Source organism: Leifsonia sp. Y862, from assembly GCF_057669585.1.
In genome coordinates this window covers 917,361-975,031 of sequence record NZ_JBYHFR010000001.1, presented here as the reverse complement: position 1 = coordinate 975,031, position 57,671 = coordinate 917,361, and the positions used below count along the sequence as shown (strand labels likewise).

The following is a 57,671-nucleotide window of genomic DNA, read 5'->3' as shown; positions in this document are numbered from 1 at the left end:
AAGCGGATGCCGTCGATCCGGCGACCCTGTCGCTCATCGAGGCGACCGTGGCCGCTGTCGAGGCGGAGCTGAGGGTGACGCAGCGGGACCGGCTCGCCGCATCGCCTACGCGTCCGCACCCGCACGCGAGCGCTCATGCTCTCGGTGCCACGCAGTCCACCGCGTCCACCGCGTCCACCGCACGGCTGACGGCGCTCGGAGTCGACGGAGGCAGGCTCGAGGTTGGCGGCGGTTCCATTTTCCTCAGCCAGCGGCACGCCGAGATTCTCACCCTCCTGGCCTGGCACGGTGCCGGTCTCACGGCCGGAGCCCTGGCGGAGCTGCTCTACGGGACCGACGCGGCGATCGTGACCGTGCGCGCTGAAATGGTGCGGTTGCGGCGTCAGCTCCAGAAGGCCGCCCCCATGCTGGTCCTGGAGTCAAAGCCGTATCGGCTCGGCGTCCCTCTGGAGTTGGACGCCCAGCGGGTCATGGCGTTCCTCACCCGTGGAGCGCACAAGGTGGCGCTGGCCGCCTATGCCGGGCCGCTGCTTCGCCACTCTGAGGCACCAGGCATCGTGGCCATCCGGTCTGAGGTCAGCACAGCGCTCAGGACAGCCATCCTGACGGATGCTTCTGCAGAGACGCTGCTTGCCTACGCGCGCACAGCCGATGCGGCTCTCGACACCGAGGTGTGGCGAACCTGCCTGCAGTTGTTGCCCCTGCGTTCACCGAAGCGGGCGGCCGTCGTCGCGCGGCTCGAAATGATCGAAAAGGAACTCGCACCACTTCCTGCGCACCACTGAGTCCGCTGAACAACTGAGATCGCTGAACCACTACAGTGCGACTCGGGCACGACTTCCATACAAGGAGTGCGAGGCGCCGCCTGCGACCCGTGCAACCTGGCTGCAACCCCCACGCTCCTATGCTCGCGACAGAGGACACACCCGGTCCTCCACCTCAGACAGAGTCGTCGAACAGGAGCGTTATGACTATCTACGCCGCCCCGGGAACACCCGATGCGAAAGTCACCTTCAAGCCACGGTACGAGAATTGGATCGGCGGTGAGTGGGTGAAACCGGTGGGAGGCGAGTACTTCGAGGACTACTCCCCCGTCATCGGAAAGCCATTCGCAGAGGTCGCCCGCAGCACAGCCGCCGATATCGAGCTCGCGCTCGATGCCGCTCACCGCGCAGCGCCGGCCTGGGGCAGGACAAGCCCCACAGAGCGCGCCGCGGTCCTGAACCGCATCGCAGACGTCATCGATGACAACCTCGAGCTGCTCGCTGTTGCAGAGACGTGGGACAACGGCAAGGCGATTCGCGAACCGCTGAACGCCGACCTGCCGCTGGCCAGCGACCACTTCCGCTACTTCGCCGCCGCCATCCGGGCACAGGATGGCGACCACGCAGAGCTCGACGGTGACATGGTGTCGTACCAGTTCCACGAGCCCCTTGGCGTAGTCGGGCAGATCATTCCCTGGAACTTCCCGATCCTAATGGCCGTGTGGAAACTGGCGCCGGCCCTCGCCGCCGGAAACGCAATCGTCCTGAAGCCGGCGGAACAGACACCGGTGTCGATCCTCGTGCTCATCGAGCTGATCGGCGACATCCTGCCGCCCGGCGTGGTCAATATTGTCAACGGCTTCGGCATCGAGGCGGGCAAGCCACTCGCCTCCAGCCCCCGCATCCGCAAGATTGCTTTCACCGGTGAAACGACAACAGGGCGCCTCATCCTGCAGTACGCCAGCGCCAACCTCATCCCGAGCACCGTTGAGCTCGGCGGCAAGAGCCCCAACATCTTCTTCAAGGATGTCGCAGACCACGACGACGCGTTCTACAACAAGGCCCAGGAAGGTTTCGTGCTCTTCGCCTTCAACCAGGGCGAAGTCTGCACCTGCCCGAGCAGGGCGCTGGTAGAGAGATCGATTTACGACTCGTTCCTCGGCGCCGGCGTCGAACGCACCAAGAAAGCCATCCAGGGCAATCCGCTCGACACAGACACCCAGGTCGGCGCCCAGGCCTCCAACGATCAGCTGGAGAAGATCCTCAGCTACATCGACATCGGCAAGCAGGAGGGTGCCAGGCTCATCCTGGGCGGGGAGCGCGTTGACCTCGGCGGCGACCTCACCGACGGATACTACGTGGCCCCGACCATCTTCGAAGGCGAGAACTCCATGCGGATCTTCCAGGAGGAGATCTTCGGCCCTGTCGTCGCCGTGACCAGCTTCACCGACTACGACGACGCCATCCAGCAGGCGAACGACACGCTCTACGGCCTTGGAGCAGGCGTGTGGTCACGCAACGGCAACGTGGCATACCGGGCTGGACGCGACATCAAGGCCGGGCGCATCTGGGTGAACAACTATCACGCCTACCCGGCAGGGGCCGCGTTCGGAGGCTACAAGAGCTCCGGCATCGGCCGCGAGAACAACAAACTGGCGCTCGGGCACTACCAGCAGACCAAGAACCTGCTGGTGTCGTACTCGGAGGACCAGCTCGGCTACTTCTAAGCCGGTTCACTACACGCGCGTTCACCGCGAGGCGGTCGGTCTGTTCCTGCAGAACGAGCGGACCGACCGCCCTGACGATTGGAGCCAGCATGATGGAGGCATCCGTCACCCTGCCGGGCGAACGGCTCTCGCGAGTCGCCCTCGCCGGCGCGAGCATTGAACTGCTCGGCCGACTCTGGGACAGGCACGGCCCGCTGATGTTCCACCAGTCGGGCGGATGCTGCGATGGCAGCTCACCCATGTGTTACCCGGCGGGTGATTTCATCACCTCCGACCAGGATGTGCGGCTCGGCCAGTTCGATATCGGCACCCAGGAAGCACCGAAACTCATCGACTTTTGGATGTCGCGCGAACAGTTCGAGTACTGGAGTCACACCCATCTCACCGTCGACGTGGTGAAGGGACGTGGCAGCGGATTCTCAGCCGAGGCGCCAGAGGGCGTGCGTTTCCTCATCCGCTCACGACTGATGGAGACCGCAACGCCGTTCACCTGATCGGCGTATGACGCCAGCGGAGGAGACGCGGGAAATGAAATGGGCCGGCTATTACGCCGGGTTTTGTCCAGGTGTCGCATCGAAACACGACACCGTCGACGGTCATCTATCTACGAACTACGTTGCCGCAGCCCTCTAGCGGCCTACCCGAAAACTCGGCGAGCAGCCTTAGCGTTTTCTGTCTGACCTTGCTCCGGGCGAGGTTTACCGAGCCGACCAGGTCACCCTGGCCTCTGGTGGTCTCTTACACCACCGTTTCACCCTTACCGAGAGCCGAAGCTCCAGGCGGTCTACTTTCTGTGGCACTATCTCGCGGGTTACCCCGGGTGGGTGTTACCCACCGCCCTGCTCTATGGAGCCCGGACGTTCCTCGGCATCCTGATCCGAAGATCCGGATGACGCGACCGTCTTGCCGACCCATTCCAAACGTCAAGCCTACTGGCTCAGTGGAGTTCGTGCTGCCGTTCGAGGGCTGCGCCTTCGACATCCACATTGGGCAGGATACGGTCGAGCCAGCGCGGGATCCACCAGGCAGACGTGCCGAGCAGATGCATGATCGCCGGCATCAGCAGCATCCGCACGAGGAACGCATCGACGAGCACGCCGAAGGCCAGACCGAATCCGATCGACTTGATCATGCTGGAATCCGAACTGATGAAGCCGGAGAACACCGCAACCATGATCAGGGCAGCCGCGATGACCACCGCCCGGCCGGCTCGGAATCCCTGGGCGACGGCGAGGCGCGCTGGGGCTCCGTGCACGTACGCTTCTCGCATTCCCGTTGCGAGGAAGAGCTGGTAGTCCATTGCGAGCCCGAAGAGGATGCCGACAAGGATCACGGGAAGGAAGCTCAGGATCGGACCTGCGCTGTGAATACCGAGAATCTCGGCAAACCAGCCCCACTGGAAGACAGCAACGATCGCACCGAAGGTGGCGAAGAGGGACAGGATGAATCCACCTGTCGCGATCAGCGGCACGAGCAACGAGCGGAACACCAGAATCATGATGAGGAACGACAGGCCGACCACAACGGTGAGGTACAGCGGCAGCACATCCGCCAGTGCCTCTGAGATATCGATGTTGATCGCGGCCTGACCGGCAACCCCGAGTGTGATGTCGCCGTCTATGGCCGTCAGGCCGCGCAGGTCGCGCACCAACTGCTCTGTGGAGGCGCTGTTCGGCCCCTCAGCAGGCAGGACCTGGAATGCAGCGAGGCGGCTGTCGTCCGAAACGGCGATCGGCGCGACGGCGACAACGTCGTCCTGCTCAGCGATTGCCTGAGCAACTGACACCTGCGCTGCGAGCAGGCCCTCTTCGTCGAGGCCGGGCGGCAGAGCTGCCGTGACCAGAAGAGGGCCGTTTGCGCCCTCGCCGAATGACTCCCCCACGACGGTGAAGGCTTGATACGACGCTGAACCCACCGGCTCTGACGACCCGTCTGGCAGGCCCAAGCGCATCGAAAGCGACGGGAGCGCAATGACCAGCAGCACGCCGATCGTGAGGACAGCAGTGACGACGGCACGGAGTGTGCCCATGGGCTTCACCGCGCGAGACGATACGTCTGGGCTGCCAACGGATGCCGTGGCCTTCTTCCCAAGCACCCGTGTTCCCGCGAGGCCGAGCAGTGCGGGGGTGAGGCTGATGGCGATCAGGACAGCGATCAACACGCTCAGGGCGCCTGCAGTGCCCATCAGCCCCAGGAACGGCACACCCGTGATGTTGAGCGCGAGCAGGGCGATGATGACCGTCGTACCAGCGAACAACACGGCATTACCGGCGGTTCCGTTGGCCAGCCCGATGGATTCATGCACCTCGGCACCCCGCAGCAGCTGCTTACGGTGCCTATTGATGATGAACAGGGAGTAGTCGATTCCCACTGCAAGTCCGAGCATGACCCCCAGGATCGGCGTCACGCTCGTCATGTCGATGACGCCGGAGAATGCAAGGATTCCCAGTGCGCCAATGCCGACACCGACGAGTGCCGTGACGATGGGGAATGCGGCTGCGATGAAGGAGCCGAGCACAATGACGAGAATGACCCCAGCCAGGACGACGCCGATCGCCTCGCCTACTCCGACAAGCTGAGGCACACTCTGGGCGATGTCGGAGGAGAACGACACCTCGACGCCCTCGATTGGGGTGGATTCGAAGTAGTCGATGGTCGCCGTCTTGGAGCTTTCCGGCAGCTCCAGGCGTGGCACCGTGTATGCAACGTTCACGATCGCTGTCGCGTCGTCTGCCGAGACCATTCGAATGCCTTGCGCGAGCGAGAGCAATTCAGCCCCACGCTCCAGCTTGGTGCTCTGGGCATTCAGGGTGGCGAGGGACTCGGCCAGCGCGGCCTGCTGTTGGTCGAGTTGCGCCTGCTGCGCAGTCAGCTGTGCTTGCGCGGCATCGAGCTCCACCGTCGAGGCTCCAGCCGCTTCGGCCTGAGCCCTGCTCGCGTCGAGCTGTTCCTGCCCGGCAGTGAGCTGTGCCTGGGCTGCGTCGAGCTGCTCCTGCCCTGCGTCAAGCTGAGCGCGTGCGGCGGCGATCTCCGTGCGCCCGGCCTCGATCTGGGCCGCCTGGTCAGCGCGTTCCGCCTCAGTGGCGAACGGGTCAACAACGTTTGCGACATCCGGCAGGGCGGTGGCACCCGCCACGAGCTCGCTGATTGCGGCCTTCTGCTCGCTCAAGAGAGCAGATCCATCCTCGGTGGTGAAGACCACCGTTCCTGAAGCGCCGCTGAAATCGGGAAGCTGCTCTGAGAGCTCGTCGGTGACGGCACCGGACGCAGTGCCGGGGATGTCAAAACTTGAACTGAGTCCCTTGAATCCGATCAGGAACGCGCCGATGGCCAGAACCAGGATCACGGCCCAGGCGGCAATGACCAGCCAGGCGCGACGCGCAGAGAATTTGCCCAAACGGTATAACAGCTCAGCCATGATGTCCTTTCGCGAGACATCTTGATGATACGCACCGTCTCGCGCACCGGATCACCGGTATCGCAAAACGCAGAAGGGGGCACCGCCTCACGACGGTGCCCCCTTCTGCATCAGGTGCTTAGATGCTCAGGTACTTAGATGCCCGACTCTTCGGTGCGCACGAGGATCGCACCGCAGTCTGGGCAGAACACTACGTCGTCGGCCGGAGCTGAACGCACGGCCTGCAGGTCATTGCCGGTGAGCGTCATCGTGCAGGCACTGCAGGTACGCGCACGCAGCAGGGCTGCTCCGTGGCCGTGGCCGGCCACACGGCGCTTCTCGTAGAGAGCACTGAGCTCATCGGGGATGCCGGCGGCGATGGCATCGCGATCGCGCACCAGGTCGCTCAGTTCCTTGTTGACCTCGACCAGTTCGGCGTCGCGCTCCACCGAGAGTTCTGCAATACGGGCGGCGATCTCTTCGCGTTCACCGGTGACCTGCGCGAGTGCCCTCTCGTGCTCTTCGAGGCGCTCCATCACGGTGATCTCGATCTCCTCGAGGTCAAACTGGCGCTTCGTGAGAGCGGCAAGCTCGGTTTCGAGAGCCTGCACGTCCTTGACGGATGACGTGTGCTGCATCCGTTCGGAGTCGCGCGCGATCCGCTTTTCCACGACCTCGACATCGGATTCGATGCGCGACAGTTCAGTGCGCACGTCGTCGAGTTCACCGAGGCGGGCAACGTAGCGAACCTTCACCGCGTCATCCGTTGCGACGAGGGCGGCGATCTCCGCGTGCTGCGCAAGGGCCTTTGCCTTGTGTTCAAGCTGCTGGACCTTGGTGTCGAGCGCCTGGAGCCTAAGGAGCTCTTTCTGGGCTACGGGGGTTGCCTTCACTGTTTCCTGACCTTTACGAGTGTTGAGTTACAAAATTGTGGAGCCACTGTATTGTCACGCGAGGTGGCTGGTGCCGAACCTCTACTGCGTGACGACGAAATCCCAGGGATCGGTGCGCAGGTCGCTGACACTCACACGCACTCCAGGCAGTGCTGCCCTGAGCTGTTCTGCTGCCGTGTCGAGCCACAACCATTCGCTTGCCCAGTGTGACACGTCGATGAGCGCGGGACCTGAGCCGGAGATCCGCGCCTGCTCCCTGGACTCCGACGCCGGGTGGTGTCGCAGGTCTGCCGTGATGTAGACATCGGACCCCAGAACCGCAGGGTGATTGAGGAGCGAATCACCCGCTCCGCCACACAGCGAAATGGTTTCTACCAGCGTGCCATATTCTCCCGCAACGCGAACACCGGATGCCGTTGCAGGCAGAATTCCGGCCAGGTCACGGGCGAGCTGGCCGAGCGGTGTCGGTGCAGCGAGCCGGCCGACTCGACCGATGCCGACACCCGGCGTTGCCCCTGGTGCAATGGGCCGTATTCCTCCCAGGCCGAGCTTCTGGGCGATCACATCTGACACGCCGTCTTCGACGACGTCGGCATTGGTGTGTGCGGCAATCAGCGCGCAGTTCGCGCGAATGAGCCTGGCCAGCAATGCGCCCTTGTACCGGTCTTCTGCCACAGAGGTCACGCCGCGCAACAACAGCGGGTGGTGCACCAGCAGCAGGTCGGCATCGACGGCAACGGCTTCGTCGACCGTGTCGGCCACGGCATCGACGGCGAGCAGGATGGAGGTGATCTCCTGTGCGGGGTCACCGCTCAGGAGGCCAGGGGCATCCCATGGCTCTGCGCCGGACAACGGCCACAGTTCATGGATGATCTGGGTTGCGTTGGCGAGCGTAATTGACACCTGGTCAGCTTACCGGTCGCGCCCTGTCCGCCGTGGGGAATTGCCTTCGTGGCCACACCAGCACGACGACGCCGACCATGATGAGGGCGAGGCCCAGCCAGCCGAGCGGATCGAGCTGTTCACCGACCACCAGGATCGCAAGGAGAGTGGCGACCAGCGGCTCGACGAGCGTGATTGTCGTTGCCGTGCTGCTGGTTACCGTACGAAGACCGGCGCCGAACAGGATGTATGCCAGAAACATGGGGCCGAGTGCCAGGTACGCCGTGATCCCGATGCTCGACGTCGACTGCAGCAGCGGCGCTCCGGTAAGAAGCAAGACAGGGACGAGACAGAGCGCACCGAGGCCGAACAGTGCGCCCATGGTGGCGTTCGACCCGTGGCCGGCCGCCAGGACGCGACGAGAGGCATCCGTGTAGAGCGCGTAGCTAAGGCCGGCAAGCAGTCCGAGCAGCACACCAAGCAAGCTCTGGTCTGAGGTGGAATCGCCCTGTGCCGGGCTGCCAACCACCAACATGACGGTACCGGCGACGGCGATGACGGTGCAGAGCGCCCACCGGGCGGAGATCCCTCGCCTGTCAACCAGATACTCGATCGCTGCCGCGAAGATCGGGGCAGAGCCCAGCGAGACCACCGTGCCGATGGCGACACCGGCCAGATTCATCGAGCTGTAGAAGGCCAGTGGGTAGACGAAGATACCGGCGACGCCAGCGACGAGCCAGCCCCGCACTGAGCGATCTGCCATGGCACGCAGCGCGCCCCGCATGGAGAGCAGAAACAGGAGTCCACCGCCGATGGCCATGGTCGCGGCCCCCGTCGCGAGCGGACTGACGTTTGCCGGGAGGAAGTGGGCGGCCGTGCCGGTTGTGCCCCAGAGCAGCGCCGCGATCAGGATGGGAACGACACCGCGATTGCTCTGCCCCACTGGCATCCGCTCTCTCTGATTTCTCTCGCACCACTCACTGACCACGCCGCGCGAATGCTGGCTGATTCCGACAGTGTATGGGCAGGATGCGCGCGGGCCGTATCCACATGGCGTCGTGTCGAACTGGCACGATGGCTATGCGTTGAGAAGCGCGCCGCCCACAGATTGGACATGACAATGACGCAGCCGAGACCTCTGACCATCGTGACGGGCGGAAGCCGCGGTATCGGTGCGGCGATCTGTCGGCGGCTGGCACACGACGGCCACGATGTCATCGTCGGCTACGTTCAGGACGAGGCCGCCGCGGAAGCCGTGGCGGGAGATGTACAGCGAATCGGGCGCCGCGCCCTGACAGTGCAGGTCGACACGACAGACGAGGCGTCTGTCGCGACTCTGTTCACACGCGCACGCGATCTCGGAACGGTGACGGGACTGGTGAACAATGCCGGCTCGGCCGGGGCCATCGGCACGCTGGCTGAGAACGATATCGCAGCCATCCGGCGCGACATCGACGTCAACTTTGTGGGCGTCATACTGTGCTCCCAGTACGCCGTTCGCGAGTTCACGACGTCTGGAGGCGGCGCGATCGTCAACATCTCATCGGCGGCAGCCACGCTCGGTGGCGCGGGAACCTATGTGCACTACGCGGCCTCGAAGGCGGCCGTTGACGGGCTGACCGTTGGACTGTCCCGGGAGGTTGGGCCACTCGGCATCCGCGTCAACGCCGTCGCTCCCGGCACGATCTGGACTGATTTCCACCGCGACCCAACCAGGCCGGCGCACGTTGCGAAGACAGTCCCGCTCGGACGAGCAGGTGAACCAGATGACATCTCTGGCGCCGTGGCCTGGCTTCTCTCCGACGACGCCCGATACGCAACCGGCACGATTATCCGAGTCGCCGGCGGGCTCTAGGCACGCAGCCACCATCCCGGCCTGCGTCGGCCTGCGTCGGCCGGCATCGGCCGGCGTCAGGCGCCGGCTGCGTCAGCCAGTCGCTGCAGCAGCGACGCAATCTGCGCTTGCTCTGCGTCACTCAGCGCGGCCGTGATGGCGCGCTCCGTGGCCAGGTGGTCTGGCAATGCGGCTTCGATCAGCTGCCTGCCGGCGGTGGTGAGCGCCACCACTGTCCCGCGGCCGTCGGCGGGATTCGCTTCCCTCGACACGAGTCCCCTCGTCTCCAGCTTGTTCAATCGCTGGGCCACCGCACTGGTCGTCACCATTGAATCGCGGGCGAGGATGGCCGGCGTCAGTCGGTATGGCGATCCGCTCCGCAGCAAGGTGGCCAACACGTCGAACGACGACGAATCGAGCCCGTGCCTCGCGAAGGTCTCCCCCAGGCGCACGTTCACGGCCGCCGACGCGCGACTGAGCCGGCCAATCACGTTCATGGGTGAGACGTCGAGTGCGGGTTTCTCCGCATGCCACTGCGCAAGAATGTGATCGACGTGGTCTTGGTCTGTCATGGATCCACCCTAGCCTTTCGCTAAGTGCTTAGCTATTATGGCTAAGTGCTTAGCAATCGAGTGTCTCTCGTCCTCATGACAGCCGTCGCCCCCATACTATGGGGAACCACGTATCTGACCACGACGGAGCTCCTCCCAGAGGATCGACCCCTGCTCGCCGCAACAATTCGGGCACTGCCGGCCGGACTGTTGCTTCTGGCACTCGCCAGACGGATGCCGCGCGGCTCGTGGTGGTGGAAGTCCTGGGTGCTCGGCGTGCTCAACATCGGCGCGTTCTTCGCCCTCCTCTTTATTGCCGCGTACCGACTGCCGGGCGGCGTTGCGGCTGTCGTCGGCGGACTCCAGCCGCTGGTCGTCGCGGTACTCGCCAGTCGCGTGCTGCACGAGCGCCTCCGCGCACGGACGGTGATCGGCGGAGCGGCGGGCGTCTTCGGCGTCACCCTCATCGTGCTGCAGGCGCAGGCCAGGCTTGACTCCGTCGGGTTGCTGGCGGCCGCCTTGGGCACGCTCTCCATGGCATCCGGAATCGTGCTCACGAAGAAGTGGGGCCAACCGGCCCCGCCGCTGGCGACCACGGCCTGGCAGCTCATCGCCGGCGGCCTGACCCTCGTGCCACTGCTGTGGCTGCTGGAGGGATTCCCGAGCACGCCGCTGACCCCGGTGAATCTCGCGGGGTACGCATACTTGGCACTGGTCGGTACCGCTTTCGCGTATGTCGCGTGGTTTCGCGGCATCGCGCGCCTTCCCACGAAAATCCCGGCCATGCTCGTGCTCCTGAGCCCGGTCGTTGCGGTGCTGCTTGGCTGGCTGGTCGTGAATGAAACCCTCGCACCGACGCAAGTCATCGGCATGCTGGTTGTGCTTGGCTCAATTGCCCTTGTCACGGTGACGCGCCAACCACAGGCTCCGCACTCCGCTGTCACAGCCGAGCACAACGAGCACACCAAGCGAATAGGCAACCAGGTCGAGCGTGCTGAACGTCGTGCCGAGCAGGAGCCGGAACGGCGTGAAGCCCGATAACGCAACGGGAACCCCGGTGAGCTGGAACAGCTCGATCGCCACGCACATCGCCCAGGCGAGCAGGGCAACACGTCGTGGTCGCGCCCGCGGGAAGGCGAATGCCAGCGCCAGGTAAGCGCACACGGCATAGAGGGCGTCTGCGACGAAATCACCCAGCGGCCCGTCGGTCACGACGTGCACGAGAAGGCCCAGTGCCACGACGGCCAGGGCGGCGGCTCCGACCACACTGCGACGGTGCCGGACGGATCGGCGAGCGATCACGTCAGCGCGTGCGGCGTGGGATGGGCCGCTGGGGGCAGAAGCGGCAGAGGCGTTAAGTGACACGGGCAGAGGATACGCCACTGGGGTGCCAGCACCCAGAAGCCAGCCGTCTCACGCCGCAGGGGTAGACGACGAGATCACCCCTAAAGTTGCGGCTCGCGACGGGTCTGGAACGACGCGAGAATATCTCACGATCTCTCATTCGAGAGTCGTGGTTGACCCGAACAACCACGCGGAACGGATGGCGCATTCCCCCGATTACGCCATCCGTTCCATTGTTTAACCACTGAAGGACGTCGTCGCGTGGCCATACCGCGGGGTGACGCAAAAAACCCCCGATTTCTCGGGGGTTTTCACTGTGGGCCCTACCGGGATCGAACCGATGACATCCACGGTGTAAACGTGGCGCTCTACCAGCTGAGCTAAAGGCCCCGACGAACGCGTTACCGCGAATCAGGTCGTTTCACATCATACAGAAACCAGCGCCGGAGTCAGAAATCGACGGCCAGTTTGCGGCGGCCCGGGCGCGTCGCGTGTCACGTCGTGTCCGAGCCGGCGAGCAGATCGACTAGGCCGGCTGCAGCTCAGAGAGCGCAGCCCGGTAGGCCTCGATCGCACGCGGCTCGCCTGGGGCGGTGATGAAGCTTGCACGGATGATGCCGCAGCTGTCGATGAGGAAGGTCGCGCGATTTGCGAATCCCTTGACGTCGAGAAACACGCCGTATTCCTTCGCGACAGAGCCGTGCGGCCAGAAGTCGGAGACGAGGTTGAAGCCGTAGCCTTCCTGCTCGCCCCAGGCACGCAGCGCGTGACGAGAGTCCACAGAGATGCCGATCAGTTCAACGTTGCTGTCGGCGAAGAGGGCGAGGTTATCGCGCAATTCACACAGCTCGCTGCTGCAGATTCCCGAGAAAGCGAGAGGGAAGAAAACAAGAGCAACTGACTTCTCACCCCTGAACTGGCTGAGCTGGATCGTCTCACCGAATTGATTGATGAGAGCGAAATCAGGCGCCTGGGTGTCATTCTCCAAAGCCATGGTGCATGTCCTTTCCGTGCCGCAATACCTAGCCTGAGCACGGTGAGCCACTCTAGCCCTGCTGCCTGCAGGAACCAACAATCCGCACGACCAGCCGTGGTCGCCACGGCAGGGCGGGGCGCATGCAGACCCATTACTTACTCACTAGGCTGGGGTCGGTGCCAATGGTCGTAATCCGACCCGTTTTTGTCTCCGGCACGAATAATCAGGCTTGATCTGCTCATCCCACGGTCAGCCCAACAGAGAGAGGTCGAGTGTGACTGTCAACGACCAGGACCCGTACTCGATGAATAACATCGACACAGATCCAGAAGAAACCGCCGAATGGTCGGAGTCACTGGATTCGCTTGTTGCCGCCGAGGGACACCAGCGTGGTCGGGAGATCATGCTCAGCCTGCTGAAGCGCTCCAAGGAACTTCACCTCGGTGTTCCGATGGTTCCGACCACGGACTACATCAACACCATCGCCGCAGAGAACGAGCCAGAGTTCCCCGGTGATGAAGAAGTCGAACGTCGCTACCGCGCGTGGATCCGCTGGAACGCAGCCGTTCTGGTGCACCGCGCCCAGCGCCCCGGCATCGCCGTCGGTGGGCACATCTCGACCTACGCGTCGTCAGCCGCGCTCTATGAAGTCGGCTTCAACCACTTCTTCCGTGGCCAGAACCACCCAGGTGGTGGCGACCAGGTCTTCGTCCAGGGCCACGCCTCCCCCGGAACCTACGCTCGCGCCTTCCTCGAAGGACGCCTCAGCACCGACCAGCTCGACGGCTTCCGCCAGGAGAAGTCCCACGCAGGCGGAGGACTCTCCTCGTACCCGCACCCTCGCCTCATGCCGGAGTTCTGGCAGTTCCCGACGGTGTCGATGGGCCTTGGCCCGATCAACGCGATCTACCAGGCACAGGCCAACCGCTACTTGACGAACCGTGGCATCAAGGACGCCAGCGACCAGCAGGTCTGGGCGTTCCTTGGCGACGGTGAGATGGACGAGGTTGAAAGCCGCGGCCAGCTTCAGGTCGCTGCCAACGAAGGCCTCGACAACCTCAACTTCGTCATCAACTGCAACCTGCAGCGCCTCGACGGCCCTGTGCGCGGTAACGGCAAGATCATCCAGGAGCTCGAGAGCTTCTTCCGCGGTGCCGGCTGGAACGTCATCAAGGTTGTCTGGGGTCGCGAGTGGGACGACCTGCTCAAGGCCGACACCGACGGTGCACTGCTGAACCTGATGAACGTCACACCGGATGGCGACTACCAGACCTACAAGGCTGAGAGCGGCGCATACGTGCGCGAGAACTTCTTCGGCCGCGACCCGCGCGCCCTTCAGCTCGTCGACGGATACACCGACGACGAGATCTGGAACCTCAAGCGCGGTGGCCACGACTACCGCAAGGTGTACGCAGCATTCAAGGCCGCATCTGAGCACAAGGGCCAGCCGACCGTCATCCTGGCGAAGACCGTCAAGGGCTACGGCCTCGGACCGAGCTTCGAGGGCCGCAACGCGACCCACCAGATGAAGAAGATGACGCTCGACAACCTCAAGACGTTCCGAGACAGCATGCACGTGCCGATCACGGATGCCCAGCTCGAGGAAAACCCGTACCTGCCGCCGTACTACACGCCAGGCGATTCGGACCCGGCCATCCAGTACATGCACGAGCGTCGCCGCGAACTCGGCGGCTACGTGCCGGAGCGTCGCGCCAAGTACACGCAGCTCAACCTGCCGGACGACTCCACGTACGCGATCTCGAAGAAGGGCTCCGGCTCGCAGGAGATCGCCACCACCATGGCATTCGTGCGTCTGCTCAAGGACCTGTTGCGGTCAAAGGACTTCGGCAACCGCATCGTTCCGATCATCCCGGACGAGGCCCGCACCTTCGGCATCGACGCGTTCTTCCCGAACGCCAAGATCTACAACCCGAATGGGCAGAACTACACCTCCGTCGACCGCGAGCTCCTGCTGGCGTACAAGGAGAGCCCGCAGGGCCAGATCGACCACGTCGGCATCAACGAAGCCGGCGCCATGGCCGCGTTCACGAACATGGGAACCACGTATTCCACCCAGGGTGAGCCGCTCATCCCGATCTACGTGTTCTACTCCATGTTCGGTTTCCAGCGCACCGGCGACGCCATGTGGGCAGCCGGCGACCAGATGGCCCGTGGGTTCATCATGGGAGCAACGGCCGGCCGCACCACGCTGACCGGTGAAGGCCTGCAGCACGCCGACGGCCACTCGCACCTGCTGGCTTCAACCAACCCGGCGATTGTGTCGTACGACCCGGCATACGGTTACGAGATCGGGCACATCATGCGCTCAGGCCTCGACCGCATGTACGGCGGAACCCACACGGATCCGAACGTCATGTACTACATCACTCTCTACAACGAGCCGTACGTGCAGCCGGCCCAGCCGGAAGGCGTTGACGTCGATGGCATCGTGCGCGGTATCCACCAGCTGAATCGGTCGACCGTTGCCGGGCCGAAGGCCCAGCTGCTGGCATCCGGTGTCGGTGTGCAGTGGGCGCTTGAAGCCCAGCAGCTTCTCGCTGCCGACTGGGGCGTATCGGCTGACGTTTGGTCCGTCACCTCCTGGACTGAGCTGCGTCGTGACGGCCTTGCGGCAGAGGAGCACAACTTCCTCTACCCGGAAGACGAGGAGCACGTCCCGTACGTGACGGCAAAGCTTGCTGGCGCAGAGGGACCGTTCGTGGCTGTTTCCGACCACATGCACGCCGTGCCTGACCAGATTCGCCAGTTCGTCCCCGGCGAGTTCGCAACGCTCGGTGCTGACGACTTCGGTTTCTCTGACACCCGCGCAGCTGCTCGTCGCTACTTCAAGATCGACGGCCCTTCCATGGTCGTTCGCACGCTCCAGCTGCTCGCCCGTCAGGGCAAGGTTGACCGCAGCCTGGTCAGTGCAGCGATCGAGAAGTACCGTCTGCACGATGTGAGCGCTGGAACCACCGGCTCTGCCGGGGGCGAAAGCTAACCACACCGTGGCACCGGCGCCCAGAACGAAAGAGCAGACGCTCGCCTGGCTTCGAACGATTTCAGGCGAGCTCTCCACGGCGACTCTCAAGCGCCTCGAGGACACGCTGCCCTGGTATGGCGATATGCCACCAGGGCGGCGGTCCGCCGTCGGCCTCGTCGCGCAAGCCGGCATCACGTCGTTCATCTCCTGGTTCGAGGACCCGACCTCGACACCCTGGATCGCGGCTGACGTGTTCGGTGCCGCTCCGCGCGAGCTGCTCCGATCTGTCAGCCTGCAGCAAACGCTTCAGCTCATCCGAATCACTGTTGAGGTCGTCGAGGAACGCGTCAAGGACGGCAGCGAGTCGCTCCGAGAAGCGATCCTGCTCTACTCGCGTGAGATCGCCTTCGGCGCAGCGGATGTCTACGCCAGGGCTGCCGAAGCTCGCGGTCTCTGGGACGCCAGGCTCGAAGCCCTCGTCGTCGACTCCATCCTCAGCGGCGAATATGACGACGAGCTGCCGAGCCGCATTGCTGCCCTCGGCTGGCACGGCCACGGCGAAGTCTGCGTACTCGTCGGCACGACGCCGAAGATGCTCGACGTCGACCACCTCAGGCGCGCAGCCAGGCACATGGCAGCGGATGTCCTGATCGGCGTGCAGGGAAACAGGCTCGTTCTGGTCATTGGTCGCGCCCACCCCACCCCAGCGGAGGGCGACGACGCCACGGGCACTGCCCCGCAGCTCAGCTTCATGGAAATCGCCGTGCAGCTGGAAGAGAGCTTCGGCCCTGGCCACCTCGTACTCGGACACGAGGTGCCGAACCTGGTTGACGCCTCCAAGAGCGCCAAGGCTGCCCTCGCCGGCTTCGCCGTTGCGCGCGCCTGGCGAAACGCTCCCAGGCCCGTTCAGGCCGACGATCTGCTGCCTGAACGCGCACTGGCCGGCGATCCTCTCGCTCGCGCCACCCTCATCCATCGCGTCTATCGGCCGCTGCAGGCACACTCGACAGAGCTGCTCACCACGCTGTGGTGCTATCTCGACAACGGCCGGTCGCTTGAGGCGACGGCGCGCGAACTGTTTGTGCACCCGAACACCGTGCGCTACCGGCTCAAGCGCGTCTCCGAAGTCATCGGCTACGACGCAACAGGAGCCAGGGAAGCGTTGATTCTGCAGGCCGCGCTCATCATCGGTTCGATCAGCGACCACGACGGCTCTCGACGTCGTTGAGTCAGCCCGTGTAACGAATCCACCAAACGTTTCGGGAATACTTAGTACTTCTTCGACACACCCCGCCGATGTGAGATTGGGAAACTAGAAACGTGATTGTTGTCGTCTGCCCTGGACAGGGCTCGCAAACCCCCGGATTTCTTGAGCCATGGTTGGCCGACCCCGCGTTCGCGCAGGAGTTGCGTGAGATCTCAGACGCCGTCGAGCTCGATCTCGTGGCTCACGGCACGACCAGCGACGCAGACACCATCAGGGACACCGCGATCGCACAGCCGCTGATCGTTGCAGCAGGACTGCTGACGCTCAAGGCGCTTTTCGCCGACGGCCGCAAGGAGAAGATCGGCGGTATCGCCGGGCACTCCGTTGGTGAGATCACGGCGGCTGCCGGCGCTGGCATCCTGAGCAGCGCCGACGCGGTTCGCTTCGTGAAGGAGCGCGGCAGCGCCATGGCTGCGGCCGCGGCTGCAACGCCCACCGGCATGAGCGCCGTGCTCGGCGGAGACGAGGCAGAGCTGCTCGCCCGCCTGCAGGAACTCGGCCTCGAGCCCGCCAACTTCAACGGCGGCGGCCAGATCGTCGTTGCTGGCGCGTTGGACGCCCTGGCGTCCCTCGCGGAGAACCCGCCGGCCAAGTCCCGCGTCATCCCGCTTCAGGTCGCCGGCGCATTCCACACCCGGTATATGACTCCTGCCGTCGAACACCTCTCCGCCGTCGCGGCATCGTTGGCACCGGCAGACCCCACCCTTCCCATCTGGACCAATAAGGATGGCTCACGCGTCACCAGCGGCGCGCAGTTCGTCGATCTTTTGGTCGGCCAGGTGTCGTCCCCGGTACGGTGGGACCTGTGCATGGAGTCCTTCACGGACGCCGGTGTCACCGGAATCATCGAGGTTGCGCCAGCCGGCGCCCTCGTCGGACTCGCAAAACGTGCCCTCAGGGGCGTGCCGAGCGTCGCGATCAAGTCACCAGACGACCTGCCCGCCGCGTTCGAGCTCATCAACCAGGCCTCCTGAGTCCTACCGAAAGAACAGAATGATCAAGCCAACCCTCCAGCAGTCGCACGGCGCGCAGTTCACCCGCATCCTTTCCGTTGGTGCAGCACGCGGCGACCTGGACGTCACGAACAACGATCTGATCGAGCCCATCAACTCTTCAGACGAGTGGATTCAGCAGCGCACCGGCATCATCTCCCGCACGAGGGCGAGCGCAGACCTGCAGGCCGTCGACCTCGCAACGGATGCCGCTCGCGAAGCCATCGAACGCTCAGGCATCTCCCCAGAGCTCATTGACGCCGTCATCATCGCCACGATCAGCAACATCCAGCAGACGCCGTCCATGGCTGCCGTCGTTGCCGACCGCGTTGGAGCAAACCCGGCCGCCGCCTACGACGTCAACGCGGCGTGCGCCGGGTACAGCTACGCCATCGCGCAGGCTGATGCCCTGATCCGCGCCGGTGCCGCCCACTACGCACTCGTCATCGGCGCTGAGAAGCTGTCAGACGTCGTCGACCCGACCGATCGCTCCATCTCGTTCCTGCTGGGCGACGGCGCAGGAGCTGTGGTCATCGGCCCGAGCGAGTTCCCCGGCATCTCGGCGACAATCTGGGGCTCAGACGGTTCCAAAGCGGATGCCGTCGGCATGAACCACACGCTGCAGGAGTACCGCCGCGGTGACGCACCGTGGCCGACGCTCCGCCAGGAGGGCCAGACGGTCTTCCGCTGGGCGGTCTGGGACATGGCCAAGGTTGCCAAGCAGGCGCTCGATGCCGCCGGCATCACGGGCGACCAGCTCGCCGCGTTCATCCCCCACCAGGCGAACATGCGCATCATCGACGAATTCGCCAAGCAGTTGAAGCTGCCGGAATCCGTCGTCATTGCCCGTGACATCGCCACGACCGGCAACACATCTGCCGCGTCGATCCCCCTAGCCACACACCGGTTGCTCGAGGAGCACCCGGAGTTGAGCGGCGGCCTCGCGCTCCAGATCGGCTTCGGCGCCGGACTGGTATTCGGCGCGCAGGTCGTGGTTCTGCCCTAGTCTCACCCACTCACCCCTAAACTAAGTCTCGGTCAAACGAGACACCCCCAAGGAGAAAACAATGGCATTGTCCACCGAAGAAGTTCTTGCCGGCCTGGCCGAGCTCATCAACGACGAGACTGGCATCGCGACCGACACGGTTGAGCTGGGCAAGTCGTTCACCGACGACCTCGACATCGACTCCATCTCGATGATGACCATTGTCGTCAACGCAGAAGAGAAGTTCGACGTCAAGATCCCCGACGAAGAGGTAAAGAACCTCAAGACCGTCGGCGACGCTGTCGAGTTCATCGTCAAGGCCCAGGGCTAAGCACACCAGTCGGGCAGGTCGGGCGACTCTGGTCGGTCGGCCTGCCCGTTGTGGCATGCCCCCTCGCTTTTCCCCTCCACGAGAGTTGACGTTATGACCAAGAAAATCGTGATCACCGGTATCGGTGCGACTTCGCCTCTCGGCGGAGATGCTTCGTCCACCTGGTCGGCCCTCCTGGCCGGCGAGTCGGGTGCCAGCACGCTTGAACAAGCCTGGGTCGCCGAGACCCAGCTCCCCATTACTTTTGCCGCGCAGGCCAAGGTGTCGCCGTCGAGCGTCCTTGAGCGATTCGAGACCAAGCGTCTCGACCCGTCGAGCCAGTTCGCCCTGATCGCCGGGCGTGAAGCCTGGGCAGATGCCGGCTCCCCTGAGGTTGAGCCAGAGCGCCTCGCCGTTGACTGGTCCACCGGTATCGGTGGCGTTTGGACGCTGCTCGACGCGTGGGACACTCTGCGCGAACGCGGACCCCGCCGAGTACTGCCGATGACCGTGCCCATGCTGATGCCGAACGGTCCAGGAGCCGCCATCGGAATGGACCTGCACGCTCGTGCCGGCATCCGTACCGTCGTTTCTGCCTGCGCGTCAAGCACCGAAGCACTCGTCAACGCCTACAACCACCTGCAGGCCGGCCTGGCCGATGTCATCATCGCCGGTGGCTCTGAGGCAGCGATCCACCCGCTGCCCATCGCGTCCTTCGCCGCCATGCAGGCGCTGTCGAAGCGCAACGACGACCCGGCAACGGCATCACGTCCCTACGACGTGACCCGCGACGGCTTCGTTCTCGGTGAGGGTGCCGCGGCACTTGTCGTCGAGACAGAGGAGCACGCCAAGGCCCGCGGCGCGAAGATCTACGCCGAGCTCCTTGGCGGTTCGGTCACCAGCGACGCGTACCACATCACGGCTCCGGACCCTGAGGGTTCTGCCGCAGCTCGCGCCATGATCGAGACCATCCAGAACGCCGGCGCCAGCCTGGCCGACGTCGCACACATCAACGCTCACGCAACGTCAACACCGGTGGGTGACATCGCGGAGTACAACGCACTGCGTCGTGTCTTCGGCGATCTGCTCGACGGCATCCCCGTCTCGGCAACGAAGGCATCCACCGGTCACCTGCTTGGTGGCGCCGGCGCGATCGAAGCGCTCTTCACCGTCATGGCGTTGAAAGAGCGTCTCGCTCCCCCGACGATCAACCTCACGCAGCAGGATCCTGCTATCCCGCTCGACGTTGTCACATCGCCGCGCGCGCTGCCGGCCGGCGACCTGTTGGCTATCAGCAACTCGTTCGGCTTCGGCGGGCACAACGCCGTCGTCGCGTTCCGCAGCGTCTAGCGAACACTCGCACCACGCACGAGACCCCGACCGGGCAACCGGTCGGGGTCTTTTGTATGCAGCAGGATGTTTCGCTCTCGCGTCGATCGGGTATGTCACCGACCAGCGCGCCCGGCGCCACATCCCTCCGCAGGTGTGTGCGTGCTCTATCCGACCTTGTGCAGCCAGACGACAGCACTCATGTCACTGGCATGGCGGAATGGTTCGAGTTCGTCGTCCCATGCCTGGCCGAGGGCCAGTCGCAGCTCACGGTGCAGCTCGACGGCATTCGCGCCAGCGACCTCCATCGCGTACCTCACCCGATCCTCTGGAATGACCACGTTGCCAACGGTGTCGGTCTGGGCGTAGAAGACTCCGAGGTCAGGCGTGTGCAGCCAGCGACCGCCGTCGGTGCCGAGGCCGGCGTCTTCCGTCACCTCGAAGCGCAGGTGCTCCCAGCCACGAAGAGCTGATGCCAGGACAGCACCGGTTCCCCGCGCGCCCTCCCAGTAGAATTCGGCCCTCTGGGCACCCTTCAAGACGGGCTGCTCAGCCCAGTCAAAATTCACCGCTTCGCCGAGGGCGGTACCGGCCGCCCACTCGATATGGGGACACAGTGCCCGAGGCGAAGAGTGCACATAAAGTACTCCCCGTGCAGTAGGTGCCTGACGGGTATCTGTTGCCGTCATCCTTTTCTCCGTTCAGTGAGGTGCGTCTTCCCCAACGACCTCTGAACCGACTGATGCGCGGCGTGCGTATGAAATTAGAAAATAGACGACATTGCTGCCGTACGTGAATTATGCCGCAGGCGTGTCGGAATACACAACACCTGCCGCGAGTCGCCGCCGTGCAAGCGTTACGCCGTTCGATACGCAAGACTGTGTGGACGACAAGCAATTCACAGGAGAATCATGCGCATCGGAATGGCAATCAACTACGCCGACGGGTTCCGTGAGGCCGTTGCAGAGGTCAGGGAACTCGAGCAGGCGGGCCTCGACGTGATCTCGGTGCCTGAGGCCTACTCGTTCGACGCGGTCAGCCAGCTCGGGTTCATTGCGGCCCAGACGCAGACGATCAGCCTGGCGTCTGGCATCCTGCAGATCTATACCCGCACACCGACTCTCACGGCGATGACGGCCGCCGGACTTGACTACGTGTCGGATGGCCGCTTCATCCTCGGCATCGGCGCCTCTGGCCCGCAGGTCATCGAGGGGTTTCACGGCGTGCCCTATGACGCGCCGGTCGCGCGCATCAAGGAAATCGTCGACATCTGCCGGATGGTCTGGCGCAGGGACAAGCTCGAGTACCAGGGCGCGCACTACTCAATCCCGCTCCCAGCTAACCAGGGCACCGGCCTCGGAAAGCCGCTGAAGCTCGTCAATCACCCGGTGCGTGACCGGATTCCGATCGTGATTGCGGCACTCGGCCCGCGGAGCGTCGCCCAGGCTGCTGAAATTGCCGAGGGATGGCAGCCCATCTTCTTCCACCCGGAGAAGGCGGCCTCAGTGTGGGGTGATGCGCTCGCCCGCGGAGCGAGTCGTCGCGACAGCGCGCTCGGCCCGCTCGAGGTCTACGCAACACCCGCGCTGGCCATTGGTGCTGACGCCGAGAAGTACCTTGCGGCCGTCAAGCCGCACCTCGCGCTGTACATCGGCGGCATGGGGGCCAGGGGCGCGAACTTCTATAACGACCTCGTGCGCTCATACGGTTATGAGGCGGAGGCCGAACAGATCCAGGACCTGTACCTGGCCGGCCAGAAGGTCGAAGCGGCTGCGGTCGTGCCAGACGAATTGGTGCGGGCCATCTCGTTGATCGGTACCGAAGCTGAGGTTGCGGCGCGGCTGGCCGCCTTCGCGTCCGCCGGGGTGACCGGGCTGAACGTAGCGACGGTGTCGCCGGCCCCCGGGGAACGAGTGCGTCAGGTTGGCCTCCTCAGGGGGCTGCTGCAGGACATCGCCGCCTGAACCCCGGCGGCACCCGTCCGGTGTGGGAGCCAGAAATCAATTGTGTAGTGGGTATGGTTTTAGCTGTCAGGGTCGCTCGCAGTACGAGTTCGGAGGCACGGTGTCGGTACGCAGTATGTTGCTGGCGATTCTCACGATCGGCCCGGCGTATGGATTCCAGCTCCACGGTGAGATCCAGTCGCGCACCGCACATCGCAAGGCGATCAACGTCGGACAGATTTATTCCACGCTCGAACGCGCCATCGACCAGGGCGCTGTGCGTTCGGCCGGCCTCACCATCGACGGCCTGCCGCTCTATGAGCTGACCGACCGTGGGCGCGCAGAGGCCGCAGCCTGGTTGACAAGCACGACGAGCACGACCAGCGCGGCCGGCGATGAATGGGATGACATGATCGACCGCGTGCTGCTGTCGTCGTCCCTTCCCGGAAGCAATCCTGCATCCCTGATCGCCGAGTACCGCGCGTTCTGGACCGCCGCCCCTGCCGTGCAGGCTGTGCCGGAGAGCGTCGATCCCTCCGGACAGGTGCTTCTCGCCGCCGCCGGAACGGTGACCATTGCTGCGGCAGCCCTTGACTGGCTGGCACAGGCTGAATCGCTGATCGATACCACGGGGCCTGGGTCGTTCCAGCGGCCGTTGAGTTCCACTCGGCCCAAACGCGGTCGTCGTCCGGCAGCCGCCGGACACACCATCAGTGCAGCGGCTCACCCCGTGAGTTCAGCACGTTCCGCTCACCAGCATTGATCGCCAGGCTGAACCTGTTCTGGGGCGGCGGGATCGGGCAGTTGAAGCTGTAGCTGAAGGCACACGGCGGAAGGTACGCGCGGTTGAAGTCCAGCGTGATCGTGCCGTCATCTGACGGCGTCACGCGAAGAAAGCGCCCCACGCTATAAGTGCTGACACCGTTCGTCGCATCGCCGAAGACCAACAGCAGGGTGGGGCCGTCCGTGAAGGCGGCAAGCTCATGTGACTGGCCATCCTTGTCGAAGCGGATGACGCCAGGCAGCGATTTCTGGCGAGTCTTGCCGCCGTCAGCCAGGTGGGCGACGCTCACTTCTCCCCCGCCGTCGATCGGCGTGAAACTTGCCTCGATCACCCAGTCAGGGTTGTAGGGGAAGGCCTCGATCGATCCGAAGTCGCGGATGGCGTCGGATGCGGCATCCCAGACGCGCAGCGCGTTCTCGCCGAACTCGTTCACGATGACCGTGCCGGACAGCGTGTCAGAGAACGAGATGGCAGAGGGCGCAATCGCGTCGATGCCTGCAAGGATCACCGTTCCGTCGACAACGTCACCATCGACCCTGATGCCGTCGCTGGCGCTCGCACTCAGACGCAGCCCTGACACGCCGTCTGGCAGGGGCGACCACAGGCCAGGCACACCCCAGACGGGCACAGCGACCGCTGGGTCGCCCGTGATCCACTGCGTGGTCACGAGGGCGAGAACGCCGTGCGGTGACAGCGCCGTCTCGACCCGCTGGGCCCTGATCGCATCGAGTTGCTCTGCTGCGGGCGACATGCGAGTGTCCTCGTGGGGCGTCAACGTATCGGGCAGTGCGCCTGGCAATGCGTCTGGCATATCTCTCTCATTTCGCGTCTGCGTAGCTGTCGACCGTGGCAACGGTCAGCAGGAAATCTACCGGGAACTCACCGAAAAGCAGGCGCCCGGCAGCGGTGGCGGCATCGATGATGATGCGCTCCACCGTCGGGGCGAGTTCTGCAGGGGCATGAACCATGACTTCGTCGTGGAGGAAGAACACGAGGTGCGGGGCCGACTGGAACGGAGATGAACCCTCGCTGGTCTCAGGAGACTCACGAGCCTCAGCCTCAGCCGCAGCCGCAGCCGCAGTAGCCTCAAGTGCCAGCAGGGCCTTCCGAACCTCGGCCATCCAGCAGAGCGCCCATTCTGCGGCGCTGCCCTGCACGACAAAGTTGCGGGTGAAGCGACCCCAGTCACGTGCGCGACTGCGAGCCACCTTCTCATCGGCGCTGGACGCATCCGGTGAATAGGCGTTGGCCTGCGTTTCGAACCACTCCTCGCTGGGGCGGGGTGACGAGCGGCCGAGCCGCGTTGTCACGACTCCCCCGCGTTCACCGGCCCTGGCCGCAGCTTCGGTCAGCTCGAGCGCCCGCGGGTACGCGCGCGCCAGCTTCGGAAGCAACCGACCGCTCTCTCCCGTCGTCGCACCGTACATGGCACCGAGCATCGCCACCTTGGCGTGCTCACGGGTCTCGACGACACCGCTGGCGACGATGCCGGCGTAGAGATCGGTGCCGCGACCGGCATCCGCCATGGCCAGATCGGTAGAGAGAGCCGCCAGGATTCGTGGCTCGAGCTGCGACGCGTCGGCGACGACCAGCTTCCACCCCTCGTCGGCGCGCACGGCTCCGCGCACCTGCTTGGGCAGCTGTAGTGCCCCACCGCCCCTGGCAGCCCACCGACCCGTGACAACGCCGCCCGGCAGGTAGTCAGGGCGGAATCGGCCGTCGGCGATCCAGGTGTCCATCCAGTACCAGCCATTGGCGGTGAGCAGCCGGGATAATTTCTTGTATTCCATCAAGGGAACGAGCGCAGGATGCGAGTGCTCCTTCAGCTCCCAGGCCCGTGTCGAACGCACCGGCAGGCCCACGTGCTTGAGCGCGCGCAACAGGTCGGCCTGCGAATCGGGGTTGAGCGTCGCGTCTTCAAGCAGAACACGGATGCGCCCGGCCAACTCCTCAAGCCGAGCAGGGCGCGTGCCATACGGCACCCGCGGACCGAGCTCGGCAGCGAGCAGCGCCTCGTGGACATCGGTGCGCCACGGCAACCCGGCGAACTGCATCTCTGCGGCGATCAATGCCCCCGCAGACTCTGCGGCGAGGAGCAGGCGTAGCTTCCCGCTCTCTGTCGACGCAGCCAGTGCGCGAAGCTGACGCTGGTACTCGGCGCGATCATCGTCGCTCCCCGTGCCCGACGTCGGGGCAACGGACACAAAATCGAACAGCGTCGCCCCTGCCTCCGCGCTCGGAGCGGAGGCCGCGACCCCGTCGTCCCATCGGTGCGGAGCGCCAGTCGCCAGTTCGCTGTCTGCGGTGAAGGCCGAATTGCACAGGATCACATGGCTGAGACGCAGGTCGTGGCACCGGCCCACCCTGATGCCGGCACGGAGCAGCTGCGGATACCAGACGGCGGTGTCATCCCACACCCAGCGCGTTGACGCGGTCTCCCGCTCCCTGACATACGACGGGAAGTCGGCACTGGCCAGTTCATGTGCGGGCGAGACGGGTGCACCCGTCTCGTCGAGTTCGGTGACGAGGATGACGCCATCGCTTCGGCTGGCCAGGATATGCACCGTTCTATCCTGTCGCGCTCCACTGACATTTCTGACGACGAGCTGACATTCCTGACGATGGGCTGGCATTTCTGACGACAGGCTGGCATTTCTGACGACAGGCTGGCAATCCTGGCGACGGGCTGGCAATCTTGACGACGACAGCGGCGCGAGCCTGGTCGGGGATGGCCAGCACACTCGCCTGCGGGTTACCGTGGTAGGCATGACGCCTGCCGATGAGCACGAGTCCCCGTCGCCTGACAACGGCAGCCCCCGCGAAAACCGTGCGCTGCACGACAAGGTCGCGCCAGAGAACGGCGCCGCGTCATCCGTTCAGAATGGCGGGAGCCCGCTGAACCACGGCAGCCCCCACGAACACGGCAGCATGGCTGAGCACAGCATGGCTGGGCACGACATGGCTGGGCACGACATGGCTGGTCACGACATGGCCGGGCACGATATTGCCGGGCACGGTGGCCACGCCGACCACGTTGCGCAGTTCCGACGGTTGTTCTGGATCATGCTGGTCATCGCGATCCCCGTTGTGGCGTTCAGCCCCATGTTCGCGATGCTCTTCGGGTACTCGGTGCCGCAAGGACTCGGCATCATCTCCCCCCTTCTCGGCACCGTGATGTACGTGTGGGGCGGCCGGCCATTCCTCACCGGTGCCGTGAGTGAACTGCGTGCACGCGCACCGGGGATGATGCTCCTGATCGCCCTGGCCATCACCGTCGCGTTCCTTGCGTCGTGGGGCGCCAGCCTCGGCATCCTCGATCACCAGCTTGATTTCTGGTGGGAGCTCGCGCTGCTGATCGTCATCATGCTGCTGGGCCACTGGATAGAAATGCGTTCTCTCGCCCAGACGTCGACCGCACTGGAATCATTGGCCGCGCTGCTGCCGGATGTCGCCGAACGGGTGAGGGGCGACGACATCGAACAGATCTCTCCCGCTGAACTGCAGGTCGGCGACACCGTTGTCGTGCGCCCCGGCGGCCGTATCCCTGCCGACGGCGTCGTGCTCACGGGCACGGCAGACGTCGACGAATCCATGATCACCGGCGAATCCCGTGCGGTGGGCAGAAGCCCCGGCGATCGCGTGGTGGCCGGAACGGTCGCAACCGACAATGCGCTGCGCGTGCAGGTTGGCGCCGTCGGAGACGACACGGCGTTGGCCGGCATCCAGAAGCTGGTGGCAGAGGCGCAGGCATCGAGCTCGCGGGCACAGCGCCTGGCCGACAAGGCAGCTGGGTGGCTGTTCTGGTTCGCGCTCGGCTCCGCCGTGCTCACCGCCATCATCTGGACCGCCATTGGCAAGCCGGACGACGCCGTCGTCCGCACGATAACCGTGCTCGTGATCGCGTGCCCGCACGCCCTCGGGCTGGCCATCCCCCTCGTGGTCTCCATTGCCACCGAGCGTGCGGCCACCGCCGGCATCCTCATCAAGGACCGCCTGGCCCTTGAAAGCATGCGCACCGTGACAACAGTGCTCTTCGACAAGACCGGAACACTGACCACAGGGCGCCCGGCTGTTGCCGGCAGCAAGCTATACGCCACCGACGTGACCGAGGACGAGCTCCTGCGACTGGCGGCCAGCGTCGAAGCCGACAGCGAGCATCCGCTCGCCCGCGCCATCGTGACGGCAGCAGCCGAACGCGGGCTCAACGCGCGAGCCGCCACCGATTTCTCAGCCTCGGCGGCGATCGGCGTCAGTGGCACTGTTGACGGGCACACGGTCAGCGTCGGCGGCCCGCGCCTGTTGTCCCGCGACGGCATCGAGGCCCCGACCGACACCCAACGGTGGGCGGCCGACGGGGCAACGATCCTCTACGTCGTCAGGGATGGCGTGCTTCTCGGCTCGCTCGCACTCACCGATCTGGTTCGCCCTGAGTCGTTCGACGCCGTCGCCGCCCTGCACGAGCGCGGTATCGAGGTTGTCATGATCACCGGAGATGCCGACGCCGTGGCCCAGTTCGTCGGGTCTGAGCTGAACATTGACAGGGTGTATGCGGGCGTTCGCCCCGAAGACAAGGCTGCGCGCGTCACCGAGTTGCAGAACGAGGGGCGTTCGGTCGCCATGGTCGGCGACGGCGTCAACGACGCACCAGCCCTCGCCAAGGCCGACGTCGGCATCGCCATTGGCGCTGGCACGGATGTCGCCATCGCCTCGGCCGGCGTCATTCTCGCCAGCGACAACCCGGCATCCGTCCTGTCGGTCATCGACCTCTCCACCGCGACGTATCGCAAGATGAAGCAGAATCTCTGGTGGGCCGCCGGCTACAATCTGATCGCGGTTCCGCTCGCGGCCGGCGTGCTGGCTCCGATCGGTTTTGTGTTGCCCATGGCCGTCGGCGCACTGCTCATGTCGGCATCCACTGTGGTCGTCGCTCTCAACGCACAGCTGCTGCGTCGGCTCGACCTCACGCCTGCGGCCCCGCGCACCCTGGGATGACTACTGCTGGGATGACTACAGTTGGGTGGTAGTTGGCGGCGACAGTGGGCCGTGACTGAGCTTCGGCTGAACCGGCCCGTGCAGAGATGGATCACTAACGCATGAAACGTGGGCGCCTTCGGGTCCTCCTTGGCGCCGCCCCCGGTGTCGGCAAGACATACGCAATGCTCGAAGAGGGCAGACGACTGCGTGAGGATGGCGCAGACGTGGTGGTGGCATTCGTGGAAACCCACGGTCGCCACGCAACGGCCGCGCTGCTTGACGGCCTCGAGGTGATACCGCGCCACACCGTCGAGTATCGAGGGGTCACCCTGTCTGAGCTGGATCTCGCGGCCGTGCTCGCCCGGCGGCCACAGATCGCACTCGTCGACGAACTCGCACACACCAATGTCCCAGGCACCCCGCATGAGAAACGCTGGCAGGATGTCGACACCCTGCTTGCCGCGGGGATCGATGTCATCTCCACCGTGAATATCCAGCACATTGACTCACTGAACGACGTCGTGCAGCAGATCACCGGTGCGGTGCAACGCGAGAGCATTCCGGATGCCGTCCTGCGGGCTGCCGACCAGATCGAGGTCATCGACCTTGCGCCTCAGTCGCTGCGAGACCGCCTGGCGGAGGGCAACGTCTACCCGGCAGAACGTATCGATGCGGCGCTGTCCAACTACTTTCGGCTCGGAAATCTCACAGCGCTCCGCGAACTTGCGCTGCTGTGGCTCGCCGACGAGGTTGACAGCGCGCTCACGACCTATCGGGCTGAGCACGGGATCAATGCCACCTGGGCGGCACGGGAACGCGTCGTCGTGGCGCTCACCGGCGGTCCTGAAGGCGAGACACTGCTGCGCCGGGGCGCCCGCATCGCTGCGCGCTCGTCTGGAGGTGAACTGCTGGCTGTCCATGTCACGAGCCATGATGGCCTGCGCGAAGCGCACCCAGGGGCACTCGCGGAACAGCGACGTCTCGTCGACACCCTGGGCGGCACGTATCACCAGGTGATCGGAGACGATGTGCCTCGCGCACTTGTCGACTTCGCCGTGGCCGCGAATGCCACCCAGCTGGTCATCGGTGTCAGCCGTCGCAGCAGGTTCGCTGCGGCGCTCACCGGGCCAGGTATCGGCACCGCCATCATCCGTGAATCCGGCGACATCGACGTTCACATCGTCACGCACTCCGCGGCGGGCGGCGCGTTCCGGCTGCCACGCTTCGGCGGCGCGCTCTCTGCGAGGCGCCGGTTCCTCGGGTTCGCACTGGCATTGCTCGGCGGGCCGCTCACCACCTGGCTGCTCGTTCAATTCCGAAGCGACGCATCGATCACCTCAGATGTGCTGAGCTACCAGTTGCTCGTCGTGCTCGTCGCCCTGGTCGGCGGCATCTGGCCGGCACTGTTCGCCGCGCTCTTGTCGAGCCTCACGCTCGACTACTTCTTCGTGCAACCCCTGTACACGATTTCGGTGGCAGAACCCCTGCACCTGCTCGCACTTGCCCTGTACCTGCTGAATGCCCTACTGGTGAGCTACGTCGTCGACCAAGCTGCCCGGCGAGCCAGGAGCGCCCACCGGTCGGCCGCGGAGTCGGAATTGCTGGCCACGGCTGCCGGAAGCGTTTTGCGCGGCCAGGACGCCATCCAGGCGCTTGTGACACGCACGCGGGAGGCGTTCAGCCTCGACGGAGTGCAACTCCTCGACGGAGACACCGTGCTCTACGCCGATGGCGAGCCGTCGCCTGACGACCATGTCACGCTCGTGCCCGTCGGCACACGTGCCACCCTTGAGTTGCACGGTTCAGACCTCGCCGCCTCTGAGCGACGGTTGCTCGCGGTGCTCGCCACGCAGATCGACGCGGCACTTGAGCACAGCGACCTGGCCAAGTCTGCACAGGAGCTCGGACCGCTCGAAGAAGCCGATCGGGTGCGCAGCGCGCTGCTGGCCGCCGTCGGCCACGACCTGCGTCGGCCACTCAGCGCGGCAACAGCCGCTGTCAGCGGGCTGCGCGCCCGCGATGTCGAGCTGAGCGGATCAGATCGCGACGAGTTGCTCACCACCGCAGCCGAGAGTCTGGACTCGCTGGCGGCCCTCGTCACCAACCTCCTCGATGTCAGCCGCCTGCAGGCTGGTGCCCTTGCGGTCACCCTCGACGACGTCGACCTCATCGACCTCATCCTTCCGGCCATCGGTGAGCTCGGTCTCGGTCCGAACGAGGTGGATGTCGACGTATCGCCGGACATTCCCCTCGTACGAGCGGATGCCGGGCTGCTGGAACGCGTGTTGGTCAATGTGCTGGCCAACGCCATCCGCTTCTCGCCACCGGGCATTCGGGTACGCGTGTCGGCCAGCCAGTTCGCCGGCACTGTGCAGCTGCGCATTGTCGACCACGGACCGGGTATCAGTGCCGAGCGACGCGACGAGGTCTTTGTGCCGTTCCAGCGCCTCGGCGATACCGACAACCTCACGGGACTCGGCCTTGGACTTGCCCTGTCGAAGGGGTTCATCGACGGCATGGCCGGTACGCTCGAAGCCGACGACACCCCTGGCGGCGGGCTCACCATGGTGGTGTCGCTGCCCGCGGTGGATGCTGCGGCACCTGCAGAGCCAGAACGTGGAGCCACATCGTGAAGATCCTGATCGCAGACGACGATCCGCAACTGCTGCGAGCGCTGCGCATCACCCTGGGGGCACGCGGGTATGAGATCCTGACGGCAGCGGATGGGGTTGGCGCGCTCGACGCGGCAATTGAACACCACCCAGATCTGGTCATGCTTGATCTCGGCATGCCACAGCTTGACGGTATCGCGGTCATTGAAGGGTTGCGCGGGTGGTCACAGGTACCCGTGCTCGTGGTGTCCGGTCGCACCGGATCAGCTGACCAGGTCGAAGCCCTCGACGCGGGAGCCGACGACTACGTGACCAAGCCATTCTCGATCGATGAGCTGTTGGCACGCATCCGTGCGCTCACCCGCCGTGTCGTCACGGTCGACGAGGAGCCCGTCATCGCCATGGGAGACGTGTCGGTCGATCTCTCGGCTAAGAGCGTCTCCCGACAGGTAGACGGCGAGCGCACCCCTGTTCGGCTGACCCCGACGGAGTGGCGCATCCTGGAGACCCTGCTTCGGAGCCCAGGCCGACTGGTGACGCGTGAGGCGCTGCTCACCGAGGTGTGGGGTCCCCATCACACCGGTGACAGCGGATACCTACGGCTGTACCTCGCACAGTTGCGGAAGAAGCTCGAGGCAGACCCGTCTCGGCCGCGATACCTGCAGACCGAAGCCGGCATGGGGTATCGCTTCACCCCGTGATCCCCATGATCCCTGTGCCTCGTAGCCCCCTGTGTTCCCTCTCACCTGGATACAGGTAAAGCCCCGGTCACCCCCTGCTCCCTGCCATCCGCTTCACAGGAGCCTCCACAGTCACCCGCCTATGGTGAAGCAATGGAGTTGACGCGATTGGTGATGGAACCGGTGGATGCCTATTCACCGGACCAATTGACGATTCTGGGGCAGCTTCAATTTCTCGACCCCGACTACGTCATCATCTCCGTCGTTCCGGAGTCCTACGAGGAACGACCGAACTGGCGAGGGCTTGAGCGCCTGATCATGACCTTGGCGAGCAGGGGCGGCGATCGCTGCGCGAAGCTGCCGTTCTCCGAGTGGATCGCTATCAGGAAAGATCACCTCGGCACCATTGCCGGGATCTTCCTGGACATGAACCTGGTGGAACGCATCCGCGTGAAGCGACTGCCGGGAGCGGATGCCGTGACCGTGTCGCTGGACGACCGCGAACGCGCCTGATCCCTGCACCCCTGTCGGCAGAGGGCACTCCGGTCTGCGAAGCTTGAACTTTCGTCTCTGGGCAACTCTGTGCCCGGCGCACTGCAGAAAGTAACGCACCACCATGATGGGCACGCACCACGCAATCTCAGGAGCGGCAGCCTGGGTTGCCATCACCTCTACCGCCGCTTCCCTCCCTACCTTCGCCCTCTACCCGCTCGGCCCCGTCGGTGTCGCCCTTGGTGCACTCGTCTGCGCTGGAGCGGCACTCCTCCCCGATGCCGACCACCACAGCGCAACGATCGCGCACTCGTTGCCGGGAGTCGGGCGGGCTGCCACGGCGGCCGTCTCCCTGGCAGCCGGCGGTCATCGACACGGCACGCACTCTGCACTCTCGGCCATTGCAGTGCTCTGGGGAGCCCTCTGGCTCTCCTCCATCGGCTGGTCTACGGCCGAGTACGGGAGCGCAGCCAGCGTTGCCTCCGCCGTGGTCGTCGCCATCCTGCTGGCCTTCTCACTCAAGGTGCTGAAGATCGTCAAGCACTGGAGCCTGGCCTGGGTCGTTGGCACAGCAGTGTCGCTGCTCGTCAGCTGGCTGGCCCCTACGCAGTGGGGATGGCTGCCCCTGTGCATCGCCGTCGGTTGGATCATCCATCTGACCGGTGATCTCCTCACCACGGGCGGCCTCCCCATCCTCTGGCCGTTCAAGCCGAAGGCACCGCGAGTCGTCACCCGTATCCCGGTGATCCGCCTCGTATGGTTGCGAAGCGGTAACCTCGCGCTCCCGATCCTCGGGAACACGGGGTCATGGCGGGAGTGGTACCTGATGGTGCCGCTGGCGCTCTACGCCATCACGGGCGTGAGCCTGGCCATGTTCGAACTCCTTCGCTAGCCACCCGTCAGCGGCAGCCGCCATCAGTATCCGCCATCAGTATCCGCTTGGCGCTGTCGTCATCGCCGTCGAGATCTTGCTCCCGTCGGGCGCGACAACCCACCAGATGCCTTGAACGCCCTGGCCTTTGACATCACCGGCCGCGGCGTCATTCACGAAGTAGTACAACGGGAGCCCGTTCAGGGTGACCTGGTTTTTGCCATCACTCGTCTGGATCGTCGACACGGTTCCCGTCACGCCTGAGACGGTCGGCGTGGCTGAGGTCGTCGTGACGGCCGGCCAGTTGTCTGCGCAGGTTCCTGTGCACGTGCTCTTACCGGAGTTCGCGGTGTCGTTGTCAAAGACGTAGACGGTCAAACCAGCGCCGTCGACCACGATGGTGCCGAGCGACGAGGACGCCGTCGACAGTGAAGCGGATGTCGCGGCATCCGCTGATGAGGACGGTGACGAGGAGGACGATGTCCCTCCCTGCCCGTATCCCCCGGACGATGGGTTCGACGAACACCCGGCGAAGCCGACGACGGCGAGCGCAGTGACGGCGAACGCAACAAGGATCTTTGTACGCACGATGGTTCCTCACTTCGATTTCAGGACGCGCGTTGTGTGTCACGCGGTAAGCGTCACGCGTCTCTAGAGAGCACGATGCGAAGGCCCGCCGAGTTCAGCGGTATTCGAATTGCTACCCGAAGGAATGCGAGAGCAGCACGCTGCCACTATCCACGGAGAGCAACTCAACGGCCTTGATGTGGGTCACCGGAGTATCGATCGATCCCTGGGCGTCGACGGTGTCGCCGGGCCCCGCGGTCCAGCTGGCCACCCGTGTGGTCGTGCCGGCCGTGTCGGTGACCTCGAGCGCGTAACGGCCACTGTCACCCGCACCATAGGCCCGCGTGCTCGCTTCGCTGTAGTGGCAGCTCACCTCAATGCTTGTTCCCCACGATGTTTCGGTCATGTTCACACTCGCCGTGATCGGTGACTGCACGACCTCCTGCAGCGACGCGGCCACGACGGGAGGGGTCGGAGCATCCATCACGGCGGGGAGCACCAGTCCAGCGGCCACCGCCCCGGTGAGCAGGCCGATGACACCGATGGTCACGCCCCGTGCGCGCCGACGACGACGTGTCACCCGTCTCGCGACCCGGTCAAGAAGGCCCGTGGGTAGCTGGGCCTGCCCGATGTCTGCGTCTATACCGTTCTCAACGTCTTCATCAGCACCGGCCAGTGCCGCCGCATCGCTGGCCGGCACCAACGACAGCAGCGCTGGCATCGCGGCCAGATCGGCGACAGCAGCGGCGCAGCGATCGCACTCTGCGCGATGCGCCTCGAACTCGCGACGTTCAGCGGGCGACAGGGCGCCAAGAACGTATGCTGCGTCCCACTGGGCGTACAGCTCGTGCGCCCGTCCGTACCCGCCGGCTCCTGCTCCGGCTCCTGTCAGCGCATCATCGTGTCCGGTCACCGGGTCACCCCCATTTCCTGCAACCCGAGGCGCAAGGCCCGCAACCCATAGTGCAGGCGCGACTTGACCGTGCCCTCCGGAATATCCAGCTCCTGGGCGATCTCTGCCGCCGATCGCCCACCGTAATACGCGTGCACGATCACAGCGCGGTGCTCAGCAGAAAGGGCTGCCAGCGCGTCTGCCACCAGCCACGAATCGAGCAGCGCATCCGTTTCGTCGGCGTTCAGCTGTTCCGGTACCGCATCGGTGCCGATTTCGTGGCGGCTGTGCGCGCTGCGCTTCTCGTCGATGACCAGGTTGCGTGCCACCGTGAACAGCCAGGCCCGAGCGGATGCGTCGCGCTGCTCAAGCACAGACGGCTTCCGCCAGGCGCGCAACAGTGTCTCCTGCACAATGTCCTCCGCCTGGGCCCTGTCGCCTGTGAGGTGAACGACGTAGCGCCACAGCGGTCCAGCGTGCTGCTCATAGAGGACTCTGAGCAGGGCGGCTTCGTCATCTGGCATCCGCGCACTCCCATCAGCGCACTCCCCGACTATCTGGGTATTCCTGTTACCGGTAATACGACACCGGCGCCCCAGAAGTTCAATTCAACAGAGTTCAGTGCAACTGAGTTCTGTTCAACAGAGTTCAGCGCAACAGAAACCGGCGGAGGCCGCAAGGCTCCCCGCCGGATCACTGCGCTCACATGGATGCGTGAACGATTGTCACTGGGCTCACTCAGCGATGTCCTCCCCAGGACGAGTTGCTGGCGTGGCCGCTCTTCCCATGATTCCCGCTCTTCCCATGATTCCCGGAGTCACCATGGTTCCCCGAGTCACTATGGTCGCCGCGGTCTCCGTGATTGTGACCGTCGCCGCCGTTACCACCCTCAAGCGGAACCACGGTGATCTTTCCGATCGACTGCGGGTTTCCCGTCGCGTCTGGTACGAAGGTATCCGTTGTCACGTACAGGCTGTCCCCCTGCAGGTCGATAGCTGCCGGTGACGTCAGTGCGATGAACGGAGTTGGAGTGTCTTCTCCCGCCGGTACAACCGAAACCTGCCCTGTTGCATCGTCGCCGCCGAACATCTCGGCCACGTAAATCTCGCCAGACCGCGACACCGCCAGTCCTGTCGCGCCGACAAATCCGGTCGCGTACAGTTCGACGTCGCCGGAGTCAGGGTCAACCGTGTAGATCGCCCCACGCGCGCCGAGGCTGGCGTCCTCAGGCCCACCGGGCAATGACGTCACATACAGCAGCCCGTCTGGGCCGAGTGCGACATCCGTCGGTACGGGTTCGAAGGTGGCGTAGTGGTCGGCGGCACAGGCAGGCAAGCCGTTCGCAGCGGCGATCTCAGCGGTGACCAGGACAGGCTCTGTCGGCGGCAACACGGCCGTCGTTGACACCGTGCCGTCGTAGTCGACCTTCAGGATCGCGTTGGCACCGGCATCCGCAATATAGATCCCGTCCTCAAGCGGAAGCGACGCATACGGGTGCGAGTCCACTCGCCCGGTGTACAGACCCGGATTCGACATCGGGCCGGTCTCAAATTGGTCGAGGCAGGCCTGATCGAGCCCCTCGAAGCCGTACTCATTGACCTGGTCCGGGTTCTCCGATTCCTCCCAGGCACGGATGTTGGCGAGCTCAGTCGGCGAGCCGCCCTCTGGCAGGCTCATCAGCGTCGTGGTCGAGAGGTCCGTTGCGTTTTGCGCGAAATAGATGGTCCCGTCTCGTTGGGAAACCGCGCCAATCTCGCTGCCGGGCGCGCTCACGACCTCTGAGGCCGCACCCGCACTGTCAACGCTGGTGAGCAGTCCCGCAAAGTTCTGGCTGACCAGTGCGGTTCCCTCCCTGTTGACGGAGAGGCTGAGTGGAGTGGTGAGGTCACCCACCAGAGTTGTGGGGGTGCCCGGAGTGACGGGCGTGTCTGGGGATGATGGATGCCCCCTGTCGCCCGCTATCGCAGGCGCGGCTATGGCCAGGGATGCGACGACAGCCGCGCAGGTCACAGCAGTGATGATCGGTTTCTTCACGATGGGTCTCCTTGCACTAACGGGAATGCACTGGACAAGTACCGGAGAAGGACGTGAGGGTGCCGCGGTCGCAATCGACCGCCGTGGAAGGGGAACTGCACTCCAGAACACCGCTTGCGAATCGGTCCGTTCCTTCGCCGGGTCAGCGAACTGATGCGCTGACCTTGGCAACCTAACCCCGAAGGCTGGCATGGGCTAGGCGGCGAGCAAACTGCGTCGCAAACCGCGCACACACGTCGGAAATGACCGAAATATTCGGTTCTTCTACGTCCGGTTTCTCACCTCTTTCGGGTGAACCGTAGACGCGGTGAGCGTCGTGGCTACTATCGGCTATGAAACGTCACCGTCGCGGCAGTCACAGCGGGAGGCACAGTGCTAACGAGTCGACCAAACCGGGCGAATCGGCCATACCGGCTGAACGAATCGATCGTGCTGGCCGTGCCGCCGGTGTCGCCGTTGGTGCAGAGGCGACCCCGACTGGCGATGGCCGAGGACCGCGCCGTCATCACCGAGATCTGGGCGGGGGCCGGCGCAGGCAAAACGACCCTGCTCTCGCTCTGGGCTCGTGATGTGCAGGCCCGCGGTGAAGTCGTCGCCTGGGTGGGCCTTGGCCCAGGCTACGGATACCGCCCATCGCTTTCTGCGCTCGTACAGGATGCCGTGCGGCGCGCTGCCACTGCCACTACCGCTGCCCAGAGGGAGCAGGCTCGCGGCGATCACCAGCCACTCACCCTCATCTTCGACGACCTGCACCAGCTAAGGAGCCGCCACGACAGTGACTGGCTGCTGGCTCTCATCCGCGAGCGAGGCCCCGAGGTGCGAATCGTGCTTGCGGGGCGGTATCCCCCAGCGACCCTCGCCAGGCGGCGCATGTTCCCCGAAACCGTCGAATATCGCTCGACGCATCTCGCGTTCACCCGGGAAGAGGCCAGGGAGTACTTCACAGTGCACGGCACGGCGCTCGCCGAGGCCGACCTGGACGCCGCGTGCGAGCGAACGCGCGGCTGGGCTGCAGCCCTGGCGCTACTGGCCGGGTGGATGCATGGGGCAAAATCACCGCAGCCGCGCTCCGCTAACTCACAGCCCGCTGATTCACTGCCCGCCGATTCACGCCTTCCCCGCAACTTCAGTGGCGACCATCGCGCCGTTGCCGACTATCTGGTGAGCGAAGTGCTCGACCAGTTGCCGCCCCGTCATCGAGCGTTCCTGCTCACGACCTCGATCGTCGACTCGCTCACCGTGCCGTGTGCGGTGCGCCTGTCGGGGCGTGACGACGCCGGAGACATCCTGACAGAGCTGGAGAACATCACATCGCTCGTGAGCCATCGTGGCAGCGCCGATGCCGATGCCGTTGACCACGCAGACAACGGCGGCGGGCGCACTTACGACTACCACCCCACACTCCTGACGTACCTGCGCGCGGAGCTGCGCCGACGCGATTTCGACGGTTTTGCGCGTGGTATCTCTGTTGCATCTGAGTGGTATCTCAGTCACGGGCGCGCCGATCTCGCCCTGGAACTCTGCCTCCGCACGGACAACGCCGGGGCGCTGCTGCTCGCTGTCAACGAGGCCGGGGCCTCCCTGATCTTCGACGGCCACGCCAACATCGTCGCGCGGGCGCTCGTCGCACTTGAGCACGCAGGCCGACACTCCGCGACGACACACGTCGTGGCCGCGCTACTGTCAGCGCCGGCATTCGTCGACACCGTTCGGGTTGATCACCACCTTGCCGCTGCAGCCCTCACCATCGGCACGGCGCCGGCGAGCATCCAGCTGATCCACGCAACCCTCACGATCCTGCGGGCGCCGGCATCCGCACTACCTGCGCAGATGGAAACACGTGAACGCCTCACGAACTGGCCAACAGCGGATGCCGCTGGCACGGCACGCAGCCTCACCTACGACGCCGTGCTCTTCTCCCAGCTGGCCTACGCCAGGAGCTCCGAGGCGCACGGTGACGGAAACGGTGCCATCCGCGTGTTGCGCGCGGCCGTCGACAGCTCGCGTTTCGGCGCGCACGCCTGGCTCCATCTCCTCATGCTTGATGCCGCGGCATCCGCTGCAGCCCGACATGGCGCCTGGTCTGAGAGCGTTGCCGTGCACCACACCATCGCGGCGTTGGCCAGCACAAGCGACCAGCAGACGACCACGGTCAGGGCTCACCTGCAGCTTGCGGCGTGTGCGGCGGATTTCGAGTGGCTCGCCGACGATGCGCTGTCGGTGGAGGGCTTCGAACCGCAGCTCGACGCCCTTCTGGGGATGCTCACGGTCGAGCTGGTACCCGGCGACACCGTGCGGGCACAGGCACTCCGCCTCTTGAACCGACTGGATGTCCACTCCGACCCCCGAACCGCTCTCGATTCCCTCGATCGACTACTCAGGGAGAACGGTCATGCGCATCCAGACACCGTGGCGCTCAGTTCGTTTCGGTACATCGGGGCCATGCTGCAGCTGCATGACAAGCATCAGGCGAAACAGGCTGTCGATCTCATCACGAACAACCTGGGCGATGATTCACTCGAGACTGCGCTGGCGCGGGCTCAGCTCACCTCGGCTACGAGCGGTAGCGCAGCCACGAGTCTCGACCTCGAAACAGCGCTCTCCTCCTCCCGCCGCACCTGGAACGGTACGACTCCGATCCATGCCTGGCTGCTGCTGGCCGAGTGGGCAGAGCGCTCCGGCCGCTCGTCCCGCGCCGACGAGTTCACCGCAACGGCGCTGGAACTCGCCGACATGATGCACGCTCGGCGGCCCTTCATCGCGGCAGACCAGCGTGGTGTACGGCTACTGCGCCCGCGCATCGGGCGGTTGGGGCCGCACGACGAGTTCGCCAGGTCGATCGTCGACGCCGCGCCATCCGCTATTCAGCCAGGGCAACCGCAGCCCGTGGATGGCGTCTATTTCACACCGAAGGAACGGGAGATCCTGCGGGAGCTGCCCCGTCACCAGAGTGTCAGCGATATCGCGGCGAAGCATCAGCTCAGCCCCAACACGATCAAGACGCACATGCGATCGATCTACCAGAAGCTCGGTGTGACAGGGCGAGCGGATGCCGTGGAGCGAGCAGAGGCACACGGATTGCTCTGAGCGTGTTGCTCTCAGCGTGTTCCTCTCAGCGTGTTGCTCGCGTCGATTGCGTACACGCTGCAATGAAGTCGGCAATGAAGTCGCCCGGATCAGGGGATGCGCGATGGCGCACGGCGGCGCACAGTGGCGAGACAGGAACACTCTGAAGCAGGAGCACCACCATGTCCACCCGGTACGAGATCAGGATCGCCTGCGCGCTCTCGGACACGATCCGCGAAGCGTTCTACGAGCTGCATGCCGTTGAACTGGCTGCAGACAGCACACTCCTGACCGGCGACATCCGCGACCAGGCACAACTGCATGAGCTTCTGGCGCGCGTGGCCGATCTCGGCATCGACATCACGGAGGTTCGCGCGCAGCCCTGAACTGCGAAGCCGTTAGTTGAGTTGGTTGAGGAGACAGCGAGGAAGGAGCCGTCGTCTCGAAGGCGATGACGGTCGCGATTTAAGCTGGGCGCGGGGTTTTCCCTCAGGCGCGCGATAAAGCGCGCGCCTGAGGGAAAACCGCGCGCCCAGACTCGACGGCTAGTCGAAATTGGAGTTTGTGCATCCACCATGATGTCGCGCAGCGGTGCCACTGCTCGAAACCAGTATCGAAAGCATGACGAATCGGCGATATGTCGTCGAATACAGGACGAATTCGCTCATTTCGTATCGCCCATCCTGTATTGGCGACACGTGCTGTATTCACGACACGTCGCGCAATGGTGACACGCGTCTGGACGGCCAATACGCGCTGTGCTCCCAGGAAGGCGCGCAGGCACGCGAAAGGGATGACCGCCGGTGGCTCGGTCATCCCTTTCAAGCGCACGTTCGTGTTCACGTCAAGCGTGAAGCGTGGTGCGTGTTGAGCGCCGTCGCTAGGTGGAGAGCATCTTGCTCTTCGCGGCAGCGAACTCCTCGTCGCTCAGGATTCCCTGCTGGTGCATGGTCGCGAGTCGCTGGATCTCCTCGACCATGGTGGAACCCGGCGCTCCGCCCGCGTCAGCCGCCGGCTGCGCTTGAGCTTGCTGGGCTTGAGCCTGCTGGGCTTGAGCCTGCTGGGCGGCCTGGGCCTGCGCCTGCTCTGCCTGGGCCTGCGCCGCTTCTGCCTGTTGCTGCTGCTCGTACTGCTGAGCCTCTGCTTGCTCGTTCGCCTTGTTCTGTTGGTGCCGGGACACCCCTCCGGCAACGGCGGTCGCTGTGCCGGCAACCACCGCGGTGCGCGCGGCCATTCCGATAAGGCCTGGCCGACCCACTCTCCTGAAAATTGGCATCAGTAGGTCCTTTCAGAATCGGCTTCGGCCTCGGCCAGTGCCGCATTGACGATGGGGGCGGGAATGCGCTTGGCGTCGATCACGAAGCCACCGGCATCCGCCAGACGCGACGCGAGCTTCTTCGCCCACGTCAGTTCAACCACGAGAAGCAGCGCAGATGTGCCAGGCGGCAGCGATTCACCCAGTTCAGCCACGTCTTCGTCCCCGGCCATCCCGCGCGCAGAGAGTTCGATGCCGGCCACGCCAAACGTCGCCGGCGCTTCGTCGACCTCGACAAAGGTGAGATCGCCTGCCTCCGATCGCGCTATAAAGACCAGGTCAAGGAGTCGGACGGTTCCGGCTTCGACGAGATCCATCACCGCACTTATGACTCCGGGGTTCGGTTCATCACCCTCGAAGCCCGCAAGCACCAGCTCGACAGGCCCGTATTCAAAATCAGTCATTGCTGCCACCCATCACAGTCTTGAACCCGTCGACACCGATGTCGACGATTTTTTCGCACAGTACACCCGGCGCACGAAGGCGGGGATGTTTTGGCGCGCCCAGCCCCGCCCTTCACGCAACCCTTTCGCAACTGCAATTACCAGGCATAGGTTGCTACTGCCGGTCGACGTTTCTCAGCCAGCCACAGCCAACTGCACGCTGGCAAACGCTCGACCGTCCCGGCGGAGCGTGCTGTACCACTCGGTCTTGTCGGCCATAAGAGTGGCGCCGTCGGGAAGCGCGGCAATCCTCAGCTCAATCCCGCGATCGGACAGCTCCCTGTCTAGGTCTGCAAGCGCGTCAAGAACCATGAGCGACGTGGCCATCATCCGGGAGAGATCGAGCACCACGGTGGCGATCCCGGCATCCGCTTCAGCCAGGGCTATGACGGCCTGCTCATTCTCCAAAACGTTCGCCGTGTAAACAGAGCCCTCGATCACCACGACCTGGGTGGAGCCGCGACGCTCACCGGCAACGACCCGCACGCGGTTCAGCTCGTGGAGCACAAGCGCGAAGGTCGTGGCCACCCCCACTGCAACGGCGGCCAGCAACCCGACGGTCAGCCCCATGAAGGCCGTCAGCGCCGCGACCCAGAACTCCGGGCGGCTGATGCGCGCATATCTCACCAGCGCACGAACGTCGATCAGCCCAATGACCGCGACGAACACCATGGCCGCGAGTGTCGCCTGTGGCAGCAGGCTGAGCACAGGGCCGAGAAAGAGGGCAACGAGCACGGCAAGCGCAACCGTCACCAGTGTCGCCAGCTGCGACTTGGCGCCGGCTGCCTGGTTCACCGCGCTTTGCGAGAAGCCGCCCGCCGCCGGAAGCGTCTGGAAGAACGAGCCGGCGACGCTGGCCGCGCCGGCTGCCAACAACTCCCGGTTGCTGTCGATCTGCGTGTCTCCCGGCGAGCGGATGCCGCGCGCGACGGCCGCCGTCTCGAGGAACGCCATGATGGCGATGGCCAGCGCGCCGGGAATCAGCTGCGCGATGCCGTCGAGCGAAGGCAGCACTGGCAGCGGCAGCCCGGCCGGAATCGGATCGATGAGATCGACGCCTGCGGCATCCAGCCCGGTGAAGGCGACCAGCAGGATACCGACGGCGACGACAATCAGCTGGGCCGGAATCCGCGGCAGGTATCTCTTGCCGGCAACGAGAATCAGCAGGGTGGCCACCGACAGCAGCGTGGTCGCCCAGTTGATTCCCGGCAGCGCCTCCACCACCGCAACGATGGAGCGGATGAAGCCGTGCCCGGTGAAATTGGTGTCGACCCCGAGCATCTTCGGGAGTTGACCGATGGCGACGGTGGAACCGACGCCGATCTGGATCCCGACGATGGTGGCCCTGCTGATGTTCTCGACGAGCGCGCCGAGCTTCAGCGCCCTGGCGATCACGAGGATCAGGCCAACCAGCAGGGTGAGCGTCGTCACGCTGCCAATGGGATCGTCAGAGCCGGCGGCCACGCTACCGGTCACCAGCGTCGTTGCCGTGAGCGTGGCGATCGTCGATGTCGTCGACACGCTCATCGCGCGGGAGCCGCCGAGCATGGCGTATACGATCATCGGCACCATGCACGTGTATAGGCCGACCTGCACCGGCAGGTTTGCGATGGTGGCGTAGGCCATCGCCTGGGGGATGATCACCGCGCCGGCCGCGATCCCGGCCGTGATATCGGGACGCAGCCACGCTCGCTGGTAGGTGCTCAGCGTGGGGAAGAACCAGGCGCGTCTCGCCACGGTTCCCGTTCGCGCCATGGTGCCCCCGACCCCGGTCAATCCACCGTCACCACCTCGGACCTTGCCAGATACCTTGCTGCAGTGCAATTATCATGCTCACCAGCGGGTCTCCCTGACAAGGGATAGGCCTCTCCAACGATGGTCGCTCAAGTCCCACACCGCTTGATTTCCACACAGCCTGATTCCCACACAGAACGGGGAGCACGTGCAGCGACCTCTCGCCGGCTTGAATCGCCGGAATCTGGTGCGCGAAACGACAGCCGGGGTCACTTTGCTGGCCATCGCCATTCCCCTCAACATCGGCTACTCGCAGATTGCGGGACTCCCGCCAACGGCCGGTTTGTATGCGCTCATCGTTCCGGCGATCGTCTATGCGCTCACCGTGTCGTCGCGACAGTTGGTGGCATCACCGGATGCCGCCGCCGCCGCCCTCGTGGCCTCGTCGATCGGCGGCCTCGCCGTGGCCGGCAGCGCCGATTACCTCACCCTTGCACTCGCCCAGGCCATCATCTGCGGCGTGCTGTTTCTGTTGTGCGCGTTCTTCAAGCTCGGATTCCTGGCGAACTTTCTCTCCCGTCCAATCCTGATCGGGTTCGTGGGCGGCCTGGCACTCGACATCCTGGTCAGCCAAATCGCCAAGATGCTGGGCGTGAAGATCGATTCGGGAGGTGAGTTCGTCGCGAAGGTCACTGCCCTTGTCACCGGTCTCCCCACGGCCAACGGCTTCTCCATCGTCATCGCCGCAGCGGCGGTCGCCATTCTCCTCCTCGGACGGCGCATTGCCAGAGCCATACCGTGGGCACTTGTCGTGCTCATCGTCGCTACCGTCGTGGTCGTGACGACCGGCCTGGAGGATGAGGGCGTCGCCGTACTCGGACCGGTGGACGCCGGCCCGCCCACCCTCGGCTGGCCGGTGCTTGAGTGGTCCATGTGGCTCGCACTCATTCCGTCGGCCATCGCGCTCACGCTCGTGGCGACGGCAGAGGGCCTGCTCGTCTCGCGCAGCTACGGCGACAAGCGCGGCTACCGCACCAGCCCGAACCGCGACCTGTTCGCCTTTGGCGTTGCGAACGTCGCGGCCGGGGCCTCCGGCGGCTTCGCTGTCGGGTCATCGACGTCGCGCACGGCGGCGATGGACCAGGCGGGCTCCCGCACCCAGCTGCCCGCCATCATCACTGCGGTCGGCACTCTCCTGCTGCTGCTCTTCGGCACCGCCCTGCTGGAAGACATTCCCTCCCCCGCCATCGGCGCCATCGTCGCCGTCGCCATCGTGCCGCTGCTCGGGATCGCAGAGTTCCGTCGACTCTGGCACCTCGACAAGTTCGAATTCGTCATCGGCCTCGTCTGCTTCCTGGTCACGCTGTTCGTCGGGTCTATCCCCGGCATCCTCGTCGCGTTCGTGCTCGCGCTGATTAATCTCGCGAAACGTGCAGCCAACCCGGCCATCGACGTGTTGGCCGCCAACGACAATCCGACGGATTCGCTGCTGGTCGAAGCGCCGCGGGGAACGCTGACCGCGCCAGGGATCATCGTCATCCGCTTGGCTGCGCCGTTGTTCTTCGCGAACGGCTCTGTCTTCGCATCCGCTGTAAAGAAGTCGGTCACTGCGGTACCCGCCAACGAGGTACGACATATCGTCATCGACATGGAGGCCATCACCGATGTGGATGTCACCGGGGCCGAGAGCTTCACGACCCTGCTGGAGTGGCTGCGCGACCGCGACATCGAGGTGAGCTTCAGCCGAATGAGAGCGGACGCGCGCGACCGTATGACTGCGCTCGGCGTTCTGGGCGACGAACGCGTCTTTGACACCAATCGAGAGGCGGTCGCGGCTCTCGGCGCTCCGGTTCCCAGCCCTGTTCTCGACACCACAGACCCTGGAAAGGGATAAAACATGGCCGCAGTCATCGGAGACATCCTGAGCCTGGCCCTCGGTATCACCATCAGCCCGATCCCGATCATCGCGGCGATCCTGATGCTGCTCTCACCGCGAGCGAAGCGAACGAGCGTGGGGTTCATGATCGGCTGGGTTGTGGGCATCGTCGTTGCGGTAACGATTTTCACGCTGCTCTCGTCGGTACTGCCTGAGCCTGACAGTGGCTCGAAGCCGGTGGCAGGGACGATCAAAATCATCCTGGGCCTGCTGCTCCTCCTGCTCGCCGTCAGGCAGTGGAGAGGGCGCCCGAAGCGGGACGAAGCGCCGAAGCTGCCGGGCTGGATGAAAGCCATCGACACGATGACTCCGGCAAGGGGCCTCGGACTCGGCTTCGCACTCGCTGCGATCAACCCCAAGAACCTGTTGATGAGCATTGGCGCCGGCGTCATCATCGGCGGGAGCGGCCTGGCCGTGGGCGAGGCCACCATCGTCATCGTCGTCTTCACGGCCATTGCCGCGGCATCCGTTGCCGTGCCGGTGATCGCCTATCTGGTGGCGTCCAAGCAAATGGCGGGCCCGCTGGACGCGATGCGCACGTGGCTCACGCGAGAGAACGCGGTCGTGATGGCACTGCTGCTGCTGGTGCTCGGCGTGGTGCTGATCGGCAAGGGCCTCGGCAGCTTCTGAACTGAAGCGGCAGCAGAAAACGCCCCCGAGATCTCGGAGGCGTTTTCTGGTGTGGTGGCCGTCAGCCGCGATGCGGTCAGACTGTTGCGGTGATGCCGCGCCCGAATGTGAACGCGCGAACGATCTGCACGATGCCCAAGACGATCAGCGCAATACCGGTCAGCAGGAAGAGCAGTTGAGCGCCCCACACCGGCGCGAACAGCAGCACGATGCCGGCGAGGATGCTGATGATCGCAAAGAAGAGATTCCAGCCTCTCGATGCCGAGTCGCCGAGCTGCACAAGAGTCGCCACGCCCTCGACGATCCACAGGATGCCGACCAGGATTCCGAGGAAGACGGCGAGGAACACCACCGTGCCAGACAGGTTGGCGAATGCCAGGACTGCACCAATAACGAAGAGGACACCGAGGATGATGTTCAGCGCCCTGGTCCCCCCAGAGATCCCCCGCGAGAAAATGCCGAGGCCGATGTACGCGAGACCGGCGACGATGAAGTAGATGCCCAACAGCACGGCGATCGTCGCGGCCGCCGTCTGCGGCTGGAATGTGATCAAGAGGCCAATGATGAGGGCGACAACCCCGCTGATGCCCAGGGCAATACGGATGCTGTTGACAGCGGACTTAGTGAGTTCAGCTGCGTCGAGCGAGAAGCCGCCGAGCGTCGAACCGGATGATGTGGACATCTGTTACCTCCTGCAGCAACGGTGATCAAGTGTGCTCAGGCTATTCCCAGATTGGCTCCCGCGCCACAACACTTTTGAGACAACTCACTGATCGCAGGCATTTTGGTGGCGAATCACTGCCTACGGCGCGCGGACGCGAGGAGGATACCCACCGACTTGCTGACAGAATCTCGCTGATCTCGTAGGCTTCCGGCAGGAGGCGACCTGGCCTGGCCGCCGTGAAACTCGGGAGTGTCAATGTCGACTTATCCGCAGCGTTCCAGTCTTCCCATCCCTGACCTTGCCTACACCGGCACGGTCACTTACGATGCCACCGATCCTGACACTCATTACCCGCCGATTCAGCCGATCCGGCCGCCTGCGGAAGCGCCCAACGTCCTGGTCGTTCTGATTGATGACACCGGATTCGGAGCCTCAAGCGCTTTCGGCGGTCCGGTGCAGACGCCGAATTTCGAGCGTGTGGCGGCGGCGGGCCTGAAGTACACGCGGTTCCACACCACGGCTCTGTGCTCGCCGACCCGTGCGGCCCTGTTAAGCGGCCGCAATCACCACACGGTGGGGATGGGCGGTATCACCGAGATCGCAACGTCCGCGCCCGGCTACAACTCGCTACGGCCGAACAGTTGCGCTCCTTTGGCAGAGACGCTGAAGCTCAACGGGTACAACACCTCGCAGTTCGGCAAATGCCATGAAGTGCCGGTCTGGCAGGCAAGTGAGATCGGCCCGTTCGGCGGTTGGCCGAGCCCCGGCAATGGGTTCGAGTACTTCTACGGATTCATCGGTGGCGAGACCAACCAGTGGTATCCCGCACTGTATGAGAACACCGTGCCCGTCGAGCCATGGGGTACGCCTGAAGAGGGTTACCACTTCATGGGCGACATGACCGACAAGGCCATCGCGTGGACGCGGGCGCAAAAGTCGCTCGTTCCCGACGTGCCGTTCTTCACCTACTTCGCGCCGGGCGCTACTCACGCACCGCACCACGTACCCACGGAGTGGGCCGACAAGTACAAAGGACAGTTCGATCAAGGCTGGGATGAGGTACGCAAGGAGACCTTCGCCCGCCAGCTCAAGCGCCCGACTCCGTGCTCACCGAACGCAGTGCGGGTATTCCCGCTTGGGACGAGATGAGCGATCTCATCAAACCCGCCCTGGCCCGCCAGATGGAGGTCTACGCAGGGTTCCTCGCGTACGCCGACCATCACGTTGGACGCCTACTTGACGCGTACGAAGAACTTGGCATTCTCGATGACACCCTCGTCTATGTGATCATCGGCGACAACGGCGCCAGCGCCGAAGGGTCGATGCACGGTACGACCAACGAGGGCTTCACGATCAACCACATGAACGACATCGAGACCGAGCAGTATGTCGCCGACCACATCAATGACATCGGCACGCCCCGCTCGTACAACCACTACGCGGTTGGGTGGGCTCACGCCATGGACACCCCATATCAGTGGACGAAGCAGGTCGCCAGCCACTGGGGCGGTACCCGCAACGGCACCATCGTTAGCTGGCCGAACGGCGGCGTGGAGAAAGGCGGCATCCGAAATCAGTTCAGCCACGTCATCGACGTCGCTCCAACGGTGCTCGAAGCAGCCGGTATCCCAGAGCCTTCCGCGGTGAACGGCGTAACGCAACGTCCATACGAGGGCACACCGATGAACTACACATTCGTCGAGACCGGCGCGGATGCCGATGAACGGCACACCACCCAGTACTTCGAGATGCTTGGGAACCGCGCGATCTTCCACAAGGGGTGGACGGCCGTCGCCAAGCACAAAAACCCGTGGGAGGGGTCAACCCATGGACTCGACGGCGACGTCTGGGAGCTCTACAACGTCGACGAGGACTGGACGCAGTCCAACGACCTCGCTGCCGCGGAGCCGGAAAAGCTAGCCCATCTGCAGCAGCTCTTCCTGATTCAGGCCGCACGGTTCAACGTGTTGCCACTGGACATTCGCTCCGCAGAGCGGATGAACCCCGACATCGCGGGGCGGCCGCAACTGATCGTCAGCGACAGCCAGAAGTTCTACCCGGGCATGAAACGGCTCAGCGAGAACACCACGATCAACATTAAGAACAAGTCGTGGACCGTCACCGCGAGTACCACAGTTCCGGACGCAGGCGCCGACGGTGTGCTCATCGCCCAGGGCGGCGCGTACGGTGGCTGGTCGTTCTACGCACACGAAGGAAAGCTCGCCTTCGCCTACAGTCTGCTCGGTATTGACGTGACGGTGATCCATTCGGACGTAGATGTGCCGACCGGCGAGCAGGAACTGCGCGCGCACTTCGCCTACGACGGTGGCGGAGTCGCGAAGGGCGGACTGGTCACCCTCTTCGCCGGCGACCAGCAGCTCGGTGAGGGGCGCATAGAGAAGACGATCCCGTACCAGTTCAGTTTCGACGAGACCGTCGACGTCGGAGCCGACCTCGCATCGCCAGTCTCACCCGATTACGCGGCCACCGGCAACGGTTTCACCGGAACACTCGACTGGGTGCGCATCGACCTCGGCGAGGACGACCACTCCCATCTCATCGAGGACGAACACAAACTTGCGGTCGCCATGCTCAAGCAATAACCGGTATCACTGCAAGAATCCCTCGGAGCGCTGCTCTTCAGGTACTCGCGGCTTCGCGTCATGTGTTCCTGCTCGGAGGCGCTGTCGGGATCGGCGTCGAGCACCGCGAGGTGTTCGACGCCGATCTGTTCGCCATTCCGGCGTCCGGCTCAGTAGCCGGGAACAACAAGAACCAGCTTGCAGCGCGGGCAACGATGACAGGACTCAAGCCCCTCAACGGTGTCGACACCATCGGGTTGCATCTCCACACCACACGCCGGGCACGGCGGGCCATCACACAGGTCGGTGCTGTCCAGGTTCTCGTCAATCACACCCTCAGTCTGCGGTACTTACCCGGTGACATGTGTCCCAGCCCCAGATAGATCGGACTGGGTCGTGCACCACGCCGGCGGAGCCATGTGCGTCTTCTCGGTGCTGGCGGCTCTGCGGGTGCGCCCCTAAGCTCGAAGCGTGAGCGAGACAAGCGCGATGGTCAAGATTGCCGGTGGCACTTTTCGAATGGGGTCGACCGACTTCTACCCCGAAGAAGGGCCGGTTCACGCGCGAACGGTCGCTCCGTTCGAGCTCGACCTGCATCCGGTGACCAACGCTCAGTTCGCTGCATTCGTTGAGGCAACGGGGTACGTGACGGTGGCCGAGCGCCCACTCGACCCTGCAGACTTTCCTGGTGCAGACATCGGCGGCTACTCCCCCGGCGGGCTCGTTTTCACTCCGACGCGCGGCCCCGTGAACCTGGGCGACTGGCGCCAATGGTGGGCGTGGGGCGAGGGGGCCAGTTGGCGTCACCCCTTCGGTCAGAACTCCTCAATCGACGGCCGCGACGAGCATCCGGTCGTTCAGGTTTCGTTCGAGGATGCCAGCGCCTACGCGGCGTGGGTCGGCAAACGCCTGCCCACCGAGGCCGAGTGGGAGTTCGCTGCCCGCGGCGGCCTCGACGGCGCCACCTTCGCCTGGGGTAGCGAGGTGCGTCCTGACGGCGTGCTCATGGCCGACACCTGGCAGGGCAATTTTCCCTACAACAACACGGGCGCGGCTGGTTGGGTGGGCACGGCGCCCGTCGGCACCTTTCCGCCGAACGGCTACGGCCTGCTCGACTGCATCGGCAACGTGTGGGAGTGGACGAGCGACGTATACACCGAAAGGCATGTGCCACCGGCATCCGCTCGCCCCAATCTTTTGCAGGTTCCGGATGCCGCGGCCACTGGCTGCGGAGATGCCTGCACCTGTGGCCCGAGCGACTCCGGCCGCACGAGCACCAGCGGCGCGGAGGAGGCTGCTCGGGCAGCGCAAGCGGCCGCGTCTGCCGAGCCCGGATCCGCGATCCCCCGCCGCGTACTCAAGGGCGGTTCGCACCTGTGCGCGCCCGAATATTGCCTGCGTTACCGCCCGGCAGCACGCTCGCCGCAGGCCGACGACACCGCCACGACGCACATCGGTTTTCGCTGCGCGCGCTAGCTCGTCGGCGCAGTGTCCCCGCTCAGTGCACGCAGGTTCTTGGCGTGCGGGTCGGGTTCCAGCAGCACGGCCGCACCAGCAGCGTCAGCGGAATGCAGAGGATCGAGCCGATCGGGCCGATCACGAGTGTCCAGAACACCACACTGAAGAAGGTCAGCGTCATGCTCAGGCCAACGGCGTCGCTCACGAACTTGGGCTGCACCATCACCTGCAGCACCACGTTCACAACGCTGTAGGCGAGAACCACGAGCAGCGCGAGCGGCCAACCGCCGATCACGAGCGCGAACAACGCCGGCGGAATCACGCCGATCACAAAGCCGATGTTGGGGATGAAGTTGGTGACGAACGCGAGCACCGCCCACACGATGGGAATGGGAATACCCAGCCACCAGAGCAGCAGGCCGTCGACCACAGCGACGACGAGTCCGAAGCTCGCATTTCACCACGTAGTAGCGGCGCACTCCACCGAAGTAACGCTCGGCAATCACGCCGGCGCGCGGGGCAAAGCCGATTCCACGACGGCCGAGCGACGCCGCATCCGCTGCCATGAAAATGACGTAGGCCAGCACGAAAAAGAACGCGGTTGCCAGGCCAAGGACCGAGTCCGCGACAGCGTAGGCCGCGTTGTTCAGCACCTCAGGCGTGAGCCAATTGAAGGCGCCGGCGGCGGTGTCGGGATGGAAGCCGAGCGCGGCGACGAGATCGTCGGCCACTCCTGTGAACTCGTCGACGTAATCGGGCAACAATTTGATGAATTGAGCGGATGCCACGATGAGCAGCATCGCACGGCGAACCCGCCACAGCCGAGCACAACGGAACACGGCGCCCCCGAAATTCATCGGGGGCGCCGTGTTGTGTGAGGACTGCGCTGCTACGGACGGTGGCTGTTAGCCGAGCGCGGTCAGGGTGAGTGTCGCCCGGTAGGTGCCGCCGGCGATATCGATCGGGAATCGCAGATCAAGATCAGCGCCCAGCTTTGCTGAGCCGACTGCATGGCCCGACGAGGCATATCCGAGTGTTGAGGAGACCGAGAGGCCGTTGCCCCCTCCGAACCCGGAGGCCACCGCTGCTCCGGCCACCGCATCGCCGCCCGCCTCGACAAGCTTCGGCGTCCAGCCGAGGTACTTGCCTGAGAACGATGGGTTCTGGCTGCCGAAGGTAAAGTCGGTCGTCTGCGCGGAGATCGACCACCCTGCCGTCTGCGCCCGAGTGTCGGTGACTCGAATCGGGTTGATCGCGCCCGTCGCGGCGAAGTGGTCGCCGTTCGCGACCGCGGTGCCGAAGTCGACCAGGGAGTTGTTCCCGTCGACGTTCCAGATGAACTCGCCCGGCTCGCCGGGATCCACCTGGGACAGCACCACCTGGAGCCCCTGGGAGATCGCGGACACCGGAGGCTCCGGAGCTTCTGGAGTCTCCGACACTGCTCTCAGCACCGGTCGGCCACGCTCAGTATCAAAGCTCCAGATCGCTGCGAAGTCCCAACCGATAGTGTCGTAGGTCACCTGCTGCGCGAGCGCGGCCGCAGTACGGTTTGCGCCGTTTCTGTTCGTGGAGGTGCCGTCGGTGATGGCAGCCCCGTTCACAGTGGCAGTGTCTAGCGACAGGTTGTCGATGTAGGTCGGTGTGCTGTTTTCCCGCGCCACGATGCGGCCTCGCGGCGAGTTGACGGTCTGCACCGAACCGCTGACCACCACGTTGCCGATGAACTTTGTGCCGGTATAGCCGTATCCGGTGAGGATGCCACCGTTCTGCACGTCCGCCTTCACTGTGGCACCGGCAACGTAGTTGTTGCGGAGAACACTCGCCGCGGAGTTCCAACCGGTGAGAGCGCCGGTCTCCCAATTGGACGTGACCTTCGCATCAACGGTGTAGCTGTTGGTGACCTGGCCGTTGTTCTCCGCCGCGATGGGCGCCGTGCGCCAACCGCCGGAGACCACCGCACCGGAGACAAACACCTCGTCGATGAGACCGTTGTTCGTGACGGTCACCACGGCAACCCGGGTCGTCTGCGCGTAGGGCCCGGTGACCTCCGAGGTGGCGTCAAGGAATCCGAGCTGACGGATCGTGCCTGAGTTGTTCATGATGAACGCCTTCGACGCAGAACCTTCGACCGTGAGGCCGATGATCTTGTGCCCCCGGCCCTCGATGGTTCCCTCGAAAGTCGGGACCGGGGTCCAGGGCTTCGTCAGGGTGATGTCCTCCGTGAGGGTGAAGGTGGCAGACGGATGCTGCCCAATGAGCGCCAGGTCGGCCTCGGTCGCGATCGCAAACGGCCCGTTGGAGCCGTCGTTCATCGGGTTGTTGATCGCCTCAGTGGTGATCCGAACGAGGAAGCCTCCACCAGAGGTGAGTGCAGGCGTCAACACCGTCGATCCGTCCACCGTTGTGGTGGTTCGGGTCATTGTGGTTCCCACAGCCTTGTCGGTGTAGACGTCGGCGTTGTAGGTCGTGCCAGCGGGCAGGAAGTCCAGCGGAATCGAGAGCGTGCCCGGAGCGGTCGTGCCAGCGGCCACCGCGATCCAGTACTCGCCGTCTGCGGTCTGCCGCACTACCCCGGCGAGGCTGCCGATCGTGCTCTGCGGCAGAATCCAGCTGCGCTGCCACGTGGTGGGCAGGTTTCGCACCACGTCGCCGACGAGGTTGTGGTACTGCCCCCCAGGAGCGAGGTAGGACGGGCGCTCCGACAACTGCAGGAACGGCATCGAGTAGATGACCGTCGAGGCGAGCTGGTGCGACCAGGTGACGTTGCCGCCCGAGCCTGAGAGGAGGAACGGTGTGTAGTCGGCCGGCCCAGCCACAAGGCGGGTGAATGGTGCGATCACGTCCTGGTTCGCGTTGTACCCGGACTGCAGGCCCTTGATGGCCTCACGGCCGAGCTCGTTCGGGTAGGTGCGGTTCAAGCCGGTGGGCTCGAGGGGGTTGTGGTAGATCACCATCAGCTTGAGAGCCGCCGCGTCTTTCGCCGCGTCACCGAAGAAGTTGACCTTGGTCTCGGTCTCGTCGAAGGTGTGGTCGATCTTGAGTCCCGCGATTCCGCTGGCCGCCGACAGTTCCAGGTAGGCCGCGCGGAAATCAGGGTTCTGCAGGCTGCGCTGCGGGTAGGGGCTCCCACTGGTGTAGCGGATGCCGTCGATGAAGCTGGAGTCAGCGCCTGCGCCACTGTCGAAATCAGTCCACAGCCAGACGTCGACAGGGAAGGCCTTCGCCTTGCCCCGTGCTGCCAGTTCCGCGATCTTCGCAAAACGCTCGGTCGTGGTGGAACCCCATGACGCGTTCGACAGGTTGCCCTCGATGAGAACACCCGAGATGCCGGCCTCCGACGCAGAGTCGATCAGCGACTGGATGCCGGTGAAAGTCTGGTCGCCGGTCGAAAGGGTCGACCAGGAGTTGGTACCAGGGCGGATCCAGCTGGTATCGCCGCCCGGGAACACACTCTGATCGATGGGCGCGTTCACCGAGGTGATGATGTCGGAGTTGGTCAGACCCGTGAGGTCGGCCGCGATCGTGATGACACGGAACGGCGAGTGCAGGGTCGCCGGGTTCACTGCGAAGGTGCCCTGACCGTTGTCGGTAGCCCAGTAGTAGGTCGACAGATCGCCGCCGCTGGTGGTGCGGAGGGCGATCGCCGGCCAGTCGCGGATGTCCGCTTCGGTGACGTTGGCGAATCCGCCGCCGGCGATTTCGACCGTGGGCAGTACGGTGATGCTCTGCGAGCCGGCCTGAGCGAAGGTGTTGCGGCTGAAAGAGTTCTGCAGGTCGTCGATGGTGCTCGGAGTCGTGACCTGATAGTTGAGCACGGAGGCTGGATCGAACGAGAACGTTGTATTCTCCCTGGTCACCATTGTGCCGGCGAGCGAGGGGTCGAGAACGTATCGAACGGCGATACCGGTATCGAAGACGCGGAACTCGACCGAGACCAGGCTCTGGCCGGTGTTGCCCCTGGGAACGATCGGGATCACGCTGGCGTTGTGGTGGTCGCGGCCGGTGTCATGGAAGCCCATCAACGGGTACGACTCATCAACGGATGAGGTGACCGCGGTTCCGAGCGTGACGCCGGCGCCCCAGTCGGTACCGTCGACCACAAGCCCAAGCGCGGAGTCGCGCACGGCGATCGTGCCACCCTGGGAGATCGCGTAGCCGAGGGTGCCAGAGGCATCGGTTGACACGGTGGCGACGGTCTGGCCATCAGGGCTCGAGATCTGGGTGTGCGAGCTGAGGTCGCTGGATCCGGGGTCGCCCGGCTCGCCCGGCTCGGTCGGCTCAGTCGGCTCAGTCGGCTCGGTCGGCGCGTCGGGGACCATCTTCTCCGCGACAGCGGTGAGCTCGGGACGCTGAGCCGTCGTATTCATGGTCCAGGTATTCGCGAAGTCCCAGCCGATCCCCTCGTAGGTGGCCTGCTGCGTGAGTTCCGCGGCCGTTGCGTCGAGTCCTTGCCGGTTGCTGCCCGCACCACCCGTGACCGTTGCCCCGCTGAGCAACATGGTGTTGAGAGCGAGGTTTTTGGAGTACGTGGCGCCACGGCCGGCGACGGTCGTGTTGTTCTGGCCGTTGACCCGGCCGATGTTGCTGGCGGACTGGCCGCTCGGCTGTGTCACCGAGCCGTTGAGAGCCACCGCGCCGGTGATGGTCGCGGTGCTGTAGCTGTAGCCGCTGATCAGACCGATGTTGCGGTTCAAGGTCGTCACGGTGGCGTCGGCGTAGACGTTCGTGATGCGCTGAGTGCCGGTGTTGTCGTTGCGGGCAGCAATGCCGCCGGTCTCCCACCCTCCGGACACCGATCCGAGAAAGTAGCTGTTCTGGATGGTTCCCCCGGAGAGGTTGTCGGCCACAATACCGCCGGTGCGCCAGCCGCCGGCGATCGAACCGTTTACATAGACCTGGTCGATGGTGCCGTGGTTGTTCGCCACCACCGCGGCCTTCTTGGTCTTCGTCGTTTCCGACTCAGACGCCGCGGTGCCCGTGATGCTGACACTGCTGAATCCGATCTTCGTGACCGTGCCGCTGTTGGCATTGATGAGCGCTGCGGACTTGTCCTTGCCAGCTGAACTGGCGTACGCCTTCGATCCCGCGAAATCGACCGAGAGGCCGAACACGGTGTGTCCGCCGCCGTCGAGCGTTCCCGCGAAACTGTCGATCATCTTCACCGGGGCGGTGAGTTCGATATCCGAGGTGAGCGTGTAGCGCGCCGATGCCGCGCCGGTACCGGCCGTGTCGGCGTTGGCGGCCGCGATGAAGGCGGAGAACTCCTCTGTCGAGCCGATGAGGTAGGGCTCAGCCTCGGTACCTGCCCCGGCCAGAGGCGTCTCGGCGTGGGCCAGGAAACCGCTGCCGACGGCCCCCGCGACCAAGGCGACAACGACGGCCGCCGCCGAGGCGCTGCCGATCGGTATCCCTCGTCGTCGTTTGGTTGGTTGATGTGCCACTGGAATGTCCTCTCGCCGTGAATAGGAAGGTTCGACGAAAAGGCTGGTCAGCGGGCATGAAGCCGCAACGACCCGGTGCTAAAGCAGTCCACTCTGCGGGATGAACAGTCGGCGTCGAGAGGGAGATTGACGTCACACGGCTGAAGGATGAGGGGATGACGCCTGAACCCGTTCACATTCCGATCAAGGGCAGGCTGATGAGCGGTGAGATCCTCTCACCAGCCTGCGTGGAGGTTCGCAGTCAGGCTGAGTAACGGCAGCAGATGCGGCCAGCCGTCGCGGTCGCCGTCGTAGACGCTCAGGCCATAGGCCTGAAGCGCGGTCAGGATGCCGGCTGCGCCGGTGGCCAGGTCGCACGACAACCGCAGCAGGCCCTGGCCAGGGAAGGCAATACCGGTGCTGTGTCGGATGGCGTGCAGTTGCAGGGCTGAGACGTGGTTGGCGAGTGCCGTATCGGACTCGGCGGTGGACAGCCCAGCGCGCGATATCGCGACCAAGAAGTGGATGAGTCCCGCGCGTCCGTAGAACAGTCCCGGCTCGATCGCGAACGGCGCGCACGCGGCGGCCGTGATGCCGTCGAGCGCGTCCAGGTAGCGCTGGGGCTCGGCAACGTGGGAAACGAGCGCGGCCGCGACGAGACCGATGCCCGTTGAGCCGGTGGCCAGGTACGGCATCAGCCGCCATCCTTCGTTTACCTGCAGTGAACCGTCTGCGGCGAAGGTGCAGTGCGCCAGATCGTAGTCGAGCGCGTCTTCGGCCAGCTGCAGGTGTTCAGGATTGGCCGTGCGCTGATAGAGCCGCAAGGCGAACAGCGCCGTACCGGTCGCTCCCCACATCAGACCGCCGCGACCCGCGCGCACACTCGGCTCCGCATCGTCGGCCCGCAACGGCGGGCGACGGTCGTGATGCCCACGCAGCAGCACGGCGACGCGGGCAAGCTCGTGATCGAGCTCGTGATTAAGGTCGTGATCGAACGAGTCGCCCTGCTCGGCCTCGCTGAGCAGGTAGAGACCGATGCCTGCAAGCCCGCCGTAGAGGTCGGAGCCGAGCTGATCGAAATCGACGGCGAGAATCCGTTCGGTCAGAGCATCCGCCAGGTTGTCGTTTCCGATCCGCCTGTTCAGCCAGGCAGCTCCTGCGAGACCGTCGTAGAGTCCTGGCCGCGCCTTCGGTGAGTCGACTGCCGCGCGCAGCCAGTCGACCGCTTGCGGATCGACGGCGAGACTGGTCGACTCGAGCGCGTGAATCACTCCGGCTGCGCCGTGGGCAAGCCCGTAGCCGTTCTCCGCAAACTGACGCGGATCGCCTGGCCAGGCGCGGTCGCCGCGAGAGAAATCGGCGCTCGCGTCGAGTGACCGGCCGATCATCACCTGCAGCGCGAGGATGGCGTCTTCACTGTCGGTGCGCCAGTCGCGGATCGCCGTGTCGGCGTCTCGTACCAGCACGCTGCGGCCGGCAAGCGACTCCCGTCCCGGCATCCCCAGATCTTGCCGGATCTCATCGATCCACGCCTCGTCGAGCGCGTACCCGTCGAGCGCGAACTCCAGCAGCTCGTCCGCCTTGAGTGGGTCGAGTGCGAGCAGCGACGTGAGAGGAACAAAGAGGAACAGCTTGAGGCAGGCAAGCGCGTACCTGTCGGCGCCGACGCCCCGACGTGTCGAGGGATCGGCGTGCGACGGCGCGACGAAACCCGGAGCTCCGATGAGCACGCGCCCGGCGTCGGCGACCCGTTGGGCCATCTCGAAGTCGAGCAGCACAACGCGGCCCTCACCTGTCACCAGCACATTGCCGGGGTGAAGGTCGCCGTGCACGTACCCCGCCGCGTGCACCCCCTCGAGCGCCTGCTGCGTCTGCGCGGCCACGTCGAGTGCCCACTGTCGATATTCGAGGTAGTCGGCCGCTGTCGCGTTCGCCCGGATCGCAGGGCACCGCCTCACAACTGCGGTGTTGAGGCTGTCGCCGTCGACGAGGTCGAGAGCAAGAAAGCGATGGCCATGCAGGTCGACGGATGCGCGGACGCCGACAACTGACGGACCGGCTAGTGCGCGCAGGCGGTCCTCCTCGTCTGCAAGACGGGTGACGGCGTCCCGGCCGTCGGGGGTGAGACCCGAGTGCGGTCGCGCCTCCTTCAGAATGACCGTGTCACCCGTGGCATCCGTAGCCTCGTAAACGCCGCCCGCGTTGGAGAAGTGCAGCACGCGGGTGATGGTGAACGGGAACCCGTCTGGGGCGTCCTCCGCGCCGAGTGCCTCGAGCTGCTCGGCGAGAAACGGCGGCAGCGGGGCCCAGGGCGGTGGCGTGAACCCCGCCGAGCGCTGG

At 64.8% G+C, this 57,671-nt stretch carries 46 protein-coding genes, 1 tRNA gene, 1 other RNA gene and 1 pseudogene (2 of these 49 cut by a window edge); 26 read left to right on the top strand and 23 right to left on the bottom strand.

Features of this window, described 5'->3' with window-relative positions; genetic code table 11:
* The 3 genes from AC25Z0_RS04545 to AC25Z0_RS04535 all read left to right on the top strand — a co-directional run.
* Positions 1–785, top strand: partial view of a GAF domain-containing protein gene (locus tag AC25Z0_RS04545; protein ID WP_488132468.1) — the 3' portion only. 574 nt of this gene lie to the left of the window's left edge; only the last 785 of its 1,359 coding nucleotides appear in the window; its start codon lies beyond the left edge, outside the window; it ends in the stop codon at positions 783–785.
* A gap of 182 nt (positions 786–967) precedes the next feature.
* Positions 968–2,491 (top strand): acetaldehyde dehydrogenase ExaC, encoded by a 1,524-nt coding sequence (gene exaC, locus AC25Z0_RS04540; RefSeq protein ID WP_488119013.1) that lies wholly within the window; start codon positions 968–970, stop codon positions 2,489–2,491.
* Between the two features lie 92 nt (positions 2,492–2,583).
* A complete protein-coding gene (locus AC25Z0_RS04535) occupies positions 2,584–2,985 on the top strand; it encodes a DUF779 domain-containing protein (protein WP_488119518.1) in 402 nt (133 codons plus the stop codon).
* Positions 2,986–3,021: 36 nt separating this feature from the next.
* Here the strand turns inward: AC25Z0_RS04535 and rnpB are convergent.
* The 5 genes from rnpB to AC25Z0_RS04510 all read right to left on the bottom strand — a co-directional run bounded on the left by rnpB (position 3,022) and on the right by AC25Z0_RS04510 (position 8,612).
* Positions 3,022–3,405: RNase P RNA component class A (gene rnpB, locus AC25Z0_RS04530), an RNA gene on the bottom strand.
* A gap of 23 nt (positions 3,406–3,428) precedes the next feature.
* Positions 3,429–5,909: an MMPL family transporter gene (locus AC25Z0_RS04525; protein ID WP_488132467.1), complete on the bottom strand. Its 2,481-nt coding sequence runs from the start codon at positions 5,907–5,909 to the stop codon at positions 3,429–3,431.
* A 134-nt stretch (positions 5,910–6,043) separates the two neighbouring features.
* Positions 6,044–6,781 (bottom strand): zinc ribbon domain-containing protein, encoded by a 738-nt coding sequence (locus tag AC25Z0_RS04520; protein ID WP_488119011.1) that lies wholly within the window; start codon positions 6,779–6,781, stop codon positions 6,044–6,046.
* Positions 6,782–6,862: 81 nt separating this feature from the next.
* Entirely contained in the window at positions 6,863–7,684 is an 822-nt protein-coding gene (locus tag AC25Z0_RS04515; RefSeq protein ID WP_488132466.1) for a Nif3-like dinuclear metal center hexameric protein, read from the bottom strand.
* 4 nt (positions 7,685–7,688) lie between these two features.
* Positions 7,689–8,612, bottom strand: a complete 924-nt coding sequence (locus tag AC25Z0_RS04510) for a DMT family transporter (protein WP_488132465.1) — start codon at positions 8,610–8,612, stop codon at positions 7,689–7,691.
* 165 nt (positions 8,613–8,777) lie between these two features.
* Here AC25Z0_RS04510 and AC25Z0_RS04505 point away from each other — a divergent pair, with 165 nt between their 5' ends.
* Positions 8,778–9,518, top strand: coding sequence for an SDR family NAD(P)-dependent oxidoreductase (locus tag AC25Z0_RS04505; RefSeq protein WP_488132464.1), 741 nt, complete (start codon positions 8,778–8,780; stop codon positions 9,516–9,518).
* Positions 9,519–9,574: 56 nt separating this feature from the next.
* On the opposite strand, the gene AC25Z0_RS04500 is transcribed toward AC25Z0_RS04505, so the two are convergent.
* Positions 9,575–10,069, bottom strand: coding sequence for a MarR family winged helix-turn-helix transcriptional regulator (locus AC25Z0_RS04500; RefSeq protein WP_488132463.1), 495 nt, complete (start codon positions 10,067–10,069; stop codon positions 9,575–9,577).
* Positions 10,070–10,114: 45 nt separating this feature from the next.
* Between AC25Z0_RS04500 and AC25Z0_RS04495 the strand changes: the two genes are divergently transcribed.
* Complete coding sequence (locus tag AC25Z0_RS04495; RefSeq protein ID WP_488132462.1) at positions 10,115–11,089, top strand: DMT family transporter; 975 nt, start codon at positions 10,115–10,117, stop codon at positions 11,087–11,089.
* Here the strand turns inward: AC25Z0_RS04495 and AC25Z0_RS04490 are convergent.
* The 3 genes and pseudogenes from AC25Z0_RS04490 to AC25Z0_RS04480 form a co-directional block, all read right to left on the bottom strand.
* Positions 11,069–11,212 (bottom strand): annotated as a pseudogene (locus tag AC25Z0_RS04490) (DUF2809 domain-containing protein); the annotation flags it as partial. The gene AC25Z0_RS04495 and the pseudogene AC25Z0_RS04490 overlap by 21 nt on opposite strands.
* A gap of 497 nt (positions 11,213–11,709) precedes the next feature.
* Positions 11,710–11,782: transfer RNA gene (locus AC25Z0_RS04485), tRNA-Val, on the bottom strand.
* Positions 11,783–11,918: 136 nt separating this feature from the next.
* Positions 11,919–12,386 (bottom strand): peroxiredoxin, encoded by a 468-nt coding sequence (locus tag AC25Z0_RS04480; protein WP_488119004.1) that lies wholly within the window; start codon positions 12,384–12,386, stop codon positions 11,919–11,921.
* A 256-nt stretch (positions 12,387–12,642) separates the two neighbouring features.
* On the opposite strand from AC25Z0_RS04480, the gene aceE reads away from it, so the two are divergent.
* The 6 genes from aceE (at position 12,643) to AC25Z0_RS04450 (ending at position 20,255) form a co-directional block, all read left to right on the top strand.
* Positions 12,643–15,369, top strand: coding sequence for a pyruvate dehydrogenase (acetyl-transferring), homodimeric type (gene aceE / locus AC25Z0_RS04475; protein ID WP_488119003.1), 2,727 nt, complete (start codon positions 12,643–12,645; stop codon positions 15,367–15,369).
* A gap of 7 nt (positions 15,370–15,376) precedes the next feature.
* Complete coding sequence (locus tag AC25Z0_RS04470) at positions 15,377–16,579, top strand: PucR family transcriptional regulator (protein WP_488132461.1); 1,203 nt, start codon at positions 15,377–15,379, stop codon at positions 16,577–16,579.
* 92 nt (positions 16,580–16,671) lie between these two features.
* Complete coding sequence (locus tag AC25Z0_RS04465; protein WP_488119001.1) at positions 16,672–17,592, top strand: ACP S-malonyltransferase; 921 nt, start codon at positions 16,672–16,674, stop codon at positions 17,590–17,592.
* A 19-nt stretch (positions 17,593–17,611) separates the two neighbouring features.
* Positions 17,612–18,616 carry a beta-ketoacyl-ACP synthase III gene (locus tag AC25Z0_RS04460; protein WP_488119000.1) on the top strand — a complete coding sequence of 335 codons (1,005 nt, stop codon included), beginning with the start codon at positions 17,612–17,614 and terminating at the stop codon, positions 18,614–18,616.
* 61 nt (positions 18,617–18,677) lie between these two features.
* A complete protein-coding gene (locus AC25Z0_RS04455) occupies positions 18,678–18,926 on the top strand; it encodes an acyl carrier protein (RefSeq protein ID WP_488118999.1) in 249 nt (82 codons plus the stop codon).
* Between the two features lie 93 nt (positions 18,927–19,019).
* The gene (locus tag AC25Z0_RS04450) at positions 19,020–20,255 is read left to right on the top strand and encodes a beta-ketoacyl-[acyl-carrier-protein] synthase family protein (RefSeq protein ID WP_488118998.1); all 1,236 of its coding nucleotides are present in this window, start codon (positions 19,020–19,022) and stop codon (positions 20,253–20,255) included.
* A gap of 146 nt (positions 20,256–20,401) precedes the next feature.
* Here AC25Z0_RS04450 and AC25Z0_RS04445 read toward each other — a convergent pair whose 3' ends face one another.
* A complete protein-coding gene (locus AC25Z0_RS04445) occupies positions 20,402–20,923 on the bottom strand; it encodes a DUF3145 domain-containing protein (protein ID WP_488132460.1) in 522 nt (173 codons plus the stop codon).
* A gap of 222 nt (positions 20,924–21,145) precedes the next feature.
* On the opposite strand from AC25Z0_RS04445, the gene AC25Z0_RS04440 reads away from it, so the two are divergent.
* Both AC25Z0_RS04440 and AC25Z0_RS04435 read left to right on the top strand, forming a co-directional pair.
* A complete protein-coding gene (locus AC25Z0_RS04440) occupies positions 21,146–22,198 on the top strand; it encodes an LLM class F420-dependent oxidoreductase (protein ID WP_488132459.1) in 1,053 nt (350 codons plus the stop codon).
* A 100-nt stretch (positions 22,199–22,298) separates the two neighbouring features.
* Positions 22,299–22,940, top strand: a complete 642-nt coding sequence (locus AC25Z0_RS04435; RefSeq protein ID WP_488132458.1) for a PadR family transcriptional regulator — start codon at positions 22,299–22,301, stop codon at positions 22,938–22,940.
* Here the strand turns inward: AC25Z0_RS04435 and AC25Z0_RS04430 are convergent.
* Positions 22,888–23,772, bottom strand: coding sequence for a DUF1684 domain-containing protein (locus tag AC25Z0_RS04430; protein WP_488132457.1), 885 nt, complete (start codon positions 23,770–23,772; stop codon positions 22,888–22,890). The genes AC25Z0_RS04435 and AC25Z0_RS04430 overlap by 53 nt on opposite strands.
* Positions 23,773–23,779: 7 nt before the next feature.
* The gene (locus tag AC25Z0_RS04425) at positions 23,780–25,525 is read right to left on the bottom strand and encodes a bifunctional 3'-5' exonuclease/DNA polymerase (RefSeq protein WP_488132456.1); all 1,746 of its coding nucleotides are present in this window, start codon (positions 25,523–25,525) and stop codon (positions 23,780–23,782) included.
* 202 nt (positions 25,526–25,727) lie between these two features.
* Between AC25Z0_RS04425 and AC25Z0_RS04420 the strand changes: the two genes are divergently transcribed.
* The 5 genes from AC25Z0_RS04420 (at position 25,728) to AC25Z0_RS04400 (ending at position 32,611) form a co-directional block, all read left to right on the top strand.
* Positions 25,728–27,953, top strand: a complete 2,226-nt coding sequence (locus AC25Z0_RS04420) for a heavy metal translocating P-type ATPase (protein ID WP_488132455.1) — start codon at positions 25,728–25,730, stop codon at positions 27,951–27,953.
* A 101-nt stretch (positions 27,954–28,054) separates the two neighbouring features.
* Positions 28,055–30,568 carry a sensor histidine kinase gene (locus AC25Z0_RS04415; RefSeq protein WP_488132454.1) on the top strand — a complete coding sequence of 838 codons (2,514 nt, stop codon included), beginning with the start codon at positions 28,055–28,057 and terminating at the stop codon, positions 30,566–30,568.
* On the top strand, positions 30,565–31,248 hold the full coding sequence (locus tag AC25Z0_RS04410) for a response regulator (protein ID WP_488132453.1): 684 nt from the start codon (positions 30,565–30,567) through the stop codon (positions 31,246–31,248). Before AC25Z0_RS04415 ends, AC25Z0_RS04410 begins: the two co-directional genes overlap by 4 nt.
* Before the next feature lie 132 nt (positions 31,249–31,380).
* Positions 31,381–31,740: a hypothetical protein gene (locus AC25Z0_RS04405; RefSeq protein WP_488118989.1), complete on the top strand. Its 360-nt coding sequence runs from the start codon at positions 31,381–31,383 to the stop codon at positions 31,738–31,740.
* A 103-nt stretch (positions 31,741–31,843) separates the two neighbouring features.
* Positions 31,844–32,611, top strand: a complete 768-nt coding sequence (locus AC25Z0_RS04400) for a metal-dependent hydrolase (protein WP_488132452.1) — start codon at positions 31,844–31,846, stop codon at positions 32,609–32,611.
* 36 nt (positions 32,612–32,647) lie between these two features.
* Here the strand turns inward: AC25Z0_RS04400 and AC25Z0_RS04395 are convergent, their stop codons facing one another.
* The 4 genes from AC25Z0_RS04395 to AC25Z0_RS04380 all read right to left on the bottom strand — a co-directional run bounded on the left by AC25Z0_RS04395 (position 32,648) and on the right by AC25Z0_RS04380 (position 36,083).
* Positions 32,648–33,178, bottom strand: a complete 531-nt coding sequence (locus tag AC25Z0_RS04395; RefSeq protein ID WP_488132451.1) for a COG4315 family predicted lipoprotein — start codon at positions 33,176–33,178, stop codon at positions 32,648–32,650.
* 112 nt (positions 33,179–33,290) lie between these two features.
* On the bottom strand, positions 33,291–34,070 hold the full coding sequence (locus AC25Z0_RS04390; RefSeq protein ID WP_488132450.1) for a zf-HC2 domain-containing protein: 780 nt from the start codon (positions 34,068–34,070) through the stop codon (positions 33,291–33,293).
* Positions 34,067–34,573, bottom strand: a complete 507-nt coding sequence (locus AC25Z0_RS04385) for a sigma-70 family RNA polymerase sigma factor (protein ID WP_488132449.1) — start codon at positions 34,571–34,573, stop codon at positions 34,067–34,069. The genes AC25Z0_RS04390 and AC25Z0_RS04385 overlap by 4 nt, the downstream gene beginning before the upstream one ends.
* A 214-nt stretch (positions 34,574–34,787) precedes the next feature.
* Positions 34,788–36,083, bottom strand: a complete 1,296-nt coding sequence (locus AC25Z0_RS04380) for a ScyD/ScyE family protein (RefSeq protein WP_488118984.1) — start codon at positions 36,081–36,083, stop codon at positions 34,788–34,790.
* Between the two features lie 372 nt (positions 36,084–36,455).
* Between AC25Z0_RS04380 and AC25Z0_RS04375 the strand changes: the two genes are divergently transcribed.
* Together AC25Z0_RS04375 and AC25Z0_RS04370 are read left to right on the top strand one after the other, a co-directional pair.
* On the top strand, positions 36,456–39,170 hold the full coding sequence (locus AC25Z0_RS04375) for a winged helix-turn-helix domain-containing protein (protein ID WP_488132448.1): 2,715 nt from the start codon (positions 36,456–36,458) through the stop codon (positions 39,168–39,170).
* A gap of 161 nt (positions 39,171–39,331) precedes the next feature.
* Positions 39,332–39,535 carry a hypothetical protein gene (locus AC25Z0_RS04370; RefSeq protein ID WP_488118982.1) on the top strand — a complete coding sequence of 68 codons (204 nt, stop codon included), beginning with the start codon at positions 39,332–39,334 and terminating at the stop codon, positions 39,533–39,535.
* Between the two features lie 494 nt (positions 39,536–40,029).
* On the opposite strand, the gene AC25Z0_RS04365 is transcribed toward AC25Z0_RS04370, so the two are convergent.
* The 3 genes from AC25Z0_RS04365 to AC25Z0_RS04355 form a co-directional block, all read right to left on the bottom strand.
* Complete coding sequence (locus AC25Z0_RS04365) at positions 40,030–40,425, bottom strand: SHOCT domain-containing protein (RefSeq protein ID WP_488132447.1); 396 nt, start codon at positions 40,423–40,425, stop codon at positions 40,030–40,032.
* Positions 40,425–40,868 carry a DUF6325 family protein gene (locus AC25Z0_RS04360; protein ID WP_488132446.1) on the bottom strand — a complete coding sequence of 148 codons (444 nt, stop codon included), beginning with the start codon at positions 40,866–40,868 and terminating at the stop codon, positions 40,425–40,427. The genes AC25Z0_RS04365 and AC25Z0_RS04360 overlap by 1 nt, the downstream gene beginning before the upstream one ends.
* A gap of 174 nt (positions 40,869–41,042) precedes the next feature.
* Positions 41,043–42,662: a SulP family inorganic anion transporter gene (locus AC25Z0_RS04355; RefSeq protein ID WP_488132445.1), complete on the bottom strand. Its 1,620-nt coding sequence runs from the start codon at positions 42,660–42,662 to the stop codon at positions 41,043–41,045.
* Positions 42,663–42,888: 226 nt separating this feature from the next.
* On the opposite strand from AC25Z0_RS04355, the gene AC25Z0_RS04350 reads away from it, so the two are divergent.
* Both AC25Z0_RS04350 and AC25Z0_RS04345 read left to right on the top strand, forming a co-directional pair.
* Positions 42,889–44,535: a SulP family inorganic anion transporter gene (locus AC25Z0_RS04350; protein ID WP_488132444.1), complete on the top strand. Its 1,647-nt coding sequence runs from the start codon at positions 42,889–42,891 to the stop codon at positions 44,533–44,535.
* A gap of 3 nt (positions 44,536–44,538) precedes the next feature.
* Positions 44,539–45,207, top strand: coding sequence for a GAP family protein (locus tag AC25Z0_RS04345; RefSeq protein ID WP_488118977.1), 669 nt, complete (start codon positions 44,539–44,541; stop codon positions 45,205–45,207).
* A 76-nt stretch (positions 45,208–45,283) separates the two neighbouring features.
* On the opposite strand, the gene AC25Z0_RS04340 is transcribed toward AC25Z0_RS04345, so the two are convergent.
* Positions 45,284–45,889 (bottom strand): HdeD family acid-resistance protein, encoded by a 606-nt coding sequence (locus tag AC25Z0_RS04340; protein ID WP_488132443.1) that lies wholly within the window; start codon positions 45,887–45,889, stop codon positions 45,284–45,286.
* A 237-nt stretch (positions 45,890–46,126) separates the two neighbouring features.
* On the opposite strand from AC25Z0_RS04340, the gene AC25Z0_RS04335 reads away from it, so the two are divergent.
* From AC25Z0_RS04335 to AC25Z0_RS04320, 4 genes are all read left to right on the top strand, one after another.
* Positions 46,127–47,020 carry a sulfatase-like hydrolase/transferase gene (locus AC25Z0_RS04335; RefSeq protein ID WP_488132442.1) on the top strand — a complete coding sequence of 298 codons (894 nt, stop codon included), beginning with the start codon at positions 46,127–46,129 and terminating at the stop codon, positions 47,018–47,020.
* The gene (locus AC25Z0_RS04330) at positions 47,017–48,474 is read left to right on the top strand and encodes a sulfatase-like hydrolase/transferase (RefSeq protein ID WP_488132441.1); all 1,458 of its coding nucleotides are present in this window, start codon (positions 47,017–47,019) and stop codon (positions 48,472–48,474) included. Before AC25Z0_RS04335 ends, AC25Z0_RS04330 begins: the two co-directional genes overlap by 4 nt.
* A gap of 62 nt (positions 48,475–48,536) precedes the next feature.
* The gene (locus AC25Z0_RS04325; protein ID WP_488132440.1) at positions 48,537–48,836 is read left to right on the top strand and encodes a hypothetical protein; all 300 of its coding nucleotides are present in this window, start codon (positions 48,537–48,539) and stop codon (positions 48,834–48,836) included.
* Positions 48,837–48,924: 88 nt separating this feature from the next.
* Complete coding sequence (locus tag AC25Z0_RS04320) at positions 48,925–49,929, top strand: formylglycine-generating enzyme family protein (RefSeq protein ID WP_488132439.1); 1,005 nt, start codon at positions 48,925–48,927, stop codon at positions 49,927–49,929.
* A 22-nt stretch (positions 49,930–49,951) separates the two neighbouring features.
* On the opposite strand, the gene AC25Z0_RS04315 is transcribed toward AC25Z0_RS04320, so the two are convergent.
* The 3 genes from AC25Z0_RS04315 to lanKC form a co-directional block, all read right to left on the bottom strand.
* Positions 49,952–50,341, bottom strand: coding sequence for an AI-2E family transporter (locus AC25Z0_RS04315; protein ID WP_488132438.1), 390 nt, complete (start codon positions 50,339–50,341; stop codon positions 49,952–49,954).
* Between the two features lie 475 nt (positions 50,342–50,816).
* Positions 50,817–55,352 carry a glycoside hydrolase family 97 N-terminal domain-containing protein gene (locus AC25Z0_RS04310; protein ID WP_488132437.1) on the bottom strand — a complete coding sequence of 1,512 codons (4,536 nt, stop codon included), beginning with the start codon at positions 55,350–55,352 and terminating at the stop codon, positions 50,817–50,819.
* A 215-nt stretch (positions 55,353–55,567) separates the two neighbouring features.
* Positions 55,568–57,671, bottom strand: the 3' portion of a protein-coding gene (gene lanKC, locus AC25Z0_RS04305; protein ID WP_488132436.1) for a class III lanthionine synthetase LanKC. The gene runs 578 nt beyond the window's last position; the window shows 2,104 of its 2,682 coding nt (coding positions 579–2,682); its start codon lies off the right edge, out of view — the gene reads right to left on this strand; the stop codon is at positions 55,568–55,570.

Excerpts from the sequence above, each read along its gene's own strand:
- AC25Z0_RS04330 (WP_488132441.1), top strand. The coding sequence starts at position 47,017 with ATGAGCGATCTCATCAAACCCGCCCTGGCCCGCCAGATGGAGGTCTAC.
- AC25Z0_RS04400 (WP_488132452.1), top strand. The coding sequence starts at position 31,844 with ATGATGGGCACGCACCACGCAATCTCAGGAGCGGCAGCCTGGGTTGCC.
- AC25Z0_RS04480 (WP_488119004.1), bottom strand. The coding sequence starts at position 12,386 with ATGGCTTTGGAGAATGACACCCAGGCGCCTGATTTCGCTCTCATCAAT.
- AC25Z0_RS04445 (WP_488132460.1), bottom strand. The coding sequence starts at position 20,923 with ATGACGGCAACAGATACCCGTCAGGCACCTACTGCACGGGGAGTACTT.
- AC25Z0_RS04370 (WP_488118982.1), top strand. The coding sequence starts at position 39,332 with ATGTCCACCCGGTACGAGATCAGGATCGCCTGCGCGCTCTCGGACACG.
- AC25Z0_RS04420 (WP_488132455.1), top strand. The coding sequence starts at position 25,728 with ATGACGCCTGCCGATGAGCACGAGTCCCCGTCGCCTGACAACGGCAGC.
- AC25Z0_RS04535 (WP_488119518.1), top strand. The coding sequence starts at position 2,584 with ATGGAGGCATCCGTCACCCTGCCGGGCGAACGGCTCTCGCGAGTCGCC.
- AC25Z0_RS04405 (WP_488118989.1), top strand. The coding sequence starts at position 31,381 with ATGGAGTTGACGCGATTGGTGATGGAACCGGTGGATGCCTATTCACCG.
- AC25Z0_RS04345 (WP_488118977.1), top strand. The coding sequence starts at position 44,539 with ATGGCCGCAGTCATCGGAGACATCCTGAGCCTGGCCCTCGGTATCACC.
- AC25Z0_RS04415 (WP_488132454.1), top strand. The coding sequence starts at position 28,055 with ATGAAACGTGGGCGCCTTCGGGTCCTCCTTGGCGCCGCCCCCGGTGTC.
- AC25Z0_RS04455 (WP_488118999.1), top strand. The coding sequence starts at position 18,678 with ATGGCATTGTCCACCGAAGAAGTTCTTGCCGGCCTGGCCGAGCTCATC.
- AC25Z0_RS04360 (WP_488132446.1), bottom strand. The coding sequence starts at position 40,868 with ATGACTGATTTTGAATACGGGCCTGTCGAGCTGGTGCTTGCGGGCTTC.
- AC25Z0_RS04430 (WP_488132457.1), bottom strand. The coding sequence starts at position 23,772 with ATGCCAGACGCATTGCCAGGCGCACTGCCCGATACGTTGACGCCCCAC.
- AC25Z0_RS04500 (WP_488132463.1), bottom strand. The coding sequence starts at position 10,069 with ATGACAGACCAAGACCACGTCGATCACATTCTTGCGCAGTGGCATGCG.
- AC25Z0_RS04450 (WP_488118998.1), top strand. The coding sequence starts at position 19,020 with ATGACCAAGAAAATCGTGATCACCGGTATCGGTGCGACTTCGCCTCTC.
- AC25Z0_RS04365 (WP_488132447.1), bottom strand. The coding sequence starts at position 40,425 with ATGCCAATTTTCAGGAGAGTGGGTCGGCCAGGCCTTATCGGAATGGCC.
- AC25Z0_RS04335 (WP_488132442.1), top strand. The coding sequence starts at position 46,127 with ATGTCGACTTATCCGCAGCGTTCCAGTCTTCCCATCCCTGACCTTGCC.
- exaC (WP_488119013.1), top strand. The coding sequence starts at position 968 with ATGACTATCTACGCCGCCCCGGGAACACCCGATGCGAAAGTCACCTTC.
- AC25Z0_RS04460 (WP_488119000.1), top strand. The coding sequence starts at position 17,612 with ATGATCAAGCCAACCCTCCAGCAGTCGCACGGCGCGCAGTTCACCCGC.
- AC25Z0_RS04440 (WP_488132459.1), top strand. The coding sequence starts at position 21,146 with ATGCGCATCGGAATGGCAATCAACTACGCCGACGGGTTCCGTGAGGCC.
- AC25Z0_RS04385 (WP_488132449.1), bottom strand. The coding sequence starts at position 34,573 with ATGCCAGATGACGAAGCCGCCCTGCTCAGAGTCCTCTATGAGCAGCAC.
- AC25Z0_RS04355 (WP_488132445.1), bottom strand. The coding sequence starts at position 42,662 with ATGGCGCGAACGGGAACCGTGGCGAGACGCGCCTGGTTCTTCCCCACG.
- AC25Z0_RS04525 (WP_488132467.1), bottom strand. The coding sequence starts at position 5,909 with ATGGCTGAGCTGTTATACCGTTTGGGCAAATTCTCTGCGCGTCGCGCC.
- AC25Z0_RS04340 (WP_488132443.1), bottom strand. The coding sequence starts at position 45,889 with ATGTCCACATCATCCGGTTCGACGCTCGGCGGCTTCTCGCTCGACGCA.
- AC25Z0_RS04510 (WP_488132465.1), bottom strand. The coding sequence starts at position 8,612 with ATGCCAGTGGGGCAGAGCAATCGCGGTGTCGTTCCCATCCTGATCGCG.
- AC25Z0_RS04505 (WP_488132464.1), top strand. The coding sequence starts at position 8,778 with ATGACAATGACGCAGCCGAGACCTCTGACCATCGTGACGGGCGGAAGC.